Source organism: Afipia sp. OHSU_II-C1, from assembly GCF_000497575.1.
GTDB lineage: Bacteria > Pseudomonadota > Alphaproteobacteria > Rhizobiales > Xanthobacteraceae > Afipia.
The window spans coordinates 57672-114784 of sequence record NZ_APJI01000026.1; the positions used below are offsets into that span (position 1 = coordinate 57672).

Sequence of the window (57113 nt, forward strand, 5' to 3'; positions counted from 1 at the left end):
TGCAAGACCAAGCCGGGATCATGGCTGCTCTGCGCATCGCGCCACGCGGTGTAAGATGCATCAAGAACGATCACCTTCCGGGTCGTGATGAGTTGGTTGCGAATACTGTTTATCGTTTCCAGAAACGATTCACCGACAAAAAGGACTTCCACTCCGGCATCGTTGATCACAAACGCGATTTCCGGCGCCGCGAGCCGCGCGTTTACCGGCACCGTCACAGCGTTCGCCTTGGCGGCCCCCAAAAGAACCGAAAAGAACATGTCGCTATTCTTGTCGAGAATGGCCACTCGGCCCGTCGGCTCAACGCCGGCAGCAATCAAGCCGTTTGCAACCTGATTTGAAGTTGCGTCGAGACCACCGTAGGTCGTCTCCCTGCCCTCAAAACTGAGAGCAACGGCATTCGGGGTCCGAGCTGCGTGATATCGCACAATGTCTGCAAGTGTCTCGACTGGCGCGCCGTTACGCGCCGAGGCTATCGAATTGGTCATGATTGGCGTTTCCCTTGGGCTCCGTTGAGTCCGGGCCCTTGGGAAGCAAGCTGAACGCGCCCGGTCCGAAGAGGTAGGGAGAATTTGGCGAATAGCTATTCAGTCCTGAATGGCGAAATTGCTATTCATTCCTGTCGATGGGCTCAAAATATCTGCCATGGCGGTCATTCCCGCAGCAACGAAAATGCCCATCATAACCGCGAAAGGTGCTAACTGACATGATGGAAATCACGCTCGCCAACGTAAAGGACTTCGTTGGCCAGAGCCTCGGAGCTTCGGATTGGGTCGATGTCGACCAATCCAGGATCAACCAGTTCGCGGAGTGCACCGGCGATCGGCAGTGGATTCATGTCGATATTGATCGAGCCAGGAAAGAAAGCCCGTTCGGCGGCACGATCGCGCACGGATACCTCAGCCTCTCGCTGGTCGCGGCACTGGCAATGAAGCTGGGGCTGGCTCCCGCAGATGCTTCTGCGGTGATCAACTATGGGCTGGACAAAGTCAGATTCATTACGCCGGTAAAGGCAGGCGAGCGCGTTCGCCTGCAACTGGCTCTGGCCGGCATCGAGCCGAAAGACAACGGGCAATTCCTGATCAGGAGCAAGGCAACTCTGGAGATTGAAAACAGCCAGTCGCCAGCTCTGGTGGCGGAGAGTCTCGCTCTCATCATCCCTTAATCACGCAGCCACGGCGCGATGCATCAAAAGCCCGGCCCGCACTCGGGCCGGGCTTTTGATCGTTCAGGACGACGACAGCACGGCCGTCAGACCGCCATCGACGGCCAGGATCTGCCCGGTGATATGCTTTCCGGCGTCGCTGGCGAACAATAGCGCAGCACCCTTGAGATCGTCATCGTCGCCAAGGCGGCGAAGCGGCACGCCTTCGGTCAACTTGTCGACACCGACCGATGCGATGACTCCCTTGGTCATTTTCGACGGGAAGAAACCCGGCGCAAGCGCGTTGGACGTGATGCCATGTCGGCCCCAACTCCCCGCAAGAGCGCGGGTGAAGTTCACCACCGCACCTTTGCTGGTGTTGTAGGCGATCGTCTGCATCTCACCGCTGCTGCCGAACAGGCCCGCAACCGACGCGATATTGATGATCCGCCCGTACTTGTTGGGAATCATCGATTTCTTGCCGATCTGCTGGCTAAGCACGAACAGCGCGCGGATATTGAGGTTCATAAGCTTGTCCCATGCTTCGATAGGATGGTCTTCGGTCAGCGCTCCCCATGTCGCGCCGGCGTTGTTCACGAGGATGTCGACCTTGCCGAGCTTGGCGATCGCTCCGTCCGCGAGCCGCTTGATATCTTCGTCCTTGGAGTTATCGGCTGCGATCCAGTCCGCCTTGATGCCGAGCTTGGCGAGATGGCCCTGAGCTTCTTCCAGATCACCGGCCTTGCGCGACGAGAGGACGATTTTCGCCCCCTGCTCGCCAAGTGCTTCGGCGATCTGAAGCCCAAGTCCGCGCGAGCCCCCTGTAACGAGTGCGGTCTTGCCGGTCAGATCGAATGCCTTCTTGATGCTTCCCATATCGTTTGTCGTTCCTCTGATGAGTTGAATGGTTGCCGTCTCGGATGCGGCTACTTTCCGCGGAATACCGCGGCGCGGCGCTCGACGAAGGATTGGATACCTTCCTTGAAGTCTTCGCTGTTGAACACGCGATCCCTGATCTTGGGAATGTAGTCGATTGCGGACCGCTCGCCGCTCTCGATGAACTTCAGTGCGGCTTCCTTTGTGACCTGAATTCCGATCGGCGCATTTTTTGCGATCGTCTGCGCAATCTCCATTGCGCGCTGGATCTGCTGGCCAGGGCTCACGACCTCCTGGACCAGACCGATCTTGTAGGCTCGCTCCGCCGAAAATTCATCGCAAAGGAAGAGATGATACATTGCGTCGCCCCAACCAGCGCGCGTCAAAAAGCGAAAATGCGCGCCGCCCAGCGGAGCGATGCCGCGCTTGGATTCCATCTGACAAAAACGGCTGTCACTGGCCGCGATAACGATATCGCCCGCAAGCATCATTTCAATGCCGATCGTGAAACAGATGCCTTGAACCGCCGTCACAACCGGCTTTCGGCAACGCTTTTGAAGCGCGAACGTGTCAACATTGCCTTCCTTTAGCTTGAGCGCGTCCTTGTCCGCTGTCGGACCGAAGAACTTCGGCATATCAAGACCGGCAGTGAAGTCGCTCCCCTCTGCACAGACCACACCGACCCAGTAATCGTCAGTATTATGCAGAAGGGTAAGCGCATCGGACATCTGATTCATCATCTGCGGGCTGAAGGAATTCTTTTTGGCCGCGTTGTCGATAATGATCTTCAGTACATGACCGTGCACCTCGGTTCGAACCTGCCCCACGGCAGCTTTTGTCTCACTCACGTTGTTTCCTCCTGAATTGTCTTGATCAAGTCGCCCGACATTAAGATCGGCGGTCCATCATGAGAGACGGTGCGCTTTTCGGCTAAAGCTGGACCGGCGGGCATGAAATCGGATGGTTTTCCGAATACTCCATCCAGAGTTCCTGCATTATCCTTCGCCATCCGACCGGGCATCGGACGTTCTGGGTGTGATCAGAGCAGCCGATACTGCATCCAGCTACTAAAATTGTGAATAACCGCTATTCATCTATGAATGATCGGAGATCGGCTTGCTTGCGCCTCACGGTTGAATAGCGCCAGTTCAAGATTTTCGTTGGGGCCGGCAAACACCCCCTGCTTAGGTTACGCGACTTTGCCAAAAGCCGAAAAAGGCGACGCAAGGTCGTAAGGCCTGGGAGGGCATCATGAATTTCAAGACACTCACAAAAATCGCGCTTGGACTGATCGTAGCATATGGGCTCGCCACGAGCGATCCGGCATTCGCGCAGAAGCGGTACGATCCTGGAGCGAGCGATACCGAGATCAAAATCGGCAACACATCTCCGCATAGCGGTCCGGCGTCGGCCTATTCAGCCATCGCGAAGGCGCAAGCTGCCTACTTCAAGATGATCAACGACGGCGGCGGCATCAATGGCCGTACGATCACCTATATTTCTTATGATGATGGCTACAGTCCGCCAAAGACCGTCGAACAGGCCCGAAAGCTGATTGAGAGCGACGAGGTTCTGCTTTTGCTGAGCAACCTCGGCACGCCAGGCAACACTGCCATCCACAAGTACATGAACCAGAGGAAGGTGCCACAACTGTTCGTGACGAGCGGCGCGGACAAATGGGCTGACCCTGCAAACTATCCTTGGACCATGGCACTTCTGCCGAGTTATCGCGGCGAAGCGCGAATCTACGCGCAGTATATCCTCGCGACTTATCCGGACGCCAAAATCGGCGTGCTGTATCAGAACGACGACTTTGGAAAAGACTATCTGATTGGTCTAAAGGAAGCGCTCGGCGAAAAGGCCGGAAAGCTGATCGTCGCCGAAGTGCCCTTCGAAGTCTCGGCGCCCACCATCGATTCCCAGATCGTACAAATCAAAGCTGCGAATCCGACGGTCTTCATCAATATCGGAACACCAAAGTTCGTCGCACAAAGCATCCGGAAGGTCGGCGAGCTTAACTGGAAGGTCGTTCAGATCATCCCGCAGGTCGCGACCACAATTGGAGGCGTCATCAAGCCTGCTGGCTTCGAGAATGCGCAGGGCGTGCTCAGTGCCTATTACCTGAAGGACGCTACCGATCCGAAATGGAAGAGCGATCGCGGGATGATCGAGTGGAACGCGTTCATGGACAAGTATCTGCCGGACGCGGACCGGGCCGATAGCCTCTATGTCTATGGGTACGCGGTCACGCAAATCATGGTGCAGGTGCTAAAGCAGTGCGGCGACGACCTGACCCGCGAAAACGTTATGAAACAGGCCGCCAATCTCGATATGGACGTGAATATGCTTTTGCCGGGCATTCGCGTGAAGACGAGCGCGAACGACTACCGGCCGATCGAGCAGCTTCAGATGATTCGCTTTTCCAAGGATCAGTGGGAGCTGTTCGGCCCAATTCTCAGCAGCGAAAACAAACCTATGTAGCTCCACCCGGACTAATCCGGCACTCGTTCATCGAATGCCGGGTTCTTTTTGACTACAGGACAAGAACTAAAGGAGCTTCGCACCATGTTAGGATTGATGCAGGATTGGCCGCTGTTGTGCCACCGTATCATCGATCACGCCGCGGACTGCCATCCGACGCGAGAAGTCGTGACCCGATCGGTTGAAGGACCGATACACCGCACCAATTACCTGAACATCCGAACGCGCGCCCTGAAGGTTGCGCAGCGGCTGGATCGCGATGGCATCAGGCTCGGAGACCGCGTCGCGACGCTCGCCTGGAACACGTGGCGTCATCTCGAGGCTTGGTATGGGATCATGGGCATCGGCGCCATCTGCCATACGATCAATCCGCGGCTGTTTCCTGAGCAGATTGCATGGATCGCCAATCACGCGCAGGACCGGGTTCTCCTGACCGATCTCACCTTCGTGCCGCTGCTGGAAAAAATCGCACCGCATCTTTCCTCGATCGAACGCTTTGTGATCCTGACCGATCGCGCACATATGCCGGCGACAAGCCTGCGCGGCGCAATCGCTTATGAGGACTGGATCGATAGCGTCGACGGCGATTTCGAATGGAAATCGTTCGACGAAAATACGGCGGCCGGGCTTTGCTACACATCCGGAACGACGGGAGATCCGAAGGGAGTACTCTACTCACATCGCTCCAACGTGCTGCATTCACTGATGGTTGCACAGGCCGACGTCATCGGCCTGAAGTCCGCCGATACTGTGTTGCCTGTTGTCCCGCTGTTTCACGCCAACAGTTGGGGACTGGCATTCCATGCTCCGATGACAGGCACCAAGCTGGTGTTTCCGGGCGCAAAAATGGACGGAGCATCGATCTACGAACTCCTCCGCGATGAAAAGGTCACGCTGACTGCCGGTGTGCCGACCGTGTGGCTCATGCTTCAGCAACACATGGAAACCAACAACCTGCGGCTGCCAGATCTCAAGCGTTTGACAATTGGAGGTGCGGCCCCGCCACCCACCATGATTGAGGCTTTTGAGCGCATGGGAATTCCGGCGAGTCAGGGCTGGGGCATGACCGAGATGGGCCCGATCGGCTCGATTGGGGCTCTCAAACCGCCATTCGACAATCTCTCAGGCCGGGACAAGATCGATCGACTTTCCAGCCAGGGCTTTCCGCCGTTCCTGGTCGAGATGAAGATCACGGACGACTTCGGCAAAAAGCTGCCACGGGATGGCAAGGCATTCGGGCGTTTGAAAGTGCGCGGGGCGGCCATCGCCAAAGCGTACTATCGGGTCACCGACGATATCCTTGATGATGAAGGCTTCTTCGATACTGGAGACGTCGCCACCCTCGACGCCCACGCTTATATGCGGATCACCGATCGTTCAAAGGATGTCATCAAATCAGGCGGGGAATGGATCTCCTCGATCGATCTCGAAAATCTGGCCGCCGGTCACCCCGACGTGCTGGAGGCTGCAGTCATCGGCATTCGTCATCCCAAATGGGACGAGCGGCCCCTTCTCATCGTCCAGCTTAAACCGGACTCAAAGACGAAGGGTCCCGACATTCTCCGCTTCATGGAAGGCAAGATCGCGAAGTGGTGGATGCCAGATGATGTCGCCATCGTCGATGCGATTCCGCACACCGCAACCGGAAAAATCAAGAAGACCGAACTGCGAGAGCAGTTTCAAAGTTATCGACTTACCGGCATTTAACCCAGCGGCATGCACATCGAGATCAGTGGACTTATCAGCAGGAGACGAAAATGAGTTCTGTGCGTTTCGAAAGGCAGGCGAATATCGGCATCATCACAATCGACAATCCGCCGATCAACCTTGCCGATAACGCCCTTTTTTCGGCTTTCGAAGCAGTTCTCGATGAGGTTGAGGCGTCCGACGTCCGCGCACTCCTGGTCCAGGCGGCGGGCGATCACTTCGGCTGCGGCGTCAACGTGAAGACCACCTTTGTCGGTGTCGACAGCAAGGGCGCCCGTCAGATGCTGAGCCAGGGGATTCCGATCTGCACAAGGCTGGAAGGTCTGAACATTCCGGTCGTCTGCGCCGTTCAGGGACTTTGCCTCGCGGCCGCGCTCGAAATCGCGTTGCGATGTGACGTCATCATCGCCGCTGATGATGCGAAATTTGCGCAGGTTGAACAACACATCGGTGCTGCGACCTATCTTGGCGGCGCGTATCTTCTGGCCGAGCGCTGCGGTCCAGCCCGCGCGCGCGAGATCTGCTTTACCGGCGATTTTTATGACGCCGCATCGTTCGAACGCTGGAACATCATCAACCGGGTTGTTCCTCGGGCCTCACTGCAAGCAGAAGCCATGGCATGGGCCAGAAACATGGCCAACGGGCCGACCAAAGCTCATGCAGCGACCAAGCGCCTGATGCGGGCGTTCCTGGACCACGGCGTGCGCGCCGCGGACGAATTGCTGCTCGATCTTGGCCCACCACTTTTCGACAGCGCGGACTTCAAGGCCGGTGTGCAAGCCGTGGTCGAGCACGGCTCCAAGGATTTTCGCGGCAAGGTTGCCTTCCGGGGAGCCTAGAGGACAATCCGGATGAGCCGGATGTGCTTGCCGAGGGCATTGCATAGCTGCCGCGCCACCGTTTTGAATTGACGTTGTGGGATCCGCAATCACACAATTTTCAGCAGAAATCGCCAGCCAACCTTTCGCGAGGGCTTCATGACGACCACAAACCCGATGTTCCGTCCTTTCCAGCACAAATCGCTTTCATTGCCGAACCGCGTTGTGATGGCGCCGATGACGCGATCCAAAAGCCCGGACGGGACGCCCGGTGAGGATGTCGTAGCCTACTATCGCCGCCGCGCGGAAGGTGGCGTCGGATTGATTATCACCGAAGGCACGACTGTGGATCGCGCAGGTGCATCGAATGATCCGAATATCCCGAACTTCTACGCCCAGAAGAGCCTCGACGGCTGGCGCCGTGTGGTGAAAGAGGTGCATGCGGCCGGCGCAAAGATTGCACCGCAAATCTGGCATCAGGGCATGGTACGCAAGCCAGGCACCGGACCGCGCCCGGAAGGCAAATCCGACGGCCCATCCGGATTGTCAGGCTCTGGCAAGCAGGTCGCCGAGCCGATGACAGACGAGGATATCGCCGACACCGTCGAGGCTTTCGCGAAGGCGGCTGCAGCCGCCAAGGAAATCGGCTTTGATGCGGTCGAACTTCATGGCGCTCATGGCTATCTGGTGGACCAGTTCTTCTGGGAACAGTCTAACCGCCGCAGCGACGATTACGGCGGAGATCTCGTCAAGCGCACCCGCTTCGCCGCCGACATCATCAAGGCAATCCGGCAGCGCGTGGGGCCGGAGTTCGTCATCATTCACCGGTTCTCCCAGTGGAAGCAGCAGGACTACAGCGCAAAGCTGGCGCATACACCGGATGAACTCGCGACGTTCCTTCAGCCACTGGTCGATGCCGGTGCCGATATATTTCATTGCTCGACGCGGCGGTTCTGGGAGCCAGAATTCGAGGGCTCCGATCTCAACCTCGCCGGCTGGAGCAAGAAGCTGACTGGCAAGCCGACGATTACGGTGGGATCAGTAGGGCTGAAAGGCGGCGATTTCATTCAGTCCTACAAGGGCGAAAGCGCGGAAGTCGGCGACCTTGGCGAGCTTGAAGCACGGCTCGCGAGCAACGAGTTCGATCTGGTCGCGGTCGGTCGTGCGCTGATTACTGATCCGAACTGGACGGCCAAGGTGCGCGACAGGCGTTTTGCAGAACTTGCGCCTTTCTCGCCGAAGGCAATGGGAGCGCTTTGAACAGCGACTGCGTTCGTTACAGACGGAGAAAGGTGATCGCTCTCGCGCGGTCCTGAATCTCGTGCCGCGATATGGCGAGGGTCGGCCGAGGTCATCAGACCTTCACCACGATTCAGATATCGTGTGACATGGCCCGGCCCGGCGGGGGAGCGGCAACAGTCCCACGAGTGAAACAGTAATAACGCCATACAAACCGCCACGGGACCAACCCCGGAGAGTGGATTGTCATTTATCGACACGCCTTTGGTGATTGCTGTCAACCGGCGACTGAGTGGCACACTATCGTAGCCGAAACGATTTTACGGTGCAGTGGGAGGAGCGCGAGGTGTCGCTATCGCATCTGACCGGCCTCGATTTCTACGTGTCCTACTTCACCGAAGGATCGGTCGGACACACTTTCGTAAGTTTCACCTTCGACAACGCGCCGCCGCTGAGCATCTCCATTGAAACACGGCCAGAGATTGGTGAGGGCTTTGCGCCAGTCGCCTCGCTATTCAAGAAATTCGAGTTGATCTATCTGGTGGGCAGTGAGCGCGACCTGGTCGGCGTACGCACCAACCATCGGCGGGAGCCGGTCTATCTCTATCGTCTCAACGCTTCGGCAGACGACGCCCGCCGGCTGCTGCTGATCTACCTGACGCGGATCAACGAGCTCGCCGACCGGCCGGAATTCTATAACCTGCTCACCAACAGTTGCACGATCAACATTATCCGCTACGCGAATGCCGCCGGACGAGCCGGCCGGATTGACATCCGCCATCTCCTTAATGGTCTGATCGACAGCTACCTCTACCACTCGGGCCGGGTTGACACGACACTGCCGTTTGATGAACTCCGGCGGCGTTCCCTGATTAACGAGGCGGCGCGAGCCGCTGATGGCGCATCCGATTTCCCGGAACGCATCCGGGCATCGCTGCCCACAGTGCATCCCTGAGACACTCCGCCGCCGATTGCACCGAAGCTCGCGGACCGGAAGCGACAGGCACAGCACTGTTGCTAATGTCTGACGCCTTGCTAGTCTCGGACCCTGACGCGCTTGCGGCTCACTGCGAGACGGGCAGCGGCGGAGACACGCATATGAATAAAATTCTAGCGTTCATCTTGGTGGCTGGCGTCGCGTTCATTGCGGAGCTGACGCCACAACTGATATCGGGCACAACCGCGCAAAGCATCACCATCGCATGAGCGCGTTACCACCTTCACAACGATCACCTGCTGTTTAAGTGCAGCGCGTGCATGGACGGTCGGACACAACGGCACGTCCTTCTCCGTGGGTCCGGCCGCCGCCCCATGAACAGACTATGGAGCACGTGAAAGGAATGTATTGCAGGAGGCGACAATGAGAACAGCGCGCAAATTTGCCGTGACTCTGCCAATACTTTCAGCCTTGGCACTCGGGGCGCCTACGCAGGCGGGCGCGCAAGACGGCGCGCCCGTGACAATTTTTGAAAACGTCCGGATTTTCGACGGCAAGAGCGCGCAGTTATCCGCACCGTCGCATGTGGTGGTTCGCGGCAATCAGATCGAACGGATTTCCACTTCGCCCATTCCGGCTAATCGCAGCGCGACCACCAAGATCATCATCGGGGGCGGCAGAACGCTGATGCCGGGCCTGATCGATGCCCATTGGCACGCGATGCTGGTACGGGCAACACCGGCACAGGCTTTCGGTGACGTCGGCTACAACAATCTTATGGCGGGTGACGAGGCGACCGACACCCTCATGCGCGGCTTCACCACCGTTCGTGACGTCGGCGGCCCAGCGTTCGGCCTCAAGCGCGCCATCGACGACGGCATCGTCAAGGGTCCGCGCATCTATCCGTCCGGCGCCATGATCACCGTCACCAGCGGACATGGCGATTTCCGTGAACTGATCGAACTGCCCCGCACCATCGGCGGCATGCTCAGCCGGATGGAGAAGCTCGGCGGTGCCATGGTCGCGGACAGCCCCGACGAGGTCCGCGTGCGCGCCCGCGAACAACTCATGCAAGGAGCCTCCCAGGTCAAACTGACGGCGGGCGGCGGGGTCTCCTCTCCCTTCAGCCCGATCGACGTGACCACCTTCACCGGACCTGAACTGCGCGCCGCGGTTGAAGCGGCCGAGAATTGGGGCACCTATGTCGCCGCGCACGCCTTTACGCCAAATGCGATCCAGGGAGCCGTCGCGGCCGGCGTGAAGTGTATCGAGCACGCCACGCTGATGGACGAAGCAACCGCCAAATTGCTTGCCGAGAAGGGGATTTGGGTCAGCATGCAGCCGCTCCCCGAGGCCTTGAGGCTGGGCTTTCCGGTGGGTTCGGTCCAGCGCGCCAAGGCGGATGAGGTCTGGCCCGGCATCGCGCGGTCTTACGAACTGGCAAAGAAGTACAAGCTCAAGACGGCGTGGGGTACCGACGTCCTGTTCTCCCGCGCGCTAGCGCAGCAGCAGGGAGCCATTCTGGCCTCGCTGACACGCTGGTACACGCCTGCCGAGACGTTGATCATGGCGACATCGACCAACGCCGAACTGCTGGCGCTGTCCGGCAAACGCAACCCCTACCCCGGCAAGCTCGGCGTAGTGGAGCAAGGCGCACTTGCCGACCTGCTGCTGGTCGACGGCAACCCGCTCGAAAATATCAACCTCGTCGCGGACCCGAAGAATTTTCCGGTCATCATGAAAGACGGCGTGATCTTCAAGGACGCGCTGCCCAGATAATTCGCCCGCGAGGCCCGCGCGATCCCGGCCATCAGAATCTGTATGCACCGGGCAGCACAACGCAGCCGCCGCGAGGTCCCACGGTGTCGTCGAATGGATCTGCAACGCCGCCCCGCGGCCCCACCGTCTCCCCAGCCGGCAATCCGCCGCGTGGACCGACCGTGGGCGGATCAGGCCGCAGTTCGTCGGGCCGGCGCTGAATCTTGCATTCAACTGACGCTCGTGCGCATTGCCGCTCCTGTTCATGAGCACGGAGCAAAGATTTCGGAGCAAGACCAAAATCTCGAAATGCACGAGGCCGGAACTCTGCGCCAGCACGAGCATCGCCAAGTCGCGACTGCGCGCCCGGTCACGCAGTGATTCGCCCATCTCTTGCGCACGACTCTAGAACGGGAATTTTTAAACGGCTGGTCAGAGAATGTCGGCCGGGACCGCGCAGACCTTGGATGCGACAATACCGGACCTGCGCCAAACAGTGGCTGTTAATGTTTCACCGCTTCCTGATAGCGGCGGATCGAGAGCTCATCAGTTGCGATTTCTGGTCTCCGCCCAGCGATTTGATCAGATACCACGCGCGCGGCACCACAGGCCATCGTCCAACCCAATGTGCCGTGGCCTGTATTCAGATAGAGATTGTCGAAACGCGTTGGGCCGATGACGGGTGGGCCGTCCGGCGTCATCGGCCTCAAGCCACTCCAGAATGTGGAGCAAGACAGGTCTCCACCGTTCGGGAACAGATCCCTCAGAGAACGATCAAGTGGCGCACGCCGATCCGGCGGCAAATTCACCTTATAACTGCCGACTTCAGCAGTGCCTCCGACACGAATGCGATCCCCAAGCCGCGTGATCGCAACCTTGTAGGTCTCATCCATCACCGTTGACTGCGGCGCCGATGCGTCGTCAATAATCGGCACAGTGATCGAATAACCCTTAACCGGATAAACCGGAATATCGATGTTCAGCGGACGCAACAGCAACGGCGAGAAACTGCCGAGCGCCATTACGTATTTGTCAGCTGCGAATATTCCTTTGTCTGTCGTGACATGGATCAAACGCTTGCCGTCAACATCAATCGACTTTATCGTCGTATCATAAATGAACCGAACGCCGAGGCCGGCGGCGATCTTTTCGAGACGCTCGGTAAACATCTGGCAATCGCCGGTCTCATCGTCAGGCAGACGCAGACCGCCAACAAAAGTGCTTCGTACTGCGGCCAGTCCCGGCTCCGCATGCACACACCCGTCACGATCCAGCACCTCAAAGGGCACGTTGTACTGACGCAGAACCTCGACATCGCCGCCAATGCTGTCGAGTTGCGATTGCTTTCGAAATAACTGAAGTGTGCCTTGGCTGCGCTCATCATAGGTAATGCCGATATCGGCGCGCAGTGCACGCAAACAATCGCGGCTGTATTCGGCGATGCTAACCATGCGCGACTTGTTGACGGCGTAACGCACCGCCGTACAGTTGCGCAACATCTGGAGCATCCAGCGCCACATCGCGGGATCAGCCTGCGGCCGTACTACGAGCGGACCATAACGATCAAGTATCCACCGCACCGCTTTCACCGGAACACCGGGACCAGCCCACGGCGATGCATAGCCTGGCGACACCTCGCCGGCATTAGCAAAACTAGTCTCCAAAGCAGGACCCGGCTGACGGTCGATCACCGTCACTTCGAAACCCGCCTTTGCGAGATAATAGGATGTCGTCACGCCGATAACGCCGGCGCCCATGACCAGAACCTTCATGCCTGCAATTCTCCGACAAGTTCGGCCCGCGATACCTCGGCAGTGCCTACATAATTTCGTTCATACCGATGGCCTAGAGCCGTCAGGACCTCGTAGCCGATGGTGCCGATCGCTCCGGCCAGGTCGTCGACGGACTGATGATCGCCAATAATCTCGACTTGCGAGCCAGGTCGGAGACGGTCAGGTTGAAGCTCGCTGACATCGATCGTGATGCTGTCCATCGACACGCGCCCGGCAACAGCCAGCCGATGGCCTTCGAAATGCACAACGCCGCCTTCACCGAACCTGCGATGCAGGCCATCGCCATAACCGATCGACAGCGTTGCGAGACGCGTCGGCCCGCTTACTCGGAAATCCCAACCATAGCCGACATGATCGCCTTTGTCGGATTCTCTGATTTGAACGACCGTTGCGGACAACCGGACCGCCGCCCGCATCGGATTGCTGCGCGCAGGAATCGGGTTAACACCATAAAGCGCGGCTCCCGGCCGCACGACATCGCAATGAAAATCCTTACCAAGAAAGATTGCTGCCGAGTTCGCCAGTGACCGCGGCAATCCGGGAAAATGCTCGGCAAGCCGTCGAAATCTTGCAAGCTGCATCGCATTTGCTGCATGAGATGGCGTGTCCGCACATGCCAGATGGCTCATGACAAACCGGATATCCACGTTTGCAAATTGGGAGCCGCCTTTGACCCAGCCCGCAATCTCTCGCTGCGACATGCCCAGACGGTTCATTCCACTGTCGAACTGGATAACGGCCGGAAGCCGTCTCCCCAGATCGCGAGCATGCATCGACCAGGCAAGGCATTGATCGAAAGAGTTGAGAACAGGAATGAGTCCGGCTTCCGCACAGTCGGCCTCACCGCCGCTCGGAAGGCCGTTCAGAACGTAAATCGATGACTCGGACAAATGCGGCGAAAGCCGAAGTCCTTCGTCGAGATGCGCCACGAAAAAATCTCGACAGCCCTCGGCATGCAACACCGGGCCGATGTGTCGTGCACCGAGCCCATAGGCATCGGCCTTCAGCACCGCGCCACACCTCACGCGTGCGCCGAGCTTGCCCCTGAGAAATCGGTAGTTCCAGCGCACCGCGTTGAGATCAATTGTCAGCACCGCGCCTGCGTGCAGAGCACCGTTTTTTGTTATCGAACCCGCCACTCGAATCCACCCCAGCAAAGGCACCTTCAGACGCAGAATGCCAGCAGCACAGGAGGGATTCTCAGCGAAATATTGCCTTAAGCCACGATATTATTCATGAAAATAGCGGACATTGGCTATTATTTGGCGTATTCCTGCGTCGACAGCAGGGGCTCATTTTTATGATGGTGGAAACTGACTCAATCGACCGGAAAATCATGCGTGAACTCGTGCAGGATGCCCGCATCAGTCAGGTCGTTCTTTCCGAGCGCGTCGGGCTCTCGCCCACCGCCTGCGCGAGGCGGCTGCAGCTCCTCGAGAAGGCCGGCATCATTCGCGGTTACTCTGCGGATATCGATGCGGCCGGGCTCGGCTTTTTGATGACTGTGCTCGTCCACATTACCCTAGATCGTCAAAACGAGGACGCACTTACCGCGTTTGAAAGGGAGATTGAAAAATGTTCCGACGTCGTATCTTGTTACCTGATGTCAGGAAGCGATGATTATCTTGTGCAGGTCCAGGCACGCGACATGGAAGACTACGAACGCATTCACAAGCAACATCTGTCGCGCATGCCGGGTGTAGCACGCCTGCATTCGAGCTTCGCCATGCGCAGCGTCTCCCGCGAGACTTTGGCGCCCTTAAGATTCGATACCAAACTTATTGTCGACTCAGCGGCATCCTGATCGGCATCGCCAGCTGCATTGCGTTTCTGGCCAAAGACAACACGCCCCGCCGAATTAGCGCGTCGCAAAACGTTGCGAATATCGTCAATTATCCGCATAACGTCATTTACGCTGTGATCGTATTCGATCAGAACGTTGGCCTCTTCTTCGGTCGAAACGTGAATGTAAATGGTATGGAACGTTTCAAGAAACGTTCGCCATAAGCCAGTATGCTGTAAATAAACGAGCGACATACCATCTAAAAAGAGGGAGCTGTTCGGGCCTGGTATAACTGGAGCCGCCCACCCTTTGTCTTGCAAATTGAAGTATTGCTTCGCAGACTTCTCGGTCTCTTCATCGAGGACATTGAGATCGCTCAGCGCATTTAAAAGACCGTGCATATCGCAAAGAACATCGGCGTAAGGCGCCATATCGGCGTCTGCCTGTTCTCCCTGGCCGATCTGATGAACGGGCGCAGAACGGATGACAATTCCACCAATGGCTCTTGCTTCGCAGATAAGAGCGCTCAGTTCCACGCCGACTTCGGTAGACAACGGATCGCGGGCGAGACTCGGCGTTCGCAATACCTTTAAATGCCCTTTGGCGATGGCGTCACGTACCTCATTTGCCTTTTGGAGGCGCGTCCGCTGTGTCTGGCAAATTCGTCTACGACCTTCAAAAAGCTCAAATAGAACGCCAGCGGGCAGAATGATGGTCGTGAAGCTGTCGACAACTTTCTGAAGAATACCGAGCCAACCCAAAACAAGGAGCGAGGTGATGTCCAGTGCGACTAAATTCATTGCTCCAGTTGCTGTTGGTAAGCGACGCCCGGAAAACAGTGGAATGGCAGAGCGTCGCCGCCCGTCTATTAGCGATGAATTACGAATGAGATTACGCAGCACCAAATCTACCACGGTGGTACGGTGCCCTGCCGCTGCTACAAAAAGAGGAAGATCGCCGCGAGCAACGTTGTCAGTTACATTGCGCGTGTGCTTGTTCCACTCCGTTTGCTTCGAGATAAGCTCCTTAAGCTGAACGGTTTGGATCGGCCCATCTGGCCCCGAGTGCGAAAGTGCTTTCCGAAACCACTCATGGGCCTCCGCCCTCTGCTCTTCAAGGCCTTCTTCGACAAAAAGATAATAAGCACCCATAAGAACGCCGGGATCATCTGGCCCCTTGGCCACAGCCGCGTTAATGAGGTCCATGAGATGCCCCTGCCCCGACGCTTGCGCAAGATGTGCCGCTCTGATCAGAGTTAGCGCACTGGAATTTCGAGCTAGTTCAAGCACTGCCGAAAGCGGACCAGCAAGCGACTCCCACTCTCCCGTTTCGATTGCAATGATTACCTCCAGTTGAAGGTCCCGTTCCGATGGATGCTTCTGCTCGATGCGATCGGCAATTGCCTTCGCCTCGCGCAATCGGCCGAGCCTGACCAATTGCCATCCGTAATTCACTAAGAACGCGATGCCATGATCGAGCAGAAATGGATGCGTATCGACCAAGCGGGCAAAATTATCTCCATCTTTCGCGCGGCTAGCAGCCTGCGCCGCTACCACGAGGTCTTGAGAATCCTTCGTTTCCGCAAAAAGTAATTCAGCGTACTTAGCGATGCCGATATGATCTTTTTTCTGAACGAGGATGGCTACAAGAGCCCGCAGAGCCTCCGGTGTTTTTTCCGCTTCGTACAGCTTAAGATGCTCGGTGACCGGATCAGCCCCTTCTGCTTTCGCGATTTCAGCTCGCAGCACCGCGCGTTGCCGCTCATCGAAAGCATCGAGATTCTTTTCAAAGACAATGCTAGCGGAAGTGGCATCGCCGCTTTTGGCGAGCGCCTGTACTTCGAGCCATAGGACGCCCTCCTTCCCGAACGACGCTTCGACTTGGGAGCGCTTGGCCGCAATAAGCGAGGCAAGCCCCGCTGCGTCATTTTTATGAAGGCGTATCGAGATAGCGGCTCGCAACTCATCATCGGAAAGCCCTCCGAGCGAGTCGCGTTGCTCTAGATAAGTTTCGAGACCAGAAGGATCAAAATCACGCAGATGACCGAAAGCATACTGAACGCGGGTAACTGCCGAAGCATTATCGGACATATCTCTTCGGAGCTGTGCCAACGCCGCTTCTCTTCGCGTTGGATGAACGAGCTCACACCAAAGAATATAAGACTCGATGATGCGAGGGGCGTGACGTAGGCCAAGTGTTGAAGCAAGTGGAAGAACCTGTCTCAGATCGTTAATCGCCTCATCAAGAGCCAATATCGCCTCGGCATCACTTACTACAGGCCGCGCGTTTAGAACTTCCAAAGGCAAGCCGGAAAGCGCAATGCCGCGCTCAGGCAAAGGAAGCAGCCGGGCAAATCTCAAAACTCCACGTAGAAAATAAAGGTAAGAGGCTTGAGAAAATTGAACGCTGGTTGCTTTCTCCAACGTATGGGTGGCGGCCTCGTAATCCGTTCGGCGCAGATGTAGTTGGCAAATACTAAGAACGCCAATAGGACTGAAATCAGAGACCGAAAGCCCGCTGTCATTCAGCCATTTCAGGGCCTCGTCGTCATTACGCTCGACGGCAATGATATTGAAGAGAACGGCACGGGATTCGCCTTCTGAAATATCTCTTAGTCCTTGAATTGCGTCGTTTACTCGCCCTTCCGCAACGGCTATGCGCGCCTGCGCAGGAGCATCCGAAATAGAGCCACGAATTGATTGCCCGGCGCCAAGAAAGCGACGCGCTTCATCCATCCTGCCCTGAATGGCCGCAGAACGCGCCGCTCGAAACAAAATTGTTCGCCGCAGGTCAGCGGGCAGCGAAGGCCCGGTCACCTCAAGAAGCTCGGTCGCAAGAGTTATGAATTCTTGCGAGTGACCTGCCTCTGGGAAAAATGAACGTTGGAATGCCCGCTGATAGCGACTGTTAAAATCGCGCTCAAGCGCATCTGAGAGTTTGTCATCAAATGCTCCCGGCTGAGAGCGTGGGGCTTGCTCGGGCCCAGGAATGCTGACCAAGAGATTAGACTGCTGAAGCTTCTCAACGACGCGATCACCAACCGCATCTGGCATTTCACGTTGTATCTGCCGCAGTGTAATAGCACTGAAATGCTTGGTTAGGAGATCGGGATAATCGTACAGCCGTCTAACGAGCTCAGACCATCCAAAGACCACGACGCGAAAAAGCCCCTGCTTTTCGTGCTCATCTGAAATTGTATTCGCACGGTCTGTAGCGTTGACGTCGTTTTCTGCTGTTGTGGCTATAATGTACGTCTTCAATGCGGGCCGAAATTCCTTGGCTTTTTCGACCTCGGAGCTAATTTCAGCGACGGTGAGTTTCGTTGGGGGCCAAGTTCGCTTCCCCTTGCATTGCACCCCGGAGCTGGCACCATTTTCCTTGCCGTAGATATCAACGCCGTTCTGCCGCTGCCCGTCGCGGCCGTATCGCACCAGCTGCGGATCGTCCCAGATACGCGAAAAGAGATCAGCGCAAATCTCTTCGAACTTTTCCCAGCTCGGCGGAGGTTGAAGCTGCTCGTTATTGGCGTCAGACATATTGAATGATTACCGCCGACAGGCAGAGCACAAATTAAGAATGGCTATGCGTGAAAATCCAAGGAGCCCGTAGAATCATGATGTCGATAGTATTTATCCATCACTTGAATCACCAGCGCCGACCACATCCGGCCAAGAAAGTTCGTTGAAAGGAGTTTCTTTTGACATAGTCGGATCGTGGTCTGCGCAGCTTTTGAGTTCACAGTTGCGAGCCGCTGCGATTGCACTGCTTGCCTCCCACGCAGTGGTTTATTTTCCGGTCTCTGGAGCGAGTCTCCAAAAAACGGGAATTCTTCAGTGGCTAGCCGGAGAATGTCGGCCGATTTCGGAAGGTGGCGGCGCGAATCCGGTCTCTGTAGAGACTCCGAAAGCCTGAAAAGCCCGCTGTTGGCGGGCCTTTCAGCCTCTAAAAAATAATATTCTTCAAAACCCGGACTGGCTGGCTGGCGTTGCAGTGCTGATCGCACCTGTCTCCGCGCAAATTCCCTACTAACAGGGAATTTTACAGGGAAAATTGCAATTTTGAGGCCTTAGAGGGCGATCTAGTAGCAGGAAAGCACTGTGCCGCAGCGATTTTTCGCACATTCCCTGCGCGAATTAACAGGGAAGATTTTTCGAGAAACAGGGAATTTTCTAAGCGAGAACAGGGAATTTTACCAGCCAAAATCGAAACCGCCGGCGAATGAGATTTTCGATACTCACAGGTAACAGCTCCGCCACGATGGCACCGTAGAGATCGCTGCGAGTGAGCTCTCGACCTTCGGCATCACGCCGCGCTTTGATCTCCGCCAACGCCTTATTGAGGAAGATCCGCATCGCTCGTTCGGCTGCGGCGCCCGCCAGCGCGATGAAGCCGACAACGCCCCCACAGACAGATTGAACCCCAGATCAGCCAGACCACGCCGACCAAAGCGAAGGGCAACGACAGCATGACGATCATGGTTTCGGTGGGCAAACGGAAGTTGACCTACAGCAAGAGGAAGATAATCAGGAGAGCCACCGGCAACACGATTTTCATGCGTACCGTTGCTCGACAAGTATCGGTCCGAAAATTGCTCGGCCAACCTCCAAGGCCTCGTCCACGGTCGGGCGAACTCCGTCACGTCGCGGGGTCTGAGCGTTAAGCCACTGCTGCAGGTGTTCATTCGTGCAGAAAAACGCGATCGCCGGGCAGCAAGAGGCGGCAGCGCTGCCATCATAGGCAAAGTCGTACCAGATCACCGTGCTGGCTGGAGAGACACTGTGCAGCGCCCGCCCTTTTGACGTCGTCCTCAAATGGATGGTCTCTCCGCAATGATGACACGGCGAGGAGATCGTGGTGTCTGCGCCGTACATATCTGCAACGCCAAGCGCGTCGATCGCGCAAAGGGCGTGGAAGGCATGCCCGTTGAGTTCGACCCGGTGTTCAGTGGCGGACTCTGTGAAGGGGTAAGCAAGCTGGATTTGCTCGCAAGCCTGATCCAAATCGATGAGATCATGCGACTGTAATTTGTGGAGAAGAATCGCTACGCGATCCAGCGTAATCCCCATCACGACGGCGATGTCGCCGAACTCCGGCGGCTGCCGCGTTCGCCATAGAGCCGCAAGATCGTTCGCCAAATGATGTCTTCCACCACTTCGAGCCTGTGGGACCACCGGTCCAACAGGCGCGCGCGCGCGGTTATGCGTCCACCAAGCGCCTGGCGTGCCGCTGCGCTTGCCAACGCAGACCAGTCCGGACGGAAGACGCCCGGTCTGATCTCCACTGCAGGTTCGGTCGCTACTGACGCTTCTGATTCCATAGCCGCTCCTCACTAGGCCGCCCCATTACCCGGCGCAGCAGGACAGTTTCTTCACGTCCCTGTCGAACGTCTGTGCCGCGAGCTTCAGGCCCTCGACGGTCGTGAGATAGGGGAAGATCGTCTCCGACAGATCATCAATCGTGAGACCGCAGCGGATGGCCAAGGCCGCAGTCTGGATGCTATCGGCGCCCTCTGGCGCGAGAATATGCGCTCCGAGCAGCTTGCGCGTTACCCCATCCGCGATGAGCTTGATAAGGCCCCGTGTGTCGCGCGCTGCGAGCGCACGCGGCACGTTGTCGAGCGAGAGTAGAGAAGTCCGCACGGCGTACCCGGCGGCACGGGCTTGCGATTCCGTCAGACCGACACTCGCCACCTGAGGGTCCGTGAAGACAATGGCGGGCATGGTGGTGTTGTCATAGCGCAGACTGTTGCTATTCAGCGCGTTCTTGGCCGCAAGCTTTGCGCCATAAGCCGCCATGTAGACGAACTGGTCCCTGCCCGTCACGTCGCCGGCGGCATAGATGCCGGCCTTCGAAGTGCGCATGCGGTCGTCGATGACGATCGCGCCAGACGATGTCTGCGCGACGCCCACCTCCGGAAGCCCGAGCGTTTCGGTATTCGGGGTGCGTCCTGTCGCCACAAGAATCCGCTCGGCGGTCAATATCTCTGGACCGCCGTTGCGAGTGATCGTGAGTGCGACGCCGCCATCCTCGGTTTTGTGGACGAAATCGTAGGCCAAGCCACCCACAATCGTGATCCCCTCGTCGGTCAGATAGCCCGCGAGCGCCTGCCCGATCTCCGGCTCGGCCTCCGGCAGGAGGCGACTCCGGAAGACGAGCGTCACCGCCACGCCCGCGCGTGCAAAGGTCTGAGCAAGCTCAGCTCCAATGTAGCCGCCGCCAAGCACGATCATCGAGCGCGGTAGCTCCTTCAGCGACAACGCCGTCGTGCTGTCGAGAGGCGCAACCTCTGCGATGCCTGGGATGGTGGGTAGCGCAGGCCGCGCGCCCGTCGCAATGATGATGCGGTCCGAGACGAGGCGCTGACCGTCCACGTCGACGCCTCCCTCGACGAGGCGCGCCCGACCTTCACGGTAGGCTATGTTGTTGTATTCGGGCAAAAGATCGGCGTACTTCGCCTGACGAAGGCTGGCGACTAGCGCGTCCTTCTGGGCGATCTGTGCGGCCCAATCGACCACGCGCGCGCTGCTTTCGATGCCGTCGAACCGAGCCGGGGCGGCGTCAGCGTGGTGCACCGTCTCTGTAGCTCGGATCAGCGTTTTCGACGGCACGCAGCCAATGTTGACGCAGGTGCCGCCAATCGTGCCGTGCCCGACGAGCGCAACGCGCGCGCCCTGCTCGGCGGCAGTGATCGCGGCCGAGAAGCCGGCGGAGCCGGCGCCGACGACAACAAGGTCGTAGCGGCTGCTGCCGCCATTCATGCTCGGGGTACAGCAGTCGTTCATGGTTTCAACTTTCGTGTGTTCGCATCCACGTTGCAGGAGTCAGGGCCGCACAGCAGACAATCGGAGTACGCCCTGCCCCGATGATGATGAGTTTTGCGACGGTCCATACCGACGCGGGCCTTACTGCACGATGCGCGAGGGATAGCCGGCGTTGGTGGTCGCCGTAATGAGCGTCGGGACGTCCGTCCGGCTATCCTCAAACCGAACCTTTGCAATCGCAGCCCCATCTGCCTCGGATATCTGAACATCGAGCACGCCGGATACGCGAGTGAGAGAGCGTTTCACGATCGGGCCGCAGAGTTCACAGGTAGCGTTGGCGACATTGAGCGTCACAGTTCGCTCGGTGGCTGAAGCTGCACCGTAGGAGAACAGGGCAACGGTCAGGGCGACGAGAGGCAGAATCTTCATGGCAAGTCTCCTTGTTGTTAGGTGTCGAGGAAAAGGCGAGCAATGAGGGGGAAGCATACGGCGATGATGATCAGGAGCGTTGCGATCCACAGTCCGACCTCGGCGGTCCGACGAGATGACGGGCTGGCGCAGTAGGAGCCTTCGACGCAATCGGCCGTCTTCGGTTTGCGGTAGACGACATAGTAACCGGCGCCGAGGCATGCGACCGCGAGCCCGATAAACAATGGCTGATAGGCCTTGAGCGCGGTCAAATTGCCGATCCATGCACCGCTGACGCCGGCTAGGAACAAAGCGAAAGGCACCACGCAACAGGTCGCGGCGCCAAGTGCCGCCAAGATGCCGCCAACCGACAGCAGCGCTACGCTGTCAAAGCACTTCTGCGTCGGCGTCGCCTTGCTTGGCAGCACAGTCGCCTCGTCTCGCATCGTCATTGAGCCCGCTCCCGCGATTGGTCTATGGTGACCCTAGCGCCTGTAGCGACTACAGGGTCAAGCGAGAGTTTCTCACGGGTTTGTGAGGCCAATAATGAACCAGAATGAAGATTTTTCGATCGGGGTGCTGTCAGAGCGCAGGGGAGTGAATATCGAGACCATCCGCTATTATGAGAAGATCGGCATTATGCCGTCGCCCGCCCGCAGTGCGAGTGGTTATCGCCTCTACGGCTCTGACGATGTGAGGCGGTTGCATTTCGTTCGTCGCGGTCGGGAACTTGGATTTGCTCTCGACGAGTTGCGGGGATTGCTGCGTCTTGTCGATGGGCACACCTACAGTTGCGAGGAGGTACATGCGCTCACAGTCGAGCATCTCACGGATATTCGTCAGAAGATCGTTGATTTGCGACGTCTCGAACGAGTGATGTCGGACATGGCTGCACAGTGCACGCGGGATCAGGTTCCGGAGTGTCCGATCATCGATGCGCTGTTCGAGATGATGCCCGTCGCAAGACAAACGCGTCGACCCAGCGCTCGCACCGTAAAAGGCACTTCACCACGATGAATATGCCGACTTCGATGCTCTTGGTCGGCAATTGGAACAATGAATAACCGCCAATGTTGGGAAGTCACCTCTGGGCTACGACCTACATTCCGACCGAGCAAATTTCGAGTGCCCCCCCCCGAAACTCTGTGGCTTTTATCTAACCAGGTCGACCTTTCTGCGTCGGATTCTTCTCGTCACGCCGATCGTTCTTGCTCTGCATCATTCGATTGCAGTTCTCCATCATCTGGTTCATCTGGCCCATCATACCCATCATTGCTTTCATATCACCGCTCATCATGCCGTGATCGCTGGCCTGCGGAGTCGATGGCGTCGGCGTATCTTGGGCGCGAGCAACGGGACCAAGAGCCAAGCCTGTTCCAACGGCGAACAAAACAACTGCTAATGTTGCAACTGTTTTCATGGAAGATTCTCCTCTCTGTTCCAATTTACGAATGAACCGACGTGCGTCTGCGCGCGCCAGTCAATCGGTTCGGTCGCGCATCTATTGTTGCGGTTCAAGCGGCTTACCTGATCGAGATGGTAGGATCTTGGTTGACTCCGTACCTGGATCATTTGGCGATTGCGCCCCGTGTTTCATGCACATGAACATCATCAACATGCAGGGGAGAAACGCCAGGACAGGAAGGAACCCCGCTGCTGCCAGCCAGTTCCAGTTCAACGCAACACCAGCAGCAACTCCCGCGCCCGAGAAGAGATACAGCGCCAAGCGATACCGAGTGAAATAGCTGGTCACAGTATCGCGCGGTCGATCGCCTGACCCGCGGGTGTTTGCGTTGTGATCAATCAAGGTCATCCAATTGCTCTTCCGTTTGGTGAAAATGCAGAGTGAATCGGTTGCAACGATTGGTCCGGATCCGCAACCGGTTCTGGCTTCAGACCACTCACTGGAGGCTCATCAATGATGAGCTGCGTATTTTGGATAGCGCGCATCATTTCCCTCTTGTGCGTATCATCGGAGATTTCGGACCTCCTTGATAGCGCCAAACGTATCCGCCACTCTGGACCGTCGCCGCCGCTTGGGAACTGACCTTCGGCGCTATCTGGGAACGTGGCTTCCTTCGGTCGAATGCAAACGCTGAAGCCAAGTCGCCTTGCGAGCGACCAGCGTTGTAGGCGCTCGGCCTGGCCTCATTTGGCCAATAGCTCTTGTCGGTAATTGTCGATCCCGCGTGGGCCGTTGCTGATATCGCTACAAGTGGCAGCAAGAGCGAAATCGTGAGAAAGTGTTTCGTTAACATTGTCCGGCTCCTTGTCATTGTGAAGCGTGTCTCATGCGCTTCTACAAATGAGTTCGGAGCAAATCGTCGGCCGGTTACACACTCACGGTGACGTGAAAACGACCACCAAGGCCCGTTACCACCGCAACAAGCGCGGCCCCAATATTGCGCCTGCGAAGGTGCAAAGGGCGATCGTGCCACCGTACCAGACCGCAACAAATGGCAATGAATCGTCCATGCAATGAAGCGCATAAGCCATCGCACTCACGCCGCCAGCAATGAGGCCGGCGAAGGCGCCTGTGCGGGCGAGATCCGTTGGGGCAGCCCTTCGCACCGCCCAGATGGTAATTGCGAAAGGCACGGTTGCGATGATCGGAATCGAGAGAAGGCATTCAAGCCACTGATCGCCGATGATCATTTTGTCCCAGTAGGAACTCGGCGCAAAAGCAAGGCTGATTGCGGCAAGTAACACAATCGCGAGGAACGGCATTGCAACCAAAATCGACGAGGTTCTTCGCTCCCCTCCGGGGCGCGCCAGCCTTGTGAGATAGATCGACGCGACGCCGACAATCCCCACCGTGAACGCGAGCTTCAGGAGGAGAAAAATCAAGGCGCGGGCCGTCATCAGGTCTGTGCGGACACCTAGTCCGACGAGCATGATGCCGAGTGCCGCCACTGTTCCAGCCGCAAGCGCAATGCAAACCGTCCGAACGACCAATCTGCGGTCTACCGGCTCTGCGTTCGCACTTAGTATGGCAACCAAGTCATCCGTCTTCATGTTCTGGTTTCCCGGGCAATCAAGGCAGCCAGTGTTTTGAGCCCACGATGAATGTTCACTTTTACGGCCGATTCCGAGATACCGCATCGGTCTGCCGCTTCAGCTATGCTCTGTCCGTCCAGTTTTACAGCCTCGATGGCGCATCGCATGTTTTTCGGCAACCGCTCCATGAGCCGTCTGACGTCGTGTGTGCTCTCGGCGCTGACATTGTCGTCATGTGCCATGATCAGATCGGCCTCATCGATAGGCACATCAGCGAACGACGCGCGAGTTCGACGCAGGAAATCGATCAACTTGTAGCGCGCGATCGCATGCACCCACGGTGTAAGCGGCTCCGTGGGGTCATAGGTATGTCGCTTGATGTGAATCGCCAATACCGCTTCCTGAACCAGATCTTCAGCCTCTGCCGCGCCTCTTCCAATGCCCGCAAATTTGCCTTTGTAATATGCGCGCAGACGGCGGCTCAATCGCTCAAGCAGCGCGCGGTGTGAGGCCGCGTCGCCATCCAGGCTTGCAAGCATCAGTGCCTTGAGTTCGATTTCGTTGGTCGTCATACTTGCATTATCTCTATGAGTTCGCTGATCCAGCCGGTTTGGTTACAGTTGACGGCGCTATCAATGGAAAAATAGTTGGCCCGCTGCCGCGCCGTTGTCGATTGATGGGCTTGGAGCTCATCAACATTGCGGTGAGATGGCCCCGCTAATCTCTTCTGGTGCGGCAAAGATCACGTCAGCCCTGTCTCCCATCATTCCGGCCGCCACGATCGCCGGAGCGCCCTTCTGTGGCCCATCGTCACTCACGTCGGTCTTGAATCTCAGATTTCGCTCCCAGAAATCGCGCGTTTTTCCATCCGCGGTGATCACCCGGTAGGTGTCTCGGCAGTGCGTGATCGCCGTCACCCGTTGGTCAGACTCGAGTTTTTTGAGATTTGGGACCGCACCACCACCCATCATGCCCATCATCATTCCGCCCATTTGATTGCCGCGTTGCGCAATCGATGGCGGAGCGTGACCGGGCTGGGTCGCATCCTTGAGAAACGCCAGAAGATCACCGCGCCGTCCCGCGTCCTTCACGCCGGAGAACGGCATCGTGTTGCCAGGAATGAGGTGTTGCGGATCCCGAAGCCACTCGTTGAGCGTGGCGTCGTCCCAAGTAATTCCCGACGACTTCAACGCCTGTGAATACCGACTGAAGCTCGGCAGCATGCCGGCCTTTCGGTTCCATAGATCGGCGAGACTTGGTCCCGTCATGTTTCGGTCCGGTTCCAGCGAGTGGCATGGCGCACAGGCCTGGAAACTCCGTTGGCCACGGGATGCGTCGCCTAGCTGTGCCTGTGCAGAGGGCAGGAACGCGCCTGTCACCAATGCGATCATGATCAATCTGTTCATCGCCGACCTCCCTTGTCTCCATAAAACAGATATTTGACGAGTGCTGCTGCCGATAGGATCAAAACAACGATGATCAGCAGCCACAAAAGCCCCATGCCCCATATCATTCCAGGCGCCATACCATTCATCATGGTTCACCTCACTCGGCGGGTTCCGAAACAAGTCGCGAGTCTTCCTTGGCCGGCTTGATGGCCCGCGATGGCGAATGATCGTTTTCGTGATCATTGGGCGGCAAACGGAAGCCTTTGATCAATCCATAGATCGCGGGAATCACGATCAGCGTCAGCAGTGTCGACGAAATCATGCCGCCGATCATCGGCACCGCGATGCGCTGCATGATCTCGGACCCGGTACCAGTGCTCCACATGATCGGCAGCAGTCCCGCCATGATGGCCACGACCGTCATCATCTTCGGCCGCACCCGCTCCACCGCGCCTTCCATGATGGCGTCGTAGAGGTCGTGACGGGTCAGTGTTCGCTTTTCGGCGTCACGCTGCGCCTTGATCTCGGCAAGGGCTTGGTTGAGGTAGATCAGCATAACGACGCCAGTCTCAGCCGCAACACCCGCCAACGCGATGAAACCGACCGCGACTGCAACGGACAGGTTGAAGCCTAGCGCCCACATCAGCCAGATGCCGCCGACCAAGGCGAACGGCAGCGACAGCATCACGATCACGGTCTCGGCGATGGAACGGAAGTTGAGGTACAGCAGCAGAAAGATGATCAGCAGCGTCACCGGGACGACGATCTTCAGGCGCGCCGTTGCGCGTTCGAGATATTCGTACTGACCGCTCCAGACCACATAGTATCCCGCCGGAAATTGAATACTGGCCTGCACCGCCTGCCGCGCGTCGGCAACATAACTGCCGAGATCGCGGTCACGGATGTCGACGTAGATGTAAGTCGCCAACTGTCCATTCTCGGTGCGGATCGATGTCGGCCCTCGCGCCGGTTCGATCTTGGCGACCTCCCCAAGCGGCACTGCACCTCCCGCCGGCATCGGAACCAGGACGTCGTTGGCGATGGCCTGCGGATTCTCGCGCAGGTCCCGGGGGTAACGCATGTTGACGCTGAAGCGCTGCCGGCCCTCCACTGTCGTGGTCACCGTCTGGCCGCCGAGTGCGGTCGCAATCACATCCTGAACGTCCTGGACCATGATGCCGTAGCGCGCCAAGGCCGCCCGGTCCGGTGTCACGTCGAGATAGTAGCCGCCGATACCCCGCTCGGCATACGCCGACGATGTTCCCGGCACAGCCTTTAGAACCTGCTCGATCTGCTTGGCCAGTTTGTCGATCTCGACCAGATCTGTGCCGATCACTTTGACCCCAACCGGCGTGCGAATTCCGGTCGATAGCATGTCGATGCGCGCCTTGATCGGCATGGTCCAGGCATTCGAGACGCCGGGGAATTGCAACGCCTTGTCCATCTCTGCGATCAGACTGTCGACCGTGATGCCGGGCCGCCACTCTTCCTTCGGCTTCAGGTTGACGATGGTCTCGAACATTTCGGACGGTGCCGGATCGGTCGCCGTCAAAGCCCTGCCGGCCTTGCCGTAGACTGACGCCACTTCCGGGAACGACCGGATGATCCTATCCTGCATCTGCAGCAGTTCACCCGCTTTGGTCACCGAAATTCCCGGTAGCGTGGTGGGCATGTAGAGCAGCGTGCCTTCGTTGAGGTTGGGCATGAACTCGGTGCCGAGCTGACGCGCCGGCCACACTGTCACCACAACAGTTGCCAGCGCGATAAGGATCACCAGTGCCTTGGCACGCATCACGGCCTTGATCACCGGCCGATAAATCCAGATCAGGAAGCGATTGATCGGGTTCTTGTGCTCGGGCACGATTCTGCCGCGCACGAAGATGATCATCAGCGCCGGCACCAGCGTTACCGACAGCAACGCTGCCGCCGCCATTGAAAAGGTCTTCGTGAACGCCAAGGGGCTGAACAGCCGGCCTTCCTGCGATTCCAGCGTGAAGATCGGCATGAACGACACGGTGATGATCAGCAGGCTAAAGAACAGCGCCGGCCCGACCTCGGACGCTGCCTTTATCAGTATGTCGACCCTTGCCCGTTCGGGTTCAGCCCGCTCCAGATGCTTGTGTGCATTCTCGATCATAACGATCGCTGCATCGACCATGGCGCCGATCGCAATCGCGATGCCGCCCAGACTCATGATATTGGACCCCAGCCCGAGCAGCTTCATCGCACCGAACGCCATCAGCACGCCGACCGGCAGCATCAGGATGGCGACGAGCGCGCTGCGGACATGCAGCAAGAAGACGATGCAGACCAAGGCGACGACCACACTTTCCTCGAGCAACGTGTGCTTGAGCGTAGCGATGGCCGCGTTGATCAGGTTGGAGCGGTCATAAACCGGGACGATCTCGACGGATTTCGGCAGGCTGCTGGCGATCTCCTTGAAGCGCTTCTTCACATTCTCGATCACATCAAGCGCATTAACGCCGAACCGCTGCAGCACGATGCCGCTGGCAACCTCTCCCTCGCCGTTGAGCTCTGTGATGCCTCGGCGCTCGTCCGGACCAAGCTCGACGCGGGCAACATCGCGCAGCAGAACCGGCGTGCCGTTGCTGGTCTTCAGCACGATGTTGCCGAGGTCGTTGATGCCTTTAAGATAACCTTTGCCGCGGATGACGTATTCGAACTCGGAGAGCTCGACGGTGCGGCCGCCGACATCGGCGTTGCTGGCGCGAATCGCATCGCGCATCTTCTGCATGGAGATGCCGAGATCGCGCATGCGCTGCGGATCAAGGATGACGTTGTACTGCTTGACGAAGCCGCCGACGCTCGCCACTTCGGCGACGCCTTCGGCCTTGGCCAGCGCGAATTTCAGATTCCAGTCCTGGATGGTCCGCGTGTCGGCGAGGTTCAGCGCTTTCGATACCACTGCGTACTGGTAGACCCAGCCCACGCCTGTAGCGTCGGGACCGATCGTCGGGCTTACGCCGGCGGGCAACCGCGAGGCCGCGCCGTTGAGGAATTCGAGCACCCGCGAGCGAGCCCAGTAAATGTCAGTGCCATCCTCGAAGATGACGTAAACGAACGAAACCCCGAAGAACGAGAAGCCGCGCACGACTTTGGATCGGGGCACGGTCAGCATCGCGGTCGTCAGCGGATACGTGACCTGGTCTTCGATCACTTGCGGCGCCTGGCCGGGATATTCGGTGTAGACGATCACCTGGGTATCGGAGAGATCCGGAATCGCATCGAGCGGCAGATGGACCAGTGCGTAGATGCCCGCGGCTGCGGCAAAGCCGGTGCCGAACAGGACCAACAGCAGGTTGCGAGCCGACCAACTGATGACGCGGGCGATCATTGCTGGCCTCCCGCGTTCGAAAACCCTTTAAGGGCGGCCTTCAGATTGCTTTCCGCATCGATCAGGAAGTTGGCCGAGACGACGACGGGATCGCCCTCCGTGAGGCCCTGTCGGATTTCGACATAGCCGTCGCCGCGATGGCCGAGTTTCACCTCGCGCGGCTCGAAGCGCCCCTGTCCTTTCTCGACGAATACCGCCTGACGATTGCCGGTATCCAGAACGGCGCTTTCAGGTACGGTAAGCACAGGCTGCGAGCTGCCAATATCGATATTCGCATCGACATACATATCGGGAAGCAGAGCGCCATCCGGATTGGCCAATTCGATCCGCACCCGGGCGGTTCGTGTTTCCCTGTTCACCTGCGGGTAGACCACCGAGATCTTCCCGGTGAACTCGCGACCAGGAAAACTGCGTGCCCTCACCGTCACCGGTTGCCCGATGGCGATTGCGCCGAGATCGCGCTCGGCAACATCGACCATGGCCCACACGACAGACGTGTCGGCGACCCGGAACAACACATCGCCGGGCTGCGCGCGCATGCCTTCGATGGCATTGCGTTCGAGCACAATGCCGTCGCGCGGAGCCGACCAGTCGATGGTGATCGGAACGGTACCGCTCTTCTCCATGGCGGCAATTGCCGTGTCGGGAACGTCAAGGTTCATCAGCCGCTGACGCGAGCCGCGACCATACACGGCGACGCCGCTCGTCCCTTTCGACGTGATGGTGGCTATGTATTCGGCGGCCGCCGATGCCACGGACGGACTGTAAATTTCCATCAGCGGCTGACCTTTGCTAACTTTGCTGCCGGTGGTGACGTTCGCGACTTTCTGCACCCAGCTTTCCGCTCGCATCGAAATGACGGAGATCCGGCGCTCGTCGAGTTGGATCGTGCCTGGCGCACGAATGAGGGTTCGAATGACGCGCGATGTGGCGGGTTCGGAGCTGACGCCGGTACGTTGGATCTTCCCTGGCGAAAGCTTCACCGATCCGTCGTCGCTGTCCTCGCCCTCATAGACCGGGATATAATCCATCCCCATCGAATCTTTTTTCGGTGTTGGCGACGTGTCCGGCAGCCCCATGGGATTGCGGTAGTATTTGATTCTACGCTCCGTAGTCCCGCCGGCGGATGTTGTGGCTGGTGGCAATGTGTCCGGAGCTGCCTCGTTAAAATTGACGTCGGCGCCCGCCGGAACAGCACGATAGTCGCGGCCATCCCCGGTCTTCCTCGGCGTCAGCGAATATGCAGGCTTGCCGTCCGGATCCTGAAAATAGATCGGGGCGGAATTTCCTTCCGCCCTTGCGGGAGTAACCATGGCGAAGGCGCGCGCCGGCGGCCGCTGCGTGCCGGCGACGTATCCAATGCCTGCCGCCGCGATCAACGCGGCGGCAGCGCTTGTGAGAACGGCGCGGGTCATTTCTGCGCCGTGATGACGAGCTTGTTCTCGACGGTGCCGGTCTCGCCCTGAACCTTGGCGCCGAGCGAAAGCTGCCAGCGGCCCGCCATCCCGAACGTCGCCTTGAACTTGTAACTGCCCGGCTCCGCGCCCGGCATCGGCGCGATCTTGGTTGCCATCTCCTGCATGCCGTCCGGAGCCATGTCGAGACGGGTCGCGAAGATGACGGCGTCAGGCACCGGCTTGCCGGTCTTCGTGTTCATCAGTCGGACGGTGATGACCTTGTCGGGCCCGGCCTGGATGGTCTGATCGACCAGCTCGAATTTGTAGTCCTTGATGTCCGCCAGAGCGGCCGTGCTTGTACCACCGATTGCGGCAGCGATCAGCGCAGCCTGGAAGGCCTGCGCGAAGTTAAACGTCTTCATGTTCGTAGTCCTCGATTGTCCTGGGTCTGCCGCAAGGCGGCATGCGTCATCCGCGCGAACTTGCGTCGGCGCGGCAGCAATCGGCGCTTAAGCGCCGGTCAGACCAGGTTTCGAGGGGGGTGATCCGGCGGAGAACCGTCGAGGCCATCGGCGATCCGATCGTCGAAAGCCGTGAGCGGCCGGTGTACTGGCAGACGCGCCGGGATTCCGGTTGCCAGAGGAGGTTGCGCCTGTGCAACGCCCAACGCGCACATCGCACGAAGCGGACAATCCTGGCAGCCGTTGCTCTTTTGTGTCTCCGGACAGCAAGGCATGTCGGCGGACATTGCCGACATATCGCTCATCTCGGCAGCCGACAGCGGCTTCGCGACCGCGGGCGTGACCAGCGGCGAAGCAACAAGCCCGGCAATCGCAAAGATCGCGAGCAAACGGCTGATGAATCGACAAAAATTCATAGCCCAACATCCCATAGGATCATGGACTTGGGAAGGCAGATCACATCACAAATCCGCCATAAGCAGAAAACGATCAGATCACAGTTACCTGCGACATGGTTAAAAGATCAGTCTCAACCAGCGATATCGCCGCCGATGAACCGCATGTACGTTCGCCGGCTGGTGGCGTCGAAGAGAACGACGTTATAGGGATCGACCCGGCTGCCCTCCATCCCCGGTGATCCCAAAGGCATGCCGGGAACCGCCAATCCGACCGCGTTCGGACGTTCCTTCAATAGTCGTCGCACGGCCGCGGCGGGGACATGACCTTCAATGACGTATCCATCCGCCTCCGCCGTATGACACGCCGCGAGGTCGGCAGGTACGCGAAGGCGTTTCCGGACTGCATGAAGATCCGCCGTTTCCCTGATCGTCACGCTGAAACCAGCTTCCTTGAGATGGCGCACCCAACCCGAGCAGCAACCGCAATCTGGATCCTTATGAACCAAGACAACGGATTCCGCAGCAGAGGTAGCGCCGTCCGGGAAAGCCAGTAGCGCGGCTGTTAGTCCCAAAACGCTTCTGCGAGTCAAAAAGCCCGGATATTTTCCTGAGTTATTCATGTCGCGAGGTCCGTACTTCGTTGGTCATCGAGACTACTCCAAACATTTCTTCCTCCAAACAAACTTCTAACTGACCGATGTCGAAACCGATTCCGAACTGGATTTGGACGCCGCGGGTTGCTTGTCCAGATCCTTGGACCACGATCGGTAGTAGGCGACGGCCGTCATGAGCGCGATCCCAGACACACTCACGATGATCTGCGCGAGAAGCGAGTCGGAGACCAGTTCGAGAAGGAAATGACCGACGAAGGAGAGAAACACTCCGACGCAGAACACTTCCAACGAACGCTGACCGCAGATGATCAGCGGGCGAAGCCAATGCGACTTCAACCCGGGCCATCCGAAGGGGAAAAACCGAACGACCAGCACGGCCAAGGCAACGAAATGCAGAACCCGATATGGCGCGAGGTTTGTCTTGTCGTTAGGATTGAATGCGCCCAACAGCCCCCCAGGGATTAGTTTTCCAAGCGGCGCGACATAACCTGCAACTGTCATAAACAGCGCAAACCCCAGATAAGCAAAACAGATCGATATGATCGCGGGCGACCGAATGAACCTCTGCAGCCGCGACGCTCCACCGAGCGCGCTCCAGGCCCCAAGCACGAAGAGGAGTTGCCATGTGAACGGGTTGAAATACCAAACACCCGATGGGTAGGCGGGAAGATTCCACCCGAATTGGCGTGCGGCGAAATAGAGGACGAGCGAACTCGCGATTGCAAGGTCTGGCCGCCGAAGCATCGGCCACAATACCAGCGGAAATGCTGCCATCAGAACGATATAGAGCGGGAGAACGTCGAGATTCAGAGGCTTGAATTTGAGCAGCAGGCCTTGCATTAAGGTCAGCATCGGACGGTCGATCAACCCTGCAACGTTGAATTCATCCACGAGGTGAGAATGATTGTAGGCTTCCACGACCCAGCCGATTGCCGCGATATAGAAAACGAACAGCAGCACATGCGCGATATATAATTGCCAAACGCGTTTTAATAGTCGAGCGGTTCCTGCAACGAAGCCTTGGACGAGCATGCTCTTGGCGTAGACAAACGCGGCCGTATAGCCGGAAATGAAGACGAAGATATCCGCTGCGTCGCTGAAGCCATAATTTCTGGTCGTGAGCCACGCGACCGCGTTATTCGGGACATGATCGAGAAAGATTGCCCAGTTCGCAAGGCCGCGGAAAAGATCGAGGCGGAGATCACGGCCATTGGCAGGAAGGAAAGCACGAATTGTCATGAAAACTCTTGGCGACGGTTTCAGAAAGGCGGGGACGTTTACGTTGGTGACGATTCGACCGGGGAAAGGCACTTCGCCTCGAACGATAGCCCGATCAGGCGCTAGACATCGATCTTGCGCCTGACCGATTGTCAGCTCATCTAGCCTGCCATGGCGCGGCAGCTTTCCGCGCACTGCTTGCAGGCCTTGACGCAATCGTCCATGCCGCCGATGCGTTCGCAGTCCTTCGCACACTCGGTGCAAATTTCCGCGCACTCGCCGCAGACGTGCTTGTGGTGAGGCGTATTCAGCAACATGAAATGCGCGGCCGTGCGGCAGATTTCGGCGCAGGCCATCATAAGCCTGAAGCGCTGGGGTTCGACGTGTTTGCCCCCAGTCTCCAGGCAATGGGTCATGGCTGTTCCTAGACATACTTGGTAGCAGCGCAGACATTCATCGATGCAGCTTTGCATTTCTTTGCTCATTTGATTCATTGAGCTCTCCTGGGTTTGATGGCTGCCCCTTATTGCACGTTGAGAACTAGTGTCAGGCCGCCCGCTCCTTTCTGCTCGACATTGTTGTTGGTGGTGTGATGCGGGATATGACAGTGCACCAGCCATTTCCCGGGTTTGCGCGCTGTCCAAACCACGTCGTATCGCTGTCCTGGTCCGACGTTCACCGTATCGGCAAAAAACCGCTGGTTTTCTGCCAACGTCTCTCCGTCGCGGGCCACTACCTGGAAAGGCCCGCCATGAACATGCATAGGGTGAACGAAGTTGTTGTTGGTGCCGATGAAGCGAATCTTGATGGTTTGCCCAACCTTCATGAAGACGGTGTCTGTCTCCGGATACGACTTCCCGTTGATTGTAAAATAGTTCGGAAGGCCACCCTCCATCAGCATCGCGGGATAGGTGAGCCATTCGCGCTTGAGCCATTCCTGGAGCTGGATAGTGTATTCGAGATCGGCTTTTACATCGGCGGCACTGTCCTTCGGCGCAATCAGCAACGCGCCGTAAAGGCCTAGGCCTTGTTGACGATCGGGGTGGTCGTGGCTGTGATAAAAGTAGGTTCCGCTTTGGCTCACGGTGAACTCGTAGGTGTATTGCCCGCCCGGCGCCACGGGCGGCTGGGCTATCTTGGCCGGGCCGTCCATCTCGTTTGGTACGATCAGACCGTGCCAGTGCACAGTCGTGGATTCCGGAAGGTTGTTGCGGAATTTGATCCGGACGTGATCGCCTTCGGTCAATTGAATCCGCGGGCCCGGCACCTGGCGATTGTAGGCATAGGCCTCTACGGAGACATCCGGAAGAATATTCCAGCGTATGATCGAAGCTTCGATATCGAAGACCTTCACCCCGTTTTCGATGCGCGGCTCAAGAACGTTGTCCCCTCGGGCTTCGGCAGGCGCCTTATAGACCACTTGCCGGGGATTGACCGCCGCCATGTCTTTCATGGCTTCGCCGGGCGTGTCGAACGTCATAATCATGCCCGGCGGCATAATGGCGCCGCCGACGTCGCGTACGCTCAGACCTAGATTGACCTTGAAACCTGGGAGCACCATTCCGGAAATCAGGAGGAATGTCGTCACGCCGGCGAGCGCAGCTAACTGTGGCGTTGTCGCGTCGCTCGTCATTTGATGACCGCCGTAAGATTTGCGGCCGTTCGCGGCCGTTTGTTTCTGCGGATGGTCTTCGTGTCCCTTCATGTGGCTTATATCCGCAGCCGACATTTTAGCCATCTCGGACTTCATTCCGGACATTGAGCTCTTCTCGCCAGCTTCCCTATCCGAGCGCTCGGTCATCAACCCGTGCTTGATCTTCTTCTTCACCATCCAGACGTTGAACGGATAGGCTGTCGTGAAGCCGACCATTACGCCGAGCGACATCACGCCCCAGAAAATCAGCTCGAGCGGATCCATCGCGCGCATGTCGCGGCCCATCATTAGCAGACTCATGGTCGGGGCCATGCCTGCCATCATGGCGTTCATGCTGATGAACTCCGGCATGAAACTCTTCCGAACATTTTCCCAATACGTACCGCCCATCATCTTCTTCATAAACAATGCTTGAAAGATGAAGAGACCAAACGAGAAGCCCGCGACATACTCGACGATCAGGTCGATCCACATCGGCAGACCGAGCAGTGCGGTCACGGTCGCTGCGAGAATAATGCCGGTGGCGTCACCAGCGACGCAATGAATGGTGCTTCCGATGCCCTGCTTCCAAAGCGGAGACGTGAACTGCTCATGTTCTCCGGGCCGCGGCTCCTTATCAGCGAGTACGTACAGGAGAAGTCCGAACGGACCCATGTACAGGGTCACAAGGATGAAACCCCACTTCATCACGGTCGGTTCGGGATTCCCATTGAACTGGTCGAAAGCGACGTAGGCCGTGGAAGCGGCCGCAATGACGAACCATGCGATCAGAAAATAGTCGTATGGGAGAGCAATCATGATGTCCTCAAGCTGAAGTCGATGCTCGTTCATCCGCCGAGTCTTGAGATGCGGTCGCAAGCCGCCGCCTCTCCGATTCGTCCCTTTCAATTCCGACCGGCAGCATCATGAGAAGACTTCCGCCCGTGTGCGGCAGGTCGGGATGCCAGGGGATTTTCGCGTGACGGACCTCGTTGAAGCCAGCGGCGAGATAGAACGCGATCGCTCCGGCGTTATCGGCCCAAACATGCAAGGTCACGGACGGAAACGAACGCTGCTTGGCCTCATCGACGACCGCGGCCAGCAGTGCGGCACCCACGCCTAGTCTGCGGTGGCTGCGCACGACCGCGATATTGTTCAGCAGGAAGCTGGTGGGATCGTTGAGTTCCGTGCGCGGCCGGAGCAACTCTTCACGCGCGGTCAATGTTGCGTCTGCGGTCTCACTTTCGATGAGCCGGGCAGGAAATGCGTTCGCCAGACCAACAATTACCCCACGCGAAACAACGACCAGGCAATTTCGGTACGAATACACTCCGGTCGGCGCAGCAACCATCTCGCGGTAGGTTCGAACTGCTTTCATCGCGGGATCGATACCCTGCAAGATAAACGAAAGCGTATCTCCACCCGCCATGTTGGCCAACTTCGCGATCTGGCGAATGTCACCACTGGTCGCTCGCCTGATCGGAAACCGTCTTTGCGCGAAGGCTTTTTCCATAACTGTTCTGGTACCGCCGCTCCCACCCGCACTCGTCATCGGTAACTCCACCTTGTTTAGAGCAGTCGATCCAGCGATCGTATTCGATGGTCGGACTGCCGCCGCGACGTCGGATCAGCTCAAGGGTCGCTCCCTTGCAGAGCTTTCACCCAATTCGGCGCGGCGGCCTAGGAACCGCCGCGCCGAAGAGTCGTCACTTTCCCTTTTGCATCTTCGTGATCGTGATTCCGGCCGTCGCCCGTTCGGCTTCGAACTGCACTTTGTCGCCGACCTTGACGGATTTGAGCATCGCCGGTTCCTTCACGCGAAAAACCATCGTCATGCTCTCCTCTTCCATATCAAGACTTTTGATGGGACCATGCTTCAATGTTATTTTTCCAGCCGCCTCATCGATCTTCTTGACCTCGCCGCTCGCCATCGCCGCTTGGGCGAGTGCGACAGCGGACGACAGAGCAAGGGAAAGCGCGAGAGTTGCGGTTGCGATTTTGTTGGTCTTCATATTCAATTCCTTTCGTCAGTTGATTCCGGTTCGGGTTACTTGACTAATATCGTGCCGACCATTCCGGCTTCCCGATGACCGGGGATCAGGCATCCGTATTCGAACTCGCCGGCCTTGGTGAATTTCCAGACGATCTCGTTGGTCTTCTTGGGAGCAAGTCGCTTCCCGTTCGGGTCTTCGTGCTCCATGTCGGGATTCTTCTTCATGGCCTCGCCATGCTTCAGATTGTCGGCCGTCGTCGCGAGGATGAATTCATGGTCGAGTTCGCCGTTGTTGCGCAGCATGAACTTAACCTGTTCCCCCTTTTTGACCTCCACCTTGCTCGGCATGAACATCATCTTGCCGTCCATCTCACCCATAGTGACCTGAATAATCCGCGCGGCCTTTTTAGGATCACCCGGCTCACCTGCCGAGAATGTTTCGTCGTGGCTATGGCCCGAAGAACCCGCCCCGGCCCAAGCGGACGGGGAGATGAGCACCGCGCCGATAATTGCGATGCAGGTTTTGTGCAGATATTTCATCTCCAAACTCCTTCTACTGTCTTGCTGACTTTCTTCGCATCTATTTGAATTTCAGGTCTCATCTACATTCCTTTCATGCCTTTCATGTCGCTTGGTTTGCTTGATTCCTTTGGGCTCGTTGAGCGAGGCGCCTGAGTATTTGGAACGTCGACCTGGTGCGCGACGGTGCCGTCAGGATGCTTGTAGGGACCGGGATCCTTGTAATCGTCTCGCGCGAGGCCATCGCGGATCTTCATCACGGTAAACATGCCGCCCATTTCGATCGGGCCAAACTGGCCGGTGCCGGTCATCATTGGTAATGTGTTGTCGGGTGCCGGCATTTCCATGTCGCCCATCGCCATTCCTGTCGATCCCATCACCATGGCGTCTGGCGCGAGTTTTCCAACCGCCTTCGCGAGGTCCTTCCTTGAGACGCCGATCAGGTTCTTCACGTCGTGGCCCATCGCATTCATGGTGTGATGCGACTTGTGACAGTGAAACGCCCAATCGCCCGGGTTGTCGGCAAGAAAATCGAACGCGCGAATCGCTCCGACAGGAACGTCGGTCGTCGTTTCCGGCCACTGCGCACTTTCAGGGACCCATCCCCCATCGGTGCAACTCACTGCAAATTTGTGGCCATGAAGATGAATCGGGTGATTTGTCATGGTGAGGTTGCCGATGCGGACGCGCACGCGATCATCCAAACGAACGGCCAATGGGTCGATTCCGGGAAACACGCGGCTGTTCCATGTCCACATGTTAAAATCGGTCATCTCAGTGACCTTTGGCAGATACGTACCCGGGTCGATGAGATACGTGCTCATGATGAAAACGAAATCGCGGTCGACGGGACGGAAGGTTGCGTCGCGTGGATGCACCACGATCATGCCCATCATGCCCATCGCCATCTGCACCATTTCGTCGGAGTGCGGGTGGTACATGAACGTACCGCTGTGTTTCATCTCGAATTCATAAACAAAGGTTTTTCCAGGTGGGATATGCGGCTGGCTGAGACCACCGACGCCATCCATGCCGCTAGGCAAGAGCACCCCATGCCAATGCACTGTCGTATGTTCAGGCAGTTTGTTGGTGACGAAGATACGGAGCTTGTCGCCTTCCACCGCTTCAATCGTTGGGCCAGGGGACTGACCGTTGTAGCCCCAGAGATAGGCCTTCATGCCTTCTGCAAATTCGCGCTCGACGGGCTCTGCAACGAGATGAAACTCTTTCCAGTCGCCGTTCATCCGCCAGGGCAGCGTCCAGCCGTTCAGCGTAACGACCGGATTGTAGTCGGGTCCGCTCGACGGGCGCAGCGGCGGCTGCATCGTCGCCTTCTCCATGATCGGTGCTTCCGGGATGCTGGCTGCCTGGACGCGGCCGCTAATCGCTGTCGCGCTTGCAAGCGCCGTGGCGGTGCCGAGAAAGTTTCGTCGGGACAACATTGGTTTCTCCATTTCAGTGCCCTCCCCCGCCGGACGCCTGCGCGGTCGGCGACGATCTGGTTTCGGGTTGGCTATCGGCGCGACCGCCGCCATTTACTGCGGTCTTCAGTTCGGACTGCGCGAGCCAGAAGTCGCGCTTGGCTTCGATCGCAGCACGCAATGCCGCGATCCGCTGCCGCGCTTCCACCAACAATGCGAACACGTCGATTTGCATGCTGCTGAACCGCAGTTGCATTTCTTGGGTGATGATCTGGCGAAGTGGCAAGACCTCACGCTGATAGTGACCTGCGATGTCGTAGGTGGAGCGGTAGACCCGAAACGCATCGCGCGCTTCAGAACGGACGTTGATCGCCTTTTCGGTTAACCGATTAAACGCCAGATTGTAGGTCTCGATCGCCTGCCGGACGCGGACCTCGCCGCCATCGAAAATCGGAATCTGGAACTGGATGTCGAAGCCACGCTCTCGAAGCGGCGGGCTCCCGGAATCTCGAGTTTTTTTGTCGATCCCCGCAACGTCGACAAGCGTGACGAAGCGGGTGGCTTCGGTGAGATTGAGGGACTTCGCGAGAGCAACCAGTTCAATGCGAGCGATCTGAAGATCGACACGATGTTCAACCGCATCAACCTCGATGCCCGGCAACGATAGCGGCCGGCGTGGCAGCATCGGTAATCTCTGCGGTAGCCGGAACCCTAAATCGCCGTCCCACAATCCAAGGAGGCGGATCAAGCGCTCGCGCGAACTGGTGGCGTCCTGACGAAGGGTGGCGAGATCGGCCGTTACTTCTGCATAAAAGACCTGTTCACGGGCCTGATCGAGCTTGTTCAGCGAGCCGGTTTGCCCGAGCTTCAAAGCGAGCTGAGCCGTGGATTCCGCAGTCGATTTGGCATCCGTCAGAAGTGTAACCAATTCGTTGGCGGCGACGGCGCGGTAATATGTGCGCCTGACGTCGGCTGCGAGGCGTAGGGTGCCTTCTGCAGCTCTCAGCTGTGCCTGCTTGAAGTGTTGCCGCGCAATCTCCGACCGAAACGGCAACGTGGCCAGCGCCAGAATATCGGCGGCGACCTGACGCTCGATCTCGACCGCGCCGCCACCTGCGATGCGACTAATCGAGAACGTCGGATTGGGTGGCAGGCTTTCTTGGACGAGGTCGGCCTCGGCCAACGCCAGTTCATTGTACGCCGCCTGCAAGCCCCGATTGTTGAGGAGCGCGATCTGAACGGCAGTATCCACCGTCAGGCCTCGACGAAGAAGACTTTGGACGGCGCCGTTCGCCCATTCTGCGTCATCTGTGCTGCGAATGGACATTACGTCCTTCTTGATTGTCTCGCCGGCCACATTGGCAACGACGGTCATCCCGCCATCTGGGGAGAATGATGCGCATCCGGAAAGCAGCAAGGCGGACAGGAGGATCGCGACGTGCGTTGGTTTCGGCCGATACGTAACTTCGAAAGTGTGGTTCGCGTTGATATGGATCGCTCGGTTCATAGCGCGCTCCTATTGACCGGATTTCGGCTGAGGGGCGACGCGGTCGTTCTGCTCGCGCCATGAAGACGGAGCTGTCGGACGAAGACTTGTGTAAGGAGCCACCGTCGATCGGTAACCGACACCGGCGACCTTCGCGCCCGGGTCGGCGGGATCAGCGCCGACGAGCGGCGCCGTGATCGGCATGCACCCTCCCAGCGTGACGATCGCAACGGCCAGCCCAGCAAGGATCCGAAATCTGAATCTGAATATTTTTCCCGCCACCGAATGAACGGCGGCGAAGTTCGCCCCAAACTGCGCAAGCATGATTTTTTCCTGAACTGCCGATGAACCACAGGTACGCATGCCCTTAACGGGCGCGGCACCACGTCATTCCGTCAGTTCAGGAAATGGGGGGGCGGTAATGCCGAGGGGGAGCGTTATCGACGACGTTCCGGTAGCTCTCGGACTCGCAGACAGACGTCGGCGTTGAAGATTTGACAATGTCGATGACTGTGGTCGGCAGCGCGCTCAGGCAGACCATCCCGCAGCATTGTCCACCCGAGGCCTTGTGATGAGCAGTTGCAGGATCCGACGTTTCGTCAGCGACTGATGTCATACTGTCAGGGCTGTTCAATTTGTCGAAATCGGCGTTGCCGTCCGGATGTTCGTGTACGTGACCGTCCTTATGAACGTGCTGCGAAGTGCTATATTCATGCACGTGAACAATGCCCAGACCGTGATTCTCGTCGGTAAGGCAAGGCGCCGCACGCGAGCCGTCGGCGAACGCAAAGGAAACGCCCGGCGCCAGGACACAAAGCATATAGACCAGGGCGATCAACCACCCTGCCCTCAATCGCTTCGGTCTGGTTAGGCGCGTCAACATTTTGGCCTATCTACTTTAAGGTCGAAATCACACTAGTGATGTCTTGAACCTTACGCGGAAATGCTCTCTTCGCCAAGCCTGAACCTACCTGACATACAAAACGGTTCCATTGCGCATCCGTTCACCTGTCCACCCGTCCAATGACTGTCATCAGTTCCGCAATCTTTTTGCGTTGATCGCCCTTATCGCCACTCGTGATCGCGTGTTCCACGCAATGGGCGACATGGTCCTTCAGCACTTCCTCTTCGACTCGACGAAGGGCGGCACGAACCGCGGAAATCTGCGTTATAATGTCGATGCAATAGCGATCTTCGTCCACCATTTTAGACAAGCCACGTACTTGCCCCTCAATCCGGTTGAGACGCTTTTGACAAGATATCTTGATGTCTTTTCGCATATGGCCCATATACCCCTACATGGTATGGGTTGCAAGTGATGATGGAGACTTAGATGACCGCGTCGAAAAATGAAAATTCAGAAGGCGGCTCAAGTGGTTCTGGGTGCTGCTCGTCGAAGACCACTAAAGCTTCACGAGAAGCTGTGAAGACCGGGTGCTGTGGCGGAAGCCATGGTCATTCCAAACATGATCATGGGGGTCATCACCATCACGATCCTGGCAGGAATACGACGACGGTCATCGACCCCGTTTGCACGATGACCGTCGATCCCGCGACCAGTAAGCATCGGTTCGAGCACCACGGCCAGACCTACCATTTTTGTTCGACAACCTGCCGGACGAAGTTCGCGGCCTCGCCGGAGCAGTACCTCCACAAGACGCAACCTCAGCAACCCCACGTTCCGGAAGGTACGATCTATACCTGCCCTATGCATCCAGAGATCCGCCAGGTCGGACCCGGGAGCTGCCCGATCTGTGGCATGGCGCTCGAGCCTGAACTGGTCACTTTGGATGCTGCACCCAATCCCGAACTCGCGGACATGAGCCGACGCTTTTGGGTGGGGCTGGGGCTGGCTTTGCCGGTCATCGTCTTGGAAATGGGCGGCCATCTGATCGGAAGCCATCGCTGGATCGACCAGACGTTGTCAAACTGGATCCAGCTTGCCTTTGCGACGCCAGTGGTCCTTTGGGCAGGTTGGCCGTTCTTCGTGCGCGGCTGGCAATCGCTCGTCACCCGAAATCTGAACATGTTCACCCTGATTGCGATGGGCGTTGGCGTCGCCTACACCTACAGTGTCGTTGCAACCCTCGCACCCGGCATCTTCCCGCCGACCTTCCGCGGTCAAGACGGAGCCGTTGCCGTTTACTTCGAGGCCGCCGCCGTCATTACCGTGCTCGTTCTGCTCGGACAGGTCCTAGAGCTGCGTGCCCGCGAGGCGACGTCCGGGGCCATCAAAGCGCTCCTCGATCTAGCGCCGAAGATTGCGCGCCAGGTGGACGAGAGCGGTGCGGACCACGAGGTTCCGCTCGACAGCCTGAACGTGGGTGACAAACTGCGCGTTCGGCCGGGAGAGAAGGTGCCGGTGGATGGTGTCATTGTAAAAGGACGTTCGTCGTTGGACGAATCCCTTGTTACCGGGGAGTCTATGCCCGTCACCAAAGGGCCCGGGGCCAAGGTGATCGCAGGCACGCTCAATCAATCTGGCAGCTTCGTGATGCAGGCTGAGAAGGTCGGGCGAGACACGCTGCTATCCCAAATCGTGCAGATGGTCGCGCAAGCACAGCGTTCGCGTGCGCCGATCCAGCGCCTTGCCGACCAAGTGGCCAGCTGGTTCGTGCCGGCGGTCATTGTCGTGGCACTTGTCGCCTTCGGCGCCTGGGCGCTTTTTGGGCCCGAACCGCGCCTTGCATTCGGCCTTGTCGCGGCGGTCAGCGTCCTCATCATCGCGTGTCCTTGTGCGCTGGGACTTGCCACGCCGATGTCGATCATGGTCGGCGTTGGCCGCGGCGCCCAGGCGGGCGTATTGATCAAGAACGCCGAAGCGCTGGAGCGCATGGAGAAGGTCGACACGCTGGTAATCGACAAAACAGGAACGCTGACTGAAGGTAAACCGAAGGTCATTTTTATCGCCCCTGCCGCCGGATTTGAGGAGTCTGACATTCTGCAACTGGCGGCCAACGTCGAACGGTCGAGCGAGCATCCTCTCGCGGACGCCATCGTACGTGCTGCCAAGGAGCGGAATCTCAGTTTAAGCAACGTGGAGGATTTCAACTCGCCGACGGGCAAAGGCGTCACCGGCAAAGTGGAAGGCAAAGTCGTGTTTCTTGGAAACGCCGCCTATTTGAATTCAGTCGGTATCGAAACACAGGCATTGGACTCAGAAGCCGAACGGCTGCGCGGAGAGGGAGCAACCGTCATAAATATTGCTGTCGAGGGTAAGCTGGCGGGAATTTTTGCCATTGCCGATCCGGTAAAGGAATCGACGCCGAATGCATTGAAGGCGCTTGCAGCGGAAGGCATCCAGGTCATTATGCTGACTGGCGACAACCGGACCACGGCCAACGCGGTCGCAAAGCAGCTTGGCATTGCCGACGTGGAGGCAGAGGTGCTTCCAGATCAAAAGAGCGCGGTTGTAATCAAGCTGCAGAAGGCCGGACGCATCGTCGCAATGGCCGGCGACGGAGTAAACGATGCCCCTGCCCTCGCTGCGGCAGAAGTTGGAATTGCGATGGGCACGGGCACGGACGTCGCTATGGAAAGTGCAGGCGTGACGCTCTTGAAAGGCGATCTGGGCGGAATTGTCCGCGCTCGCCGCCTCTCTCAAGCGACAATGCGCAATATCCGGCAAAATCTATTCTTCGCTTTCATTTACAACGCAGCAGGAATCCCGGTCGCTGCGGGGATCCTTTATCCGACCTTCGGATTGTTGCTCTCACCGATTATCGCCGCAGCGGCCATGGCTCTGTCATCCGTGAGTGTTGTCGGCAACGCGCTGCGGTTGCGGGCCATGCATCTTTGATCTTACTTGATCAAGGAGGCTTTCGCTCCCGGATCGCTTGGTCTGGGAGCTTGATGGTCATGGGGCGCACTTTTTCTGCGCCCACCGCTTCTACCTGAAGACCTAAGATATTCGAGTCCTTCAGTCGGACAAATACAAATCGCTTTACCTGGCTTGCTGCCGTGGCTTGCCCGGGTCTTCGGAGTGCTGGCGGCTTTATATTCGCTACCGGCCCGCTTCTCGTTTCAACATCCCATGTCACGTGACTACCGTCATAACCATCTGGAATTCTTCGAACTGATCCGGATCATTGCGCAAAAGAAAACCATCGATCCGCATTGGTCGATGGGGACGTTACTCGCTTCACATGCGCGCCTGCCCCGAAAAAATTGCGCCAAGTCCGCCTACTCTGCCGGCTAAGCGGTTTGAGAGGCGCGATGCGCAGTAGATGTTCCGCCATTGCTGGCGCCTGTTTGCATCTGGAAACCTCAGCGAAACCGCTTGCCATCCCATTGCATCTTATGGCGGCAAAACAACCCGTCTCGGCTGCAATTGACGTCGATCGACGGCACACCTGAGTCGATCGACATATCGATCTCGAAGACGTTCCCTCGCCATACCTCGCGAAGCGCGCCTGCTCTGGAAATGAAAACACGATGAAGGCAGCCTTTCGGCGAGCATAGCGCTTGGCTATTGGAGCACCTGAACTGATCGAAGTGAATTGCGATGAACTCTTCGCCCCTCGGGCCTATAATGTATCGCAGATATCCCGTTCGAACATCTATCGCGTCGTCCATGCAGAGACGCTGCGCCGCTTTGAACGCCTTGTGAATCGCTGGCGGCAGCTGTTGCAGGCGTTCATCTGAGAGCGGGGAGAATTTGCCCTGTGCCATTCCTGCCGCGCGCGCATTTGCTCCGGTTACGGTCAGACACACCATGAGTACGATGAATAAATGCAGCATTGCATCCTCCTACAGTCTAGCAGAATCGGCCCCCTAAGTCAGATCAGTTCGAACACCACGCCGAGCCTCTTTTCCGTCATCCAAATAACTCGACAAGCTCGCCGAAACTCGTCTGCGGCAATTACAAGAGTAAATTTCTTCGGAACTGCTGCTGGGCCCCTAATTTCCAACAAGGCTCCAGTGGAACTGAGACTCCGGACTGTGCAGGAGATCGCCACATCTCCGAAAGAGATTATGCCGGCTCTAAAAACTTTCCTCCGTTCATGATATCCCAAGACCGACACCGCGTTTGTCTAATCGACTTTCTTCTCCGCCTTCTCGCCTAGTTTGACGATGTCGCCCTTCGTGAACAGAATCCCTTGTAGCTCCGCACGCCAGTCCGGCTTTTTTCGGAGAAGAAATTCGAGGTTCATTCCGAAATGTTTGAACTCCTCCTTCTGCGCGTTTGCCATAATCGCCTTGGCGTTCTTGTCCTTTTCGACAGAGATTCTCTGTTCGTACCAACTGATGGCTTCCGCCTCCTCGATCAGAGATGTGATCATCCGCGCGAAAGTACGAGTTTCCTGTGAAAGCTCTTCCGGCGGCTCGTGATACTGATCGAAACCCATCTGCTTTCCTTCCGTTGAAACAAAACTGCTTGCAGTTCTTCCACATCATTAAAGTTTGGGCGGCGCCAACAGGCGCAAGGCGTTTATGGTCACCAGAACCGTAGCGCCAGTATCCGCGAGAATGGCCGGCCACAGACCCGTCAAACCGACGACCGTCGTCACGAGGAATACGACCTTCAAACCAAGTGCGACAGCAATGTTCTGCTTGATGTTGATCATAGTGCGCTTTGACAGATCGACCATCGCCGCGACGTCTGCGACGCGACCGTGAAGCACAGCGGCGTCGGCGGTCTCGAGCGCGACGTCGGTGCCTCCGCCCATGGCGATGCCAACATCTGCGGCGGCCAGCGCGGGGGCATCGTTGATGCCGTCTCCAATTTTCGCAACTGACCAGCCCGCTTTCTGAAACTGAGCAACGATCCTCTGCTTGTCCTCAGGCAGCAATTCCGCCTGAACCTCGATTCCAAGACGCTCGCCGATTGCATTTGCCGTTCTGCGATTATCTCCAGTCAGCATGACCGTCTTGATGCCCATCTCGGTCAGTGCCTTCAGGCCTGCTCTTGCGTCCGGTCGGACCTCGTCGCGCATCGCGATTGCGCCAGCCACTTCATGCCCGACCAGAACGATGGAAACCGTCTTTCCCTCATGATTGAGCGCAGAAATCTGCGTCCTTTGCTCTGGTGTCATCGGAGCCCGTTCACCAGCGGCCTTCGGAGATCCGACGAACACCTCAACCCCCTCCACCATAGCACGAACGCCTACTCCGCCCATCGCGTTGGCGTCGGACGTCGGCGGCAACGATAGCTCCCGCTCGGTTGCTTTCGCTAGAATGGCTGTGGCGAGGGGGTGGCTCGAACCCAACTCGAGCGCGGCGGCAAACCGCAATACGTCCGTTTCGGTGCGTCCATAGCCGATGATGTCCGTGACCTGGGGCTTACCGGCGGTCAATGTCCCGGTCTTGTCAAAGCACGCGACGGTGATCTTGCCGATCTGCTCGAGTACGGCGCCGCCCTTCATCAAGAGCCCCCGCCTTGCCCCTGCGGATAAGCTTGCGGCAATGGCGGCCGGCGTCGAAATCACCAGCGCGCATGGGCAGCCAATCAGGAGGATGGCAAGCCCCTTATAAATCCAGTTACTCCAGACACCGCCGAACAGGAGTGGCGGAACGACGGCGATCAAGGCCGCAACAACCACCACACCGGGGGTGTAGTACCGGGAAAAGCGATCAATGAAGCGCTCTGTCGGAGCCTTCGATTCTTGAGCTTCCTCGACTAATCGGACGACACGCGCGATCGTATTGTCGGAAGCTGCGGCCGTGACGCGCACACGCAGCAAGCCATCACCGTTGACGGTACCGGCAAATACGATTTCCCCAGGTCCCTTTCGGACCGGTGTGCTTTCGCCGGTCACCGGCGCTTCGTCGATCCCGCTTTCTCCAGAAAGGATGACGCCGTCGGCCGGGATGCGATCGCCGGGTCGGATTTGGATGATCGCTCCGACCGAAAGACTGTCCGCCTGCACCTCGCGAACCAACCCATTTTCTTCCAGCCGGGCCGTTTTCGGAACAAGCTTGGTCAAGTCCTGGATGCTGGCACGGGCGCGACTTGCGGCCACGCCTTCCAAGAGTTCGCCAATCAGGAACAGGAAGACAACAGTCGCGGCCTCTTCGGTTGCTCCAATGATCACCGCACCCACGGCGGCGACTGACATCAACATTTCGATCGAGAATGGCGTGCCAGCCCGCGCTGCAGATAGCGCGCGCTTCGCGATTGGAACGAGCCCGACCATCATGGCGAAAAGGAATGCCCAACGCTCTGTAGCAGGAAAGAATTTGCCCAGTAGAAAAGCCGAGGCCAAGGCCAAGCCGCACGCAATGGTGAGCATCCCCTTGCGGGTTCGCCACCAAGCCTGGTTGCTCGAACCGGCCCCATCAACGTGCGAATGGAGTTGGTCGTAAGAAGCCGGGAGCGTTCCATCATCCGTCTCATCACCAGCGGGCTTGGCTGCAAGCTCTTCCACGCGCGTGATTCGATAGCCCAAATCCGAGATCTGGTTTTGAATCTTTTCGTTTTCCGCTTTACCGTCATGACTAACTGTCACCGTGCCCCGACGTACTGAGACCGTTACGTCGCCAACACCGGGCATCCGTTGCAGGGCGTTTTCGATCTTCGTGGCGCAAGAGGCACAGTCCATCCCCTCGACACCGAGGCGCAAACTGCGTGGGGTGCCGGCCATGGGCGGGCTTTTGGTTGTGTGGCTGATCATGTTTTGCCTTCTTTGCGCAGCCTTTTATATAACGCCGCGACGGCGTCGGAAAAATTGATCGCCGAGTTCTGAGCGCAGTGATCTTCGAGGAAATGCAACTGGTTTACGAGATCGAACGTGACCGGATTGAGGTCGAGTTGTTCATCGACACCGCTGGGTCTGCTCGACAGAATTCCACTCATGAAGCCTTGTGCCCAAGCCAGATAGTCGCGACGAAGGATAGGGTTGGATCTAATATCAATGCTGAAACGCTGACACGTCGTTGCGCCCAGCCCGACAATCTTGGCTTGGGAAGATTGCGCCTGAACTGCAGACCATGAACCAGCGGCTGTCAGGAAAAACATTCCCACGGTCCATGGGAAGCACAAACGAAAGACGCTTGGGAGAGCGGAGCATATGGTGCGATGCGCCGGATTCTCTGGGCCGATGGGACGAAAGCCTGACCTTATCGCCATGAACCGCTATCCTCGTTTAATCATCCTATTTCTTGAATTTCGCCTGGCCTGATTTTCCGTCGGCTGTCTTGATGGTCAGCGTGATCGTCGCGCCCGCGGCAATCGGGGCCTTTGCCTCGCCCTTCAATGCGTTCTCTCCCGATGGCGCAAGTGTGACCGTCTCGCGCCCCGCTCCCATGGCAATAAGAGCGGCGCCCGTGAAGCCCTTTGTGGAAACCGGCTTTTTGCTTTCGTCAAAGACGTTGATCATGATTGTGCTTCCGGATGTAACCAGTTCTGCTTCAACTCCTGCGACATCCTCCATCTGCCCGCCATTCGGTCCCTTTTGGCTTCCATGGGAATGTTGCGCGAAAGACGGCACCGACCAGATGAGGGACAGCACAATGATTGCAATGTATTTCATGTTGTAACTCCATTGGTTGTGGGTTGAGGTCCTTCGCCCCTCTCGCCGTTCTCACGCCGGAAAAGAACGTAGAGCGCCGGCAGGACAAGAAGCGTGAGAAGTGTCGATGAAATAATTCCGCCGATTACGACGGTCGCCAGCGGCCTTTGAACTTCTGCTCCGGCGCCGGTGGCAACCGCCATCGGCACGAAGCCGAGCGACGCAACAAGCGCCGTCATGAGGACGGGCCGCAGCCTCGTCAATGCGCCCTCTCTGACAGCATCTATGATCGCGTGACCTTCGGAGCGCAGCTTTTCGATGAAGGTGATAATCACCAGCCCGTTAAGCACGGCGACACCGGACAGCGCGATAAATCCAATGCCTGCGCTGATCGAAAGAGGAATGCCCCTAAGCAAGAGCGCAAGTATGCCGCCGGTCAATGCGAGCGGAACGCCGCTGAACACCAAGAGCGCGTCAGGCATCGAACCCAAGCTCATGAAGAGCAGCAGAAAGATCAGAAGTAGCGCGATTGGCACAACGATGGTCAATCGCTGCGTTGCGGAGACCAGTTGCTCAAACTGACCGCCCCACCCGACCCAATAGCCTGCCGGAATCTTCACTTTCTCGGCGATCTGGCTTTGCGCATCGGCAACGAACGATCCCAGGTCCCGTCCCCGCACGTTCGCGGAAACAACGATTCGGCGCTTGCCGTCCTCGCGACTGATCTGATTGGGGCCCGGCGCGACATCGATCTGGGCAAGTTCGGACAACGGGGCGTATCTGATCTGGGCGAGCGGAGAATTTCCCCAAACTGCGCGCGTCGTCATCGCCTTCGCCTGCCCGTCGAGCGGAGGCAGCGGTATCGGAAGCGACCTGATCGCTTCCAAATTTGTGCGCAAGCGCTCCGGAAGCCGCACAACCAGTTCGAAGCGCCGATCGCCCTCGAAAACCAGACCAGCACTCTTACCGCCGACAGCGATCTCGACGAGATTTTGAACGTCCGCGACGCTGATGCCGTAGCGCGACAACGCCGCACGATTGAGCTTGACAGTCAGTACCGGCAGCCCCGAAATCTGCTCGGTCTTGACATCGGCCGCGCCCTGGACGTTCTGTATGACAGCCTGAACCTGTGCAGCAACTTGAGCCAGAACCTCCAGATCGTCGCCGAAGATCTTGACGCCGACATCGCTGCGAACCCCCGAAATCAATTCATTGAAGCGCAACTGAATCGGCTGCGAGAGTTCGTAGCTGCTGCCCGCGATTTCTTCGGCAGCTTTCTCGATGGCTGTGACGACCTCACTCTTTGGCTTCTTCGGATCCGGCCACTGTTCACGCGGCTTGAGCATCACGTAGCCATCGGAGATCGAAGGCGGCATCGGATCGGTTGCAACTTCTGCAACGCCAGTACGGGCGAAAGTTTCCTTCACCTCAGGTATCTTGAGAAGGCGCTTCTCGAGCATTTGTTGCATCTCGAGCGACTGCGTTAGGCTTGTGCCTGGAATACGAATCGCCTGCAGGGCGACATCTCCCTCGTCCAGGCTCGGGATGAACTCGCCGCCCATTTTGGACGCCGCGAAGCCGCTAATAATGACCAGGAACGCGGCCAGGAACGCAATCATGCCGCGATGCTGGATTGACTTCGATAACAGGGGAACATAGATGCGGCGCGAGCCGCGCATGAACCAGTTCTCTTTCTCCGACACTCGGCCAGTTACCAGCAGCGCGACCGCGGCAGGTACGAACGTCATCGACAGGATGCTGGCGCCAAGCAACGCCATCAGCACCGTGAGAGCCATCGGCGTGAACATCTTGCCCTCGACGCCGGTCAGCGTGAGGACGGGCAGGTAGACGACCGCGATGATGAGAGTGCCGAACAGGCTTGGACGGATAACTTCGCGTGATCCCTCCAGAATCGTCGCGAAACGCTCTTCGCGTTTGAGAACGCGGCCCAATTTTTGCTGCTCATGCGCCAGCAAGCGCAGACAGTTTTCGACGATGATGACGGCGCCATCGATGATGATACCGAAATCGATTGCACCCAAGCTCATCAGGTTGGCGCTGACCTTGTTTTCGAACATTCCCGTGACGGTGAACAGCATGGACAACGGGATCACGAACGCCGTTGCGATCGCCGCCTTGAAGTTCCCGAGGATCAAAAACAGAATGACGATGACGAGAAGCGCACCTTCCACGAGATTCTTTTCCACGGTTGCGATCGTGGCTTCAACGAGATGGGTACGGTCGTAGATCGCGCGGGCCGTCACGCCTTCCGGAAGCGACCGGCCGATCTGTTCGAGCTTCGCGGCAACGCGCTGCGCAACCGTACGACTGTTCTCGCCGATCAGAAGCATCGCGGTGCCCAGCACCATTTCTTTGCCGTTCAGCGTGGCCGCGCCGGTTCGAAGATCCTTGCCCTCTTTCACGTCGGCAACGTCGGAAATACGAACTGGCACGCCATTGCGCGACCCGATGACCACCTGCTTGATCTCTTCGATGTTGGCGACTTGTCCGGGCGTGCGCACCAGATATTGCTCGCCGTTGCGCTCGATATATCCGGCGCCGACATTGGCATTATTGGCAGCAAGCGCGGACATGATGTCGCGAAAGCTAAGTTTGTAGGCCATCAATTGCGCCGGATCAGGAAGCACATGAAACTGCTTCTCGAAGCCGCCGATGGTGTTGACTTCGATTACGCCCGAAGTGTTTCGCAGTTGCGGTTTGATGATCCAGTCCTGAATTGTCCGCAGATCCGTCGGGGTGAATTCCTCGCCGCTGGGTTTGAGCGCTCCTGGCTTGGCCTCAACCGTATACAGATAGATTTCTCCAAGACCGGTCGAAATCGGGCCCATCGCCGTTTCGACACCCGTGGGCAGGCTGTCCTTGACCTGCTGAATGCGCTCATTGACGAGTTGTCGCGCGAAATAAATGTCGGTGCCGTCTTTAAAGACGACGGTTACCTGGCTCAGCCCGTATCGGGAAAGCGACCGAGTGTTAAGCAGGTTAGGAAGACCGCCCATACCGGTTTCGATCGGAAACGTGATCCGCTGTTCCACCTCAAGCGGTGAGTAGCCCGGGGCGCTGGTATTGATCTGAACCTGAACGTTGGTGATGTCGGGCACCGCATCGATCGGCAGGCGCGTGAAATTCCACGCTCCGAACGCTGCCATGAGCACAGCACCGATCATCACCAGCCACCTCTGGCGGATGGAAAACGAAAGGATACCGTCAATCATTGGACTTCTCCGGACGTTTGCCGATTTCCCGGATGCGAGCGAAAGAATGGATGGGGGTTATGAACACGACGCCATCTCCCTTCCTTCCGGTCCAGGCTGCAGACGCGATGCGGTCACGAATCTCATCGGCCAGTTCGGGTCGGCACACCAGCCGGAGTTCGAGAAAATTATGATATGTGAGATCGAATTCAGACGAGACATAGGCACCGCCTTGCCCTCGTCCTCGCCCCTGACCGCGGGTTTCGGTGAATGTGAAACCCGGAAAGTCAGGCAGGTCGTGAAGCATGCGCACCACGTGCCCTTCCATGTGCGGCCTAATCAGCGCTGTTACCAGCATCATGTCGCGATCAGTGTTCATGCGAAGCCGATCCTTTCGCCATCTCTGCCTTGACGATAAAACTGTTCTGGGCGGCATAGACGTCGCCCTCCACAAGGCCGAATGCTATTTCGACGATTTCCGGGTCGCGCCCGCCGAGTTCGACATCGCGGACTTCAAACTTGTCGCCGTTGCGGACGAACACGACGGTTCGATTTTCCACTGTCTGCAGCGCGGACGATTTCACCGCGACATTCACCTTCTTCGCCGACAACGACAGCCGACCAGTAATGAATAGGCCCGGACGCAGCCGTTGATCTAAATTTAGCACGATGGCTCTCGCGATTGCGCTCTGGGTGTCGCTGCTTCCGATTGGAGCCAGATAGGCAATCTTCGTTTCGATCGGCGGACCACCGTCGGCCGGATCGACAAAAACCTGGTCGCCGACGCTGACGCGGTTCAGATCGCGGCGGTAGACAGAAAGATCCACCCAGACGGTCGACAGATCCGCGATAACAAACGCCGGCTTTTGCTCGGAAACGTATTCGCCCAGTGTGGTCTGGCGATCGATCACCGTACCCGCGAGAGACGCCTTCAGTTCATAAGGCGTAAGGCTCTGGTTGCTCTCGACGATCGCAAGAACATCGCCCTTTTGGACGCGATCGCCGACCCGCTTGCGGGTTTCGCGCACGATTCCGGGAAATCTCGGCGTGACCTGCACCAGCGATTCCTGGTTTGGCTGGACAACGCCGTTCAACAGCAGGCTATCGCGCAAGACGCCGGGTGATGCCTTGGCAAGTTCGATACCGGCTGCGGCCACTTTGGCGTCGCTCATTTCGACCCCTTCGGAATGTTCTTCCTTTTCCACCTTTTCCGTCGAGCCTGGTTTGGGAGTTGCCGGCGCCAGCAACCGATAGCCGCCATAAGCAAGCGTCCCGACAACTAGCAAAAACACCGAGTACCGAATTAGTCCTTTGATCATCTTGAACTCTCGCGGGTTAGCGAAAACGGGTTACCGACGAGACCTTCGATCGTCGCGATGGCGATATGGAAATTCTGCAAGGCCTCCTGCTCGCGAAGGAGCGCCTGCAAAACCGAGCCCCGGACGTCGAGCAGCTCGAGCAAGGTGAACCTGCCTTGCGTGTAGCCGCTCAGGATAGTCTCAGAAGCGCTGCGCGCCTTCGGGATGACCGAAGACCGCAGCAGCTTGAGTTCCGCAAGCGCTCCAGTCAGCGTGTCGTAGGCACGGCCCGCGATGCTGATGAGGACGAGCTTGTTGATGGCGCGCTCGGCATTGGTCTTTGCCAACGACTCCTGGGCCGCGATGATGTTGCCGGTGTTTTGGTCGAAGATCGGCAACGGAATCGAGACGCCCAAGCGCACGGCGTTGTCGTTGGTGTCCTGATAATGCCGCCAACCCGCCGAAATGCGCGGGTCAGGGATCGCTTTTAGGCGCGCGATGAGCAGTTCGGCATTGCGCTGGGCAGTGACGGCAGTCCACCGCATGAGCTGGGGATTGGCTTCGATGGCGTTGACGACCGCCTGAAAAGAAGGTGGCTGGCCAATATTCGCAAGCCGCCCGACCGCGGTTCCGAAACGCGGACTGCTGTCGCCCATCAGGATGGCCAGATCCCGCCGCGCTGTCGCCAATAGCGTTTTCGACCGCTCGCGTTCGACTCGAAACAGATCGGCCGCGACCTGGGCCCGCAGGGTCTCGGCTGGCGACGAAGCGCCCTCCTGGACGCGTTTTTGAAGCAGTGGAATGAGCGTATCGAAGCTTGCAATCTGCTCGTCGAAGATCTCGATCCGGCGTTGGGCGCTGATAATCGTGATGAACGCGATCGCGGTTTCCGAGAGGACTTCGAGACGCGTCGCGCGCCTTTGCCAGACCGCGCTTCCTACGCCGGCTTCGCCGGCGGCAAGACGAGCTTCGCGCTTCCCTCCAAGCTCGACGAGTTGGCTGAGCTGTAAAGTTGTCTCGGCAGATCGCGTTCCCTTGTAGGGACCCGAGCCAAGGGCACTATCCAGTTCAAAGGAAACGTCAGGATTAGGCAACGCTCCAGCCTGAATGCGAAGCCCCCCTGCTATCCCGATATCGCGTTCAGCGGCTGTTAAGCGCGGATTAGCCGACAGCGCCCGCTGCAGGGCCTGCGGCAGCGAAATGGAGCGCGTGGGACGCGGTTCGGTGGCTGCAGCGGGAATTGTTATCATAAGCAATGCGCAAATCACGCGCAAAGCCGTTCGGACGAAAGACATAATACTGACCTGAAAACGGAGAAACGGCGACGCGAGAGAGCCGCGTCGCTACGACAACGTTCAGATCAGATTTTTGGGGGGTGGCGTGTCGAGCCGGGGGTGGTCTTCGACCAGGAGCGTCGGTTCCCTGAATCGTGGCCCAATAAGCTGAGCCGAAGGAGTAGCAACCCGGGCCAGGACCGGCACTAAAATCGGTGCATAGACTTGACAATACTCACCGCCGGCGGACAATTTTTCGGAGTTTCCGTCGTCGAGACCGTCCGTTGCCAAACTCGCTTCAAGCGCAATCGTTGTTGGAATGACCTTGAAACCTGTGATCGTTTCGTTCACATGCGCGGTCGCATGGGCCAGTCCAACAAAAAGATAAACGAACGCCAGGAACATCACCAGCGCCGGGCGAATGCGCAGCGCTCGTTGATCAAATAGATTCCGGCTGGCCCGATGTTCCATATGGTCCGAATAGCAAATTCCGTTACTGAACACTATCACAAAGTGCCTGAAATCAGCTTCTCGAGTTTGATTTTCACCCGAAACTACCCTAGCGGTGGTTCAGTCAGTCGATTGCGACACTTTGAGGCACATACATGGGTGAAGGTCATTCGCACGGAGGAGCTATCCCATCGGCGGCTGGCCGACACCGGAAACCTCTCTATATCGCGCTCGCGCTGACCTTGACTTACATGACCGCCGAAATCGTCGGCGGGATTTGGACCGGAAGTCTTGCGCTGATCGCCGACGCCGCGCACATGGGAACCGACGCCGGCGGCCTAGCTCTGGCGTTGTTTGCGATTTACTTCGCCCAGAAGTCCACAACTCCACAAAAGACGTATGGCTATCTGCGCACTGAAATCCTCGCCGCATTGACCAATGCCGTGGTGCTGTTGCTCCTGACGGTTTACATTCTTTATGAGGCTTACAAACGATTTCTGTCGCCGCCCGAAATTCTCAGCGGACCGATGCTTGCCGTCGCGGCGGTTGGCCTTGTCGTCAATCTCATCAGCATGAAGCTGCTTTCGGCTGGTTCTTCGGAAAGCCTCAACGTCCAGGGTGCCTATTTCGAGGTGCTCAGCGATATGCTCGGTTCGCTGGGGGTGATCGCCGCCGCCCTGATCATCATGTACACCGGCTGGACCTTGGCCGATCCCATCATCGGCGCCGGCATCGGCCTGTTTATCGTGCCCCGAACCTGGACGCTGTTGAAGCAAGCCGTCCATATCCTGATGGAGGGGGTTCCGGTCGAAGTTGATGTGCCTTCACTTGAAAAGGCATTGCTGGAAATTCCCGGTGTGACCGCCATTCATGATTTGCACGTCTGGACCATTACATCCGGAACGGATTCATTGACCGGCCACGTGGTTGTCACCGACATGAAAGACGCACGGGCAATCCTGATGAACGCAAAGGCCGTTCTCGAGGAGAAATTCAAGATCGATCATGTGACGATTCAGATTGAGGACGAGGAAATGCGAACGGCCGAGCCTGTGCTGCGCATCTGAAGCTGTCCTGTCGGTCCCCGACCTACACGAAGTTGCCTGCCGCCGGTTCAGCCATTGCATCAGTCTGATTCCGGAATGCTGGCGAAAATTTAAACCAAATAGAGAGTTAAAAATATTCGGCACCGCAACGGCTCAGTTGCGGCGTGCGCAGATTATGGCGATGCGGCCGACCATCTCGGAAACGGTGTTCACGCGACGCACACCATCAAACCCTGTCTTCTTGATTAAGTTCAACCAACTGCCGTCGAGATGGGACTTCGCGGTCTCAGAGCCGAACAAATAGCCGGTGCCGCGAAGTGCGTGGATCTCTCGCGGGTGCAGCGGTTGGTCGAAGTCGGCAATGTGCAGTGTACCGCCGTGCCGCAATACTCGCCTCATTTCCTTGAGGAGGGCAACCTTATCACTCAGCCGTAAAGGATGCAGCGCGAGCGATAAGATCACCTTGTCGAATGATGCAGCACGGCAATTGATGCAGTGCTGATTCCCGTGCAAAAGCTCGAGATTGCTTAAGGCGTTGCGGACGCTCGTGTTTAATCCCGCAGGCTGTACGGCAGAAAAATGTACTGCGGGATACTGACGTGCAAGCACCTCGCACAAGCTGCACCCCTCCGCGCTCACCTCCAGGACTCGCTCGCCTGAACGTAGCGCGGCCTCCTGTATTAGTGGCTCCCGCCAGTTTCGCGCCCGAATCGTTAACCGGTAGCCCCATTTACATACGAACATGAGCAAGCGAACGCGCACCGAACTCATAAGTGATGAACGGCAAGTTATAGGCAT

General features: G+C 57.8%; 56 protein-coding genes and 1 pseudogene (2 of these 57 cut by a window edge). 12 read left to right on the forward strand and 45 right to left on the reverse strand.

Translation table 11 applies throughout. From position 1 onward, the window contains the following. A protein-coding gene (locus I554_RS0124195) for a fatty acid--CoA ligase (protein ID WP_029659698.1) crosses the window boundary here: on the reverse strand, positions 1-488 show its start. It extends 1087 nt beyond the left edge of the window; only the first 488 of its 1575 coding nucleotides appear in the window; its start codon is at positions 486-488; its stop codon lies beyond the left edge, outside the window. Between the two features lie 218 nt (positions 489-706). Between I554_RS0124195 and I554_RS0124200 the strand changes: the two genes are divergently transcribed. Then, positions 707-1165, forward strand: a complete 459-nt coding sequence (locus I554_RS0124200) for a MaoC family dehydratase (RefSeq protein ID WP_024575782.1) — start codon at positions 707-709, stop codon at positions 1163-1165. 63 nt (positions 1166-1228) lie between these two features. On the opposite strand, the gene I554_RS0124205 is transcribed toward I554_RS0124200, so the two are convergent. From I554_RS0124205 to I554_RS27435, 3 genes are read right to left on the reverse strand one after another with little or no spacing between them, the layout of a single operon-like run. Then, on the reverse strand, positions 1229-2020 hold the full coding sequence (locus I554_RS0124205) for an SDR family oxidoreductase (RefSeq protein WP_024575781.1): 792 nt from the start codon (positions 2018-2020) through the stop codon (positions 1229-1231). Between the two features lie 50 nt (positions 2021-2070). Next, positions 2071-2868 (reverse strand): crotonase/enoyl-CoA hydratase family protein, encoded by a 798-nt coding sequence (locus I554_RS0124210; RefSeq protein WP_024575780.1) that lies wholly within the window; start codon positions 2866-2868, stop codon positions 2071-2073. Beyond that, positions 2865-3029: a hypothetical protein gene (locus I554_RS27435; RefSeq protein ID WP_192819832.1), complete on the reverse strand. Its 165-nt coding sequence runs from the start codon at positions 3027-3029 to the stop codon at positions 2865-2867. Before I554_RS27435 ends, I554_RS0124210 begins: the two co-directional genes overlap by 4 nt. 242 nt (positions 3030-3271) lie before the next feature. Between I554_RS27435 and I554_RS0124215 the strand changes: the two genes are divergently transcribed. From I554_RS0124215 to I554_RS0124245, 6 genes are all read left to right on the forward strand, one after another. Further along, the gene (locus I554_RS0124215; protein ID WP_024575779.1) at positions 3272-4501 is read left to right on the forward strand and encodes an ABC transporter substrate-binding protein; all 1230 of its coding nucleotides are present in this window, start codon (positions 3272-3274) and stop codon (positions 4499-4501) included. A gap of 84 nt (positions 4502-4585) precedes the next feature. Then, on the forward strand, positions 4586-6208 hold the full coding sequence (locus I554_RS0124220) for a fatty-acid--CoA ligase (RefSeq protein ID WP_024575778.1): 1623 nt from the start codon (positions 4586-4588) through the stop codon (positions 6206-6208). A gap of 50 nt (positions 6209-6258) precedes the next feature. Continuing rightward, on the forward strand, positions 6259-7047 hold the full coding sequence (locus I554_RS0124225) for an enoyl-CoA hydratase/isomerase family protein (RefSeq protein ID WP_024575777.1): 789 nt from the start codon (positions 6259-6261) through the stop codon (positions 7045-7047). A 138-nt stretch (positions 7048-7185) separates the two neighbouring features. Further along, a complete protein-coding gene (locus tag I554_RS0124230) occupies positions 7186-8286 on the forward strand; it encodes an NADH:flavin oxidoreductase (RefSeq protein ID WP_024575776.1) in 1101 nt (366 codons plus the stop codon). 304 nt (positions 8287-8590) lie between these two features. Next, positions 8591-9220 carry a DUF4105 domain-containing protein gene (locus I554_RS0124235; RefSeq protein WP_024575775.1) on the forward strand — a complete coding sequence of 210 codons (630 nt, stop codon included), beginning with the start codon at positions 8591-8593 and terminating at the stop codon, positions 9218-9220. 405 nt (positions 9221-9625) lie between these two features. Then, a complete protein-coding gene (locus I554_RS0124245) occupies positions 9626-10981 on the forward strand; it encodes an amidohydrolase family protein (protein WP_029659696.1) in 1356 nt (451 codons plus the stop codon). A 482-nt stretch (positions 10982-11463) separates the two neighbouring features. Here the strand turns inward: I554_RS0124245 and I554_RS0124250 are convergent, their stop codons facing one another. Continuing rightward, positions 11464-12732, reverse strand: coding sequence for a D-amino acid dehydrogenase (locus I554_RS0124250; RefSeq protein WP_024575772.1), 1269 nt, complete (start codon positions 12730-12732; stop codon positions 11464-11466). Next, on the reverse strand, positions 12729-13847 hold the full coding sequence (alr, locus tag I554_RS0124255; protein ID WP_244432851.1) for an alanine racemase: 1119 nt from the start codon (positions 13845-13847) through the stop codon (positions 12729-12731). The genes I554_RS0124250 and alr overlap by 4 nt, the downstream gene beginning before the upstream one ends. A 206-nt stretch (positions 13848-14053) precedes the next feature. On the opposite strand from alr, the gene I554_RS26650 reads away from it, so the two are divergent. Beyond that, positions 14054-14557 (forward strand): Lrp/AsnC family transcriptional regulator, encoded by a 504-nt coding sequence (locus I554_RS26650; RefSeq protein ID WP_081710861.1) that lies wholly within the window; start codon positions 14054-14056, stop codon positions 14555-14557. Between the two features lie 4232 nt (positions 14558-18789). Here I554_RS26650 and I554_RS27695 read toward each other — a convergent pair. The 5 genes and pseudogenes from I554_RS27695 to I554_RS0124290 form a co-directional block, all read right to left on the reverse strand. Continuing rightward, a pseudogene (locus I554_RS27695) lies at positions 18790-19105 on the reverse strand (efflux RND transporter permease subunit); the annotation flags it as partial. Further along, the gene (locus I554_RS0124275) at positions 19087-19602 is read right to left on the reverse strand and encodes an alkylmercury lyase family protein (protein WP_244432853.1); all 516 of its coding nucleotides are present in this window, start codon (positions 19600-19602) and stop codon (positions 19087-19089) included. The pseudogene I554_RS27695 and the gene I554_RS0124275, both read right to left, overlap by 19 nt. 276 nt (positions 19603-19878) lie before the next feature. Next, positions 19879-21318: a mercury(II) reductase gene (merA, locus tag I554_RS0124280; protein WP_024575766.1), complete on the reverse strand. Its 1440-nt coding sequence runs from the start codon at positions 21316-21318 to the stop codon at positions 19879-19881. Between the two features lie 120 nt (positions 21319-21438). Further along, on the reverse strand, positions 21439-21726 hold the full coding sequence (locus tag I554_RS0124285; RefSeq protein WP_024575765.1) for a heavy-metal-associated domain-containing protein: 288 nt from the start codon (positions 21724-21726) through the stop codon (positions 21439-21441). A gap of 17 nt (positions 21727-21743) precedes the next feature. Next, complete coding sequence (locus I554_RS0124290) at positions 21744-22157, reverse strand: mercuric transporter MerT family protein (RefSeq protein ID WP_024575764.1); 414 nt, start codon at positions 22155-22157, stop codon at positions 21744-21746. Between the two features lie 94 nt (positions 22158-22251). Here I554_RS0124290 and I554_RS0124295 point away from each other — a divergent pair, with 94 nt between their 5' ends. After that, positions 22252-22722 (forward strand): helix-turn-helix domain-containing protein, encoded by a 471-nt coding sequence (locus I554_RS0124295; protein WP_024575763.1) that lies wholly within the window; start codon positions 22252-22254, stop codon positions 22720-22722. A 139-nt stretch (positions 22723-22861) separates the two neighbouring features. On the opposite strand, the gene I554_RS27075 is transcribed toward I554_RS0124295, so the two are convergent. From I554_RS27075 to I554_RS0124395, 22 genes are all read right to left on the reverse strand, one after another. After that, entirely contained in the window at positions 22862-23125 is a 264-nt protein-coding gene (locus I554_RS27075; protein ID WP_034473580.1) for a hypothetical protein, read from the reverse strand. 81 nt (positions 23126-23206) lie between these two features. Next, complete coding sequence (locus I554_RS27080; protein ID WP_152527717.1) at positions 23207-23518, reverse strand: hypothetical protein; 312 nt, start codon at positions 23516-23518, stop codon at positions 23207-23209. Positions 23519-24078: 560 nt separating this feature from the next. Further along, complete coding sequence (locus I554_RS0124305; RefSeq protein WP_024575762.1) at positions 24079-24720, reverse strand: DUF1109 domain-containing protein; 642 nt, start codon at positions 24718-24720, stop codon at positions 24079-24081. Then, positions 24717-25274 (reverse strand): sigma-70 family RNA polymerase sigma factor, encoded by a 558-nt coding sequence (locus I554_RS0124310; protein WP_024575761.1) that lies wholly within the window; start codon positions 25272-25274, stop codon positions 24717-24719. The genes I554_RS0124305 and I554_RS0124310 overlap by 4 nt, the downstream gene beginning before the upstream one ends. Before the next feature lie 120 nt (positions 25275-25394). Further along, complete coding sequence (locus I554_RS0124315) at positions 25395-26108, reverse strand: cytochrome c (RefSeq protein ID WP_024575760.1); 714 nt, start codon at positions 26106-26108, stop codon at positions 25395-25397. Further along, complete coding sequence (locus I554_RS27760) at positions 26105-26239, reverse strand: hypothetical protein (RefSeq protein WP_002714861.1); 135 nt, start codon at positions 26237-26239, stop codon at positions 26105-26107. The genes I554_RS0124315 and I554_RS27760 overlap by 4 nt, the downstream gene beginning before the upstream one ends. A gap of 8 nt (positions 26240-26247) precedes the next feature. After that, entirely contained in the window at positions 26248-29445 is a 3198-nt protein-coding gene (locus I554_RS0124320) for an efflux RND transporter permease subunit (protein WP_024575759.1), read from the reverse strand. Further along, positions 29442-30860: an efflux RND transporter periplasmic adaptor subunit gene (locus tag I554_RS0124325; protein ID WP_024575758.1), complete on the reverse strand. Its 1419-nt coding sequence runs from the start codon at positions 30858-30860 to the stop codon at positions 29442-29444. The genes I554_RS0124320 and I554_RS0124325 overlap by 4 nt, the downstream gene beginning before the upstream one ends. Continuing rightward, positions 30857-31264, reverse strand: coding sequence for a FixH family protein (locus I554_RS0124330; RefSeq protein ID WP_002714858.1), 408 nt, complete (start codon positions 31262-31264; stop codon positions 30857-30859). The genes I554_RS0124325 and I554_RS0124330 overlap by 4 nt, the downstream gene beginning before the upstream one ends. 98 nt (positions 31265-31362) lie before the next feature. Further along, complete coding sequence (locus tag I554_RS0124335) at positions 31363-31719, reverse strand: hypothetical protein (protein WP_024575757.1); 357 nt, start codon at positions 31717-31719, stop codon at positions 31363-31365. Positions 31720-31832: 113 nt separating this feature from the next. Further along, positions 31833-32321 carry a DUF411 domain-containing protein gene (locus tag I554_RS0124340; protein ID WP_029659695.1) on the reverse strand — a complete coding sequence of 163 codons (489 nt, stop codon included), beginning with the start codon at positions 32319-32321 and terminating at the stop codon, positions 31833-31835. A 66-nt stretch (positions 32322-32387) separates the two neighbouring features. Beyond that, positions 32388-33554, reverse strand: a complete 1167-nt coding sequence (locus I554_RS0124345) for an OpgC domain-containing protein (RefSeq protein ID WP_024575755.1) — start codon at positions 33552-33554, stop codon at positions 32388-32390. Positions 33555-33694: 140 nt separating this feature from the next. Then, the gene (locus I554_RS0124350; protein ID WP_024575754.1) at positions 33695-34027 is read right to left on the reverse strand and encodes a four-helix bundle copper-binding protein; all 333 of its coding nucleotides are present in this window, start codon (positions 34025-34027) and stop codon (positions 33695-33697) included. A 29-nt stretch (positions 34028-34056) separates the two neighbouring features. Continuing rightward, the gene (locus I554_RS0124355; protein WP_002714853.1) at positions 34057-35985 is read right to left on the reverse strand and encodes a DUF4396 domain-containing protein; all 1929 of its coding nucleotides are present in this window, start codon (positions 35983-35985) and stop codon (positions 34057-34059) included. A 7-nt stretch (positions 35986-35992) separates the two neighbouring features. Further along, positions 35993-36679 (reverse strand): GNAT family N-acetyltransferase, encoded by a 687-nt coding sequence (locus tag I554_RS25850; protein ID WP_024575753.1) that lies wholly within the window; start codon positions 36677-36679, stop codon positions 35993-35995. Positions 36680-36872: 193 nt separating this feature from the next. Then, complete coding sequence (locus I554_RS0124365; RefSeq protein WP_024575752.1) at positions 36873-37178, reverse strand: copper-binding protein; 306 nt, start codon at positions 37176-37178, stop codon at positions 36873-36875. Positions 37179-37213: 35 nt separating this feature from the next. Next, positions 37214-37699: a cupredoxin family protein gene (locus I554_RS0124370; protein ID WP_024575751.1), complete on the reverse strand. Its 486-nt coding sequence runs from the start codon at positions 37697-37699 to the stop codon at positions 37214-37216. 62 nt (positions 37700-37761) lie between these two features. Beyond that, positions 37762-39120: a copper oxidase gene (locus I554_RS0124375; RefSeq protein WP_024575750.1), complete on the reverse strand. Its 1359-nt coding sequence runs from the start codon at positions 39118-39120 to the stop codon at positions 37762-37764. Positions 39121-39133: 13 nt separating this feature from the next. Further along, a complete protein-coding gene (locus tag I554_RS0124380) occupies positions 39134-40606 on the reverse strand; it encodes a TolC family protein (RefSeq protein WP_002714848.1) in 1473 nt (490 codons plus the stop codon). Between the two features lie 9 nt (positions 40607-40615). Then, positions 40616-40909, reverse strand: coding sequence for a hypothetical protein (locus I554_RS0124385; protein WP_002714847.1), 294 nt, complete (start codon positions 40907-40909; stop codon positions 40616-40618). Positions 40910-40985: 76 nt separating this feature from the next. After that, complete coding sequence (locus I554_RS26690) at positions 40986-41423, reverse strand: hypothetical protein (protein ID WP_244432852.1); 438 nt, start codon at positions 41421-41423, stop codon at positions 40986-40988. Between the two features lie 166 nt (positions 41424-41589). Next, positions 41590-41865 (reverse strand): metal-sensitive transcriptional regulator, encoded by a 276-nt coding sequence (locus I554_RS0124395; RefSeq protein WP_024575748.1) that lies wholly within the window; start codon positions 41863-41865, stop codon positions 41590-41592. A gap of 53 nt (positions 41866-41918) precedes the next feature. Here I554_RS0124395 and I554_RS0124400 point away from each other — a divergent pair, with 53 nt between their 5' ends. Both I554_RS0124400 and I554_RS27440 read left to right on the forward strand, forming a co-directional pair. Next, complete coding sequence (locus I554_RS0124400; protein WP_029659692.1) at positions 41919-44384, forward strand: heavy metal translocating P-type ATPase; 2466 nt, start codon at positions 41919-41921, stop codon at positions 44382-44384. A gap of 234 nt (positions 44385-44618) precedes the next feature. Next, positions 44619-44783 (forward strand): hypothetical protein, encoded by a 165-nt coding sequence (locus I554_RS27440; protein WP_155848258.1) that lies wholly within the window; start codon positions 44619-44621, stop codon positions 44781-44783. A 68-nt stretch (positions 44784-44851) separates the two neighbouring features. Here I554_RS27440 and I554_RS0124410 read toward each other — a convergent pair whose 3' ends face one another. From I554_RS0124410 to I554_RS0124455, 11 genes are all read right to left on the reverse strand, one after another. After that, positions 44852-45325, reverse strand: a complete 474-nt coding sequence (locus I554_RS0124410) for a hypothetical protein (RefSeq protein WP_024575747.1) — start codon at positions 45323-45325, stop codon at positions 44852-44854. A gap of 38 nt (positions 45326-45363) precedes the next feature. Then, positions 45364-45609 carry a PilZ domain-containing protein gene (locus I554_RS26695; RefSeq protein ID WP_081710868.1) on the reverse strand — a complete coding sequence of 82 codons (246 nt, stop codon included), beginning with the start codon at positions 45607-45609 and terminating at the stop codon, positions 45364-45366. A gap of 9 nt (positions 45610-45618) precedes the next feature. Next, positions 45619-45933: a hypothetical protein gene (locus tag I554_RS0124415; protein ID WP_002714842.1), complete on the reverse strand. Its 315-nt coding sequence runs from the start codon at positions 45931-45933 to the stop codon at positions 45619-45621. Positions 45934-45981: 48 nt separating this feature from the next. Beyond that, positions 45982-48168: a heavy metal translocating P-type ATPase gene (locus I554_RS0124420; protein WP_024575746.1), complete on the reverse strand. Its 2187-nt coding sequence runs from the start codon at positions 48166-48168 to the stop codon at positions 45982-45984. 26 nt (positions 48169-48194) lie between these two features. Further along, positions 48195-48542 (reverse strand): hypothetical protein, encoded by a 348-nt coding sequence (locus I554_RS25855; RefSeq protein ID WP_034461932.1) that lies wholly within the window; start codon positions 48540-48542, stop codon positions 48195-48197. A gap of 136 nt (positions 48543-48678) precedes the next feature. After that, complete coding sequence (locus I554_RS0124430; protein ID WP_002714838.1) at positions 48679-49056, reverse strand: hypothetical protein; 378 nt, start codon at positions 49054-49056, stop codon at positions 48679-48681. Beyond that, entirely contained in the window at positions 49053-52268 is a 3216-nt protein-coding gene (locus tag I554_RS0124435) for a CusA/CzcA family heavy metal efflux RND transporter (RefSeq protein WP_024575745.1), read from the reverse strand. The genes I554_RS0124430 and I554_RS0124435 overlap by 4 nt, the downstream gene beginning before the upstream one ends. Beyond that, positions 52261-52626 (reverse strand): P-II family nitrogen regulator, encoded by a 366-nt coding sequence (locus I554_RS0124440; RefSeq protein WP_002714836.1) that lies wholly within the window; start codon positions 52624-52626, stop codon positions 52261-52263. Before I554_RS0124440 ends, I554_RS0124435 begins: the two co-directional genes overlap by 8 nt. Continuing rightward, positions 52616-53566 carry a divalent metal ion exporter adaptor subunit IhpB gene (ihpB, locus tag I554_RS0124445; RefSeq protein ID WP_002714835.1) on the reverse strand — a complete coding sequence of 317 codons (951 nt, stop codon included), beginning with the start codon at positions 53564-53566 and terminating at the stop codon, positions 52616-52618. The genes I554_RS0124440 and ihpB overlap by 11 nt, the downstream gene beginning before the upstream one ends. Continuing rightward, positions 53563-54840, reverse strand: coding sequence for a divalent metal ion exporter subunit IhpA (ihpA, locus tag I554_RS0124450; RefSeq protein WP_002714834.1), 1278 nt, complete (start codon positions 54838-54840; stop codon positions 53563-53565). The genes ihpB and ihpA overlap by 4 nt, the downstream gene beginning before the upstream one ends. Positions 54841-54900: 60 nt before the next feature. Then, a complete protein-coding gene (locus I554_RS0124455; protein WP_024575744.1) occupies positions 54901-55290 on the reverse strand; it encodes a hypothetical protein in 390 nt (129 codons plus the stop codon). Positions 55291-55424: 134 nt separating this feature from the next. Between I554_RS0124455 and I554_RS0124460 the strand changes: the two genes are divergently transcribed. Beyond that, entirely contained in the window at positions 55425-56336 is a 912-nt protein-coding gene (locus tag I554_RS0124460) for a cation diffusion facilitator family transporter (RefSeq protein WP_024575743.1), read from the forward strand. Positions 56337-56468: 132 nt separating this feature from the next. On the opposite strand, the gene I554_RS27795 is transcribed toward I554_RS0124460, so the two are convergent. Next, positions 56469-57113, reverse strand: partial view of a class I SAM-dependent methyltransferase gene (locus I554_RS27795; protein WP_343206151.1) — the 3' portion only. Its footprint extends 117 nt past the window's final position; 645 of the gene's 762 nt are visible here — the last part of the coding sequence; its start codon lies off the right edge, out of view; its stop codon occupies positions 56469-56471.

What these genes read in the sequence shown, in the direction of transcription:
- I554_RS0124305 (WP_024575762.1), bottom strand. Translation starts at nt 24,720, where the DNA reads ATGAAGACGGATGACTTGGTTGCCATACTAAGTGCGAACGCAGAGCCG.
- I554_RS26650 (WP_081710861.1), top strand. Translation starts at nt 14,054, where the DNA reads ATGATGGTGGAAACTGACTCAATCGACCGGAAAATCATGCGTGAACTC.
- I554_RS27080 (WP_152527717.1), bottom strand. Translation starts at nt 23,518, where the DNA reads ATGACCTTGATTGATCACAACGCAAACACCCGCGGGTCAGGCGATCGA.
- I554_RS27440 (WP_155848258.1), top strand. Translation starts at nt 44,619, where the DNA reads ATGTCACGTGACTACCGTCATAACCATCTGGAATTCTTCGAACTGATC.
- I554_RS0124330 (WP_002714858.1), bottom strand. Translation starts at nt 31,264, where the DNA reads ATGAAGACGTTTAACTTCGCGCAGGCCTTCCAGGCTGCGCTGATCGCT.
- I554_RS0124415 (WP_002714842.1), bottom strand. Translation starts at nt 45,933, where the DNA reads ATGGGTTTCGATCAGTATCACGAGCCGCCGGAAGAGCTTTCACAGGAA.
- ihpB (WP_002714835.1), bottom strand. Translation starts at nt 53,566, where the DNA reads ATGATCAAAGGACTAATTCGGTACTCGGTGTTTTTGCTAGTTGTCGGG.
- I554_RS0124410 (WP_024575747.1), bottom strand. Translation starts at nt 45,325, where the DNA reads ATGCTGCATTTATTCATCGTACTCATGGTGTGTCTGACCGTAACCGGA.
- I554_RS0124430 (WP_002714838.1), bottom strand. Translation starts at nt 49,056, where the DNA reads ATGAAATACATTGCAATCATTGTGCTGTCCCTCATCTGGTCGGTGCCG.
- I554_RS0124325 (WP_024575758.1), bottom strand. Translation starts at nt 30,860, where the DNA reads ATGACCCGCGCCGTTCTCACAAGCGCTGCCGCCGCGTTGATCGCGGCG.
- I554_RS0124220 (WP_024575778.1), top strand. Translation starts at nt 4,586, where the DNA reads ATGTTAGGATTGATGCAGGATTGGCCGCTGTTGTGCCACCGTATCATC.
- I554_RS0124225 (WP_024575777.1), top strand. Translation starts at nt 6,259, where the DNA reads ATGAGTTCTGTGCGTTTCGAAAGGCAGGCGAATATCGGCATCATCACA.
- I554_RS0124395 (WP_024575748.1), bottom strand. Translation starts at nt 41,865, where the DNA reads ATGCGAAAAGACATCAAGATATCTTGTCAAAAGCGTCTCAACCGGATT.
- I554_RS27435 (WP_192819832.1), bottom strand. Translation starts at nt 3,029, where the DNA reads ATGGCGAAGGATAATGCAGGAACTCTGGATGGAGTATTCGGAAAACCA.
- I554_RS0124205 (WP_024575781.1), bottom strand. Translation starts at nt 2,020, where the DNA reads ATGGGAAGCATCAAGAAGGCATTCGATCTGACCGGCAAGACCGCACTC.
- I554_RS0124400 (WP_029659692.1), top strand. Translation starts at nt 41,919, where the DNA reads ATGACCGCGTCGAAAAATGAAAATTCAGAAGGCGGCTCAAGTGGTTCT.
- I554_RS0124200 (WP_024575782.1), top strand. Translation starts at nt 707, where the DNA reads ATGATGGAAATCACGCTCGCCAACGTAAAGGACTTCGTTGGCCAGAGC.
- I554_RS0124285 (WP_024575765.1), bottom strand. Translation starts at nt 21,726, where the DNA reads ATGAAGATTCTGCCTCTCGTCGCCCTGACCGTTGCCCTGTTCTCCTAC.
- I554_RS0124365 (WP_024575752.1), bottom strand. Translation starts at nt 37,178, where the DNA reads ATGAAGACCAACAAAATCGCAACCGCAACTCTCGCGCTTTCCCTTGCT.
- I554_RS0124315 (WP_024575760.1), bottom strand. Translation starts at nt 26,108, where the DNA reads ATGAACAGATTGATCATGATCGCATTGGTGACAGGCGCGTTCCTGCCC.
- I554_RS0124215 (WP_024575779.1), top strand. Translation starts at nt 3,272, where the DNA reads ATGAATTTCAAGACACTCACAAAAATCGCGCTTGGACTGATCGTAGCA.
- I554_RS0124435 (WP_024575745.1), bottom strand. Translation starts at nt 52,268, where the DNA reads ATGATTGACGGTATCCTTTCGTTTTCCATCCGCCAGAGGTGGCTGGTG.
- I554_RS0124420 (WP_024575746.1), bottom strand. Translation starts at nt 48,168, where the DNA reads ATGGCCGGCACCCCACGCAGTTTGCGCCTCGGTGTCGAGGGGATGGAC.
- I554_RS0124375 (WP_024575750.1), bottom strand. Translation starts at nt 39,120, where the DNA reads ATGTTGTCCCGACGAAACTTTCTCGGCACCGCCACGGCGCTTGCAAGC.
- I554_RS0124295 (WP_024575763.1), top strand. Translation starts at nt 22,252, where the DNA reads ATGAACCAGAATGAAGATTTTTCGATCGGGGTGCTGTCAGAGCGCAGG.
- I554_RS0124385 (WP_002714847.1), bottom strand. Translation starts at nt 40,909, where the DNA reads ATGCTTGCGCAGTTTGGGGCGAACTTCGCCGCCGTTCATTCGGTGGCG.
- I554_RS0124440 (WP_002714836.1), bottom strand. Translation starts at nt 52,626, where the DNA reads ATGAACACTGATCGCGACATGATGCTGGTAACAGCGCTGATTAGGCCG.
- I554_RS0124250 (WP_024575772.1), bottom strand. Translation starts at nt 12,732, where the DNA reads ATGAAGGTTCTGGTCATGGGCGCCGGCGTTATCGGCGTGACGACATCC.
- merA (WP_024575766.1), bottom strand. Translation starts at nt 21,318, where the DNA reads ATGAACGACTGCTGTACCCCGAGCATGAATGGCGGCAGCAGCCGCTAC.
- I554_RS0124275 (WP_244432853.1), bottom strand. Translation starts at nt 19,602, where the DNA reads ATGGGGATTACGCTGGATCGCGTAGCGATTCTTCTCCACAAATTACAG.
- I554_RS0124460 (WP_024575743.1), top strand. Translation starts at nt 55,425, where the DNA reads ATGGGTGAAGGTCATTCGCACGGAGGAGCTATCCCATCGGCGGCTGGC.
- I554_RS0124340 (WP_029659695.1), bottom strand. Translation starts at nt 32,321, where the DNA reads ATGAATAACTCAGGAAAATATCCGGGCTTTTTGACTCGCAGAAGCGTT.
- I554_RS0124335 (WP_024575757.1), bottom strand. Translation starts at nt 31,719, where the DNA reads ATGAATTTTTGTCGATTCATCAGCCGTTTGCTCGCGATCTTTGCGATT.
- I554_RS27075 (WP_034473580.1), bottom strand. Translation starts at nt 23,125, where the DNA reads ATGAAAACAGTTGCAACATTAGCAGTTGTTTTGTTCGCCGTTGGAACA.
- I554_RS25850 (WP_024575753.1), bottom strand. Translation starts at nt 36,679, where the DNA reads ATGGAAAAAGCCTTCGCGCAAAGACGGTTTCCGATCAGGCGAGCGACC.
- I554_RS0124320 (WP_024575759.1), bottom strand. Translation starts at nt 29,445, where the DNA reads ATGATCGCCCGCGTCATCAGTTGGTCGGCTCGCAACCTGCTGTTGGTC.
- I554_RS0124345 (WP_024575755.1), bottom strand. Translation starts at nt 33,554, where the DNA reads ATGACAATTCGTGCTTTCCTTCCTGCCAATGGCCGTGATCTCCGCCTC.
- I554_RS0124355 (WP_002714853.1), bottom strand. Translation starts at nt 35,985, where the DNA reads ATGATTGCTCTCCCATACGACTATTTTCTGATCGCATGGTTCGTCATT.
- I554_RS0124455 (WP_024575744.1), bottom strand. Translation starts at nt 55,290, where the DNA reads ATGGAACATCGGGCCAGCCGGAATCTATTTGATCAACGAGCGCTGCGC.
- I554_RS27760 (WP_002714861.1), bottom strand. Translation starts at nt 26,239, where the DNA reads ATGATGAATGGTATGGCGCCTGGAATGATATGGGGCATGGGGCTTTTG.
- I554_RS0124290 (WP_024575764.1), bottom strand. Translation starts at nt 22,157, where the DNA reads ATGACGATGCGAGACGAGGCGACTGTGCTGCCAAGCAAGGCGACGCCG.
- I554_RS0124380 (WP_002714848.1), bottom strand. Translation starts at nt 40,606, where the DNA reads ATGAACCGAGCGATCCATATCAACGCGAACCACACTTTCGAAGTTACG.
- ihpA (WP_002714834.1), bottom strand. Translation starts at nt 54,840, where the DNA reads ATGTCTTTCGTCCGAACGGCTTTGCGCGTGATTTGCGCATTGCTTATG.
- I554_RS0124245 (WP_029659696.1), top strand. Translation starts at nt 9,626, where the DNA reads ATGAGAACAGCGCGCAAATTTGCCGTGACTCTGCCAATACTTTCAGCC.
- I554_RS25855 (WP_034461932.1), bottom strand. Translation starts at nt 48,542, where the DNA reads ATGTTTTTCCTGACAGCCGCTGGTTCATGGTCTGCAGTTCAGGCGCAA.
- I554_RS0124310 (WP_024575761.1), bottom strand. Translation starts at nt 25,274, where the DNA reads ATGACGACCAACGAAATCGAACTCAAGGCACTGATGCTTGCAAGCCTG.
- I554_RS0124230 (WP_024575776.1), top strand. Translation starts at nt 7,186, where the DNA reads ATGACGACCACAAACCCGATGTTCCGTCCTTTCCAGCACAAATCGCTT.
- I554_RS0124350 (WP_024575754.1), bottom strand. Translation starts at nt 34,027, where the DNA reads ATGAATCAAATGAGCAAAGAAATGCAAAGCTGCATCGATGAATGTCTG.
- I554_RS0124370 (WP_024575751.1), bottom strand. Translation starts at nt 37,699, where the DNA reads ATGAAATATCTGCACAAAACCTGCATCGCAATTATCGGCGCGGTGCTC.